At 57.4% G+C, this 57,671-nt stretch carries 49 protein-coding genes (1 of these 49 running past the window's edge); 24 read left to right on the plus strand and 25 right to left on the minus strand.

Features of this window, described 5'->3' with window-relative positions:
• Together ABVF61_RS09795 and iolG are read right to left on the minus strand one after the other, a co-directional pair.
• Positions 1–274, minus strand: the 5' end (the start) of a protein-coding gene (locus tag ABVF61_RS09795; RefSeq protein ID WP_353993331.1) for a Gfo/Idh/MocA family protein. 857 nt of this gene lie to the left of the window's left edge; only the first 274 of its 1,131 coding nucleotides appear in the window; the start codon lies at positions 272–274; its stop codon lies beyond the left edge, outside the window.
• 173 nt (positions 275–447) lie between these two features.
• Positions 448–1,446: an inositol 2-dehydrogenase gene (gene iolG, locus ABVF61_RS09800; RefSeq protein WP_353993332.1), complete on the minus strand. Its 999-nt coding sequence runs from the start codon at positions 1,444–1,446 to the stop codon at positions 448–450.
• Positions 1,447–1,564: 118 nt separating this feature from the next.
• On the opposite strand from iolG, the gene ABVF61_RS09805 reads away from it, so the two are divergent.
• The 9 genes from ABVF61_RS09805 (at position 1,565) to iolB (ending at position 11,384) form a co-directional block, all read left to right on the plus strand.
• A complete protein-coding gene (locus ABVF61_RS09805) occupies positions 1,565–2,422 on the plus strand; it encodes a MurR/RpiR family transcriptional regulator (protein WP_502949937.1) in 858 nt (285 codons plus the stop codon).
• Between the two features lie 139 nt (positions 2,423–2,561).
• On the plus strand, positions 2,562–3,503 hold the full coding sequence (locus tag ABVF61_RS09810) for a sugar ABC transporter substrate-binding protein (protein ID WP_353993181.1): 942 nt from the start codon (positions 2,562–2,564) through the stop codon (positions 3,501–3,503).
• A gap of 42 nt (positions 3,504–3,545) precedes the next feature.
• Complete coding sequence (locus tag ABVF61_RS09815) at positions 3,546–3,704, plus strand: hypothetical protein (protein ID WP_353993182.1); 159 nt, start codon at positions 3,546–3,548, stop codon at positions 3,702–3,704.
• A gap of 85 nt (positions 3,705–3,789) precedes the next feature.
• Entirely contained in the window at positions 3,790–4,863 is a 1,074-nt protein-coding gene (locus ABVF61_RS09820; RefSeq protein WP_353993692.1) for an ABC transporter permease, read from the plus strand.
• 1 nt (position 4,864) lies between these two features.
• The gene (locus ABVF61_RS09825; RefSeq protein WP_353993183.1) at positions 4,865–5,644 is read left to right on the plus strand and encodes an ATP-binding cassette domain-containing protein; all 780 of its coding nucleotides are present in this window, start codon (positions 4,865–4,867) and stop codon (positions 5,642–5,644) included.
• 28 nt (positions 5,645–5,672) lie between these two features.
• A complete protein-coding gene (locus ABVF61_RS09830) occupies positions 5,673–7,619 on the plus strand; it encodes a bifunctional 5-dehydro-2-deoxygluconokinase/5-dehydro-2-deoxyphosphogluconate aldolase (RefSeq protein WP_353993333.1) in 1,947 nt (648 codons plus the stop codon).
• Positions 7,616–9,457, plus strand: a complete 1,842-nt coding sequence (iolD, locus tag ABVF61_RS09835; protein ID WP_353993334.1) for a 3D-(3,5/4)-trihydroxycyclohexane-1,2-dione acylhydrolase (decyclizing) — start codon at positions 7,616–7,618, stop codon at positions 9,455–9,457. The genes ABVF61_RS09830 and iolD overlap by 4 nt, the downstream gene beginning before the upstream one ends.
• 215 nt (positions 9,458–9,672) lie before the next feature.
• Positions 9,673–10,569: a myo-inosose-2 dehydratase gene (gene iolE / locus ABVF61_RS09840; RefSeq protein ID WP_353993696.1), complete on the plus strand. Its 897-nt coding sequence runs from the start codon at positions 9,673–9,675 to the stop codon at positions 10,567–10,569.
• Complete coding sequence (iolB, locus tag ABVF61_RS09845; protein ID WP_353993335.1) at positions 10,566–11,384, plus strand: 5-deoxy-glucuronate isomerase; 819 nt, start codon at positions 10,566–10,568, stop codon at positions 11,382–11,384. Before iolE ends, iolB begins: the two co-directional genes overlap by 4 nt.
• A gap of 97 nt (positions 11,385–11,481) precedes the next feature.
• Here the strand turns inward: iolB and ABVF61_RS09850 are convergent, their stop codons facing one another.
• The 3 genes from ABVF61_RS09850 to ABVF61_RS09860 form a co-directional block, all read right to left on the minus strand.
• Positions 11,482–13,671, minus strand: coding sequence for a methyl-accepting chemotaxis protein (locus ABVF61_RS09850; RefSeq protein WP_353993336.1), 2,190 nt, complete (start codon positions 13,669–13,671; stop codon positions 11,482–11,484).
• Positions 13,672–14,376: 705 nt separating this feature from the next.
• A complete protein-coding gene (locus tag ABVF61_RS09855; protein WP_353993337.1) occupies positions 14,377–15,918 on the minus strand; it encodes an alanine/glycine:cation symporter family protein in 1,542 nt (513 codons plus the stop codon).
• Between the two features lie 19 nt (positions 15,919–15,937).
• Complete coding sequence (locus tag ABVF61_RS09860) at positions 15,938–16,372, minus strand: universal stress protein (RefSeq protein ID WP_353993338.1); 435 nt, start codon at positions 16,370–16,372, stop codon at positions 15,938–15,940.
• A 140-nt stretch (positions 16,373–16,512) separates the two neighbouring features.
• Between ABVF61_RS09860 and ABVF61_RS09865 the strand changes: the two genes are divergently transcribed.
• The gene (locus ABVF61_RS09865) at positions 16,513–17,004 is read left to right on the plus strand and encodes an Lrp/AsnC family transcriptional regulator (RefSeq protein WP_353993339.1); all 492 of its coding nucleotides are present in this window, start codon (positions 16,513–16,515) and stop codon (positions 17,002–17,004) included.
• Positions 17,005–17,011: 7 nt separating this feature from the next.
• Here the strand turns inward: ABVF61_RS09865 and ABVF61_RS09870 are convergent, their stop codons facing one another.
• The 10 genes from ABVF61_RS09870 to ABVF61_RS09915 all read right to left on the minus strand — a co-directional run bounded on the left by ABVF61_RS09870 (position 17,012) and on the right by ABVF61_RS09915 (position 28,692).
• A complete protein-coding gene (locus tag ABVF61_RS09870; RefSeq protein WP_353993340.1) occupies positions 17,012–17,920 on the minus strand; it encodes a sugar kinase in 909 nt (302 codons plus the stop codon).
• Between the two features lie 213 nt (positions 17,921–18,133).
• Positions 18,134–18,955, minus strand: coding sequence for a carbohydrate ABC transporter permease (locus ABVF61_RS09875; protein ID WP_353993341.1), 822 nt, complete (start codon positions 18,953–18,955; stop codon positions 18,134–18,136).
• The gene (locus tag ABVF61_RS09880) at positions 18,952–19,839 is read right to left on the minus strand and encodes a carbohydrate ABC transporter permease (protein WP_353993342.1); all 888 of its coding nucleotides are present in this window, start codon (positions 19,837–19,839) and stop codon (positions 18,952–18,954) included. Before ABVF61_RS09880 ends, ABVF61_RS09875 begins: the two co-directional genes overlap by 4 nt.
• A gap of 126 nt (positions 19,840–19,965) precedes the next feature.
• Complete coding sequence (locus ABVF61_RS09885; RefSeq protein ID WP_353993343.1) at positions 19,966–21,249, minus strand: ABC transporter substrate-binding protein; 1,284 nt, start codon at positions 21,247–21,249, stop codon at positions 19,966–19,968.
• 67 nt (positions 21,250–21,316) lie between these two features.
• Positions 21,317–22,387: an ABC transporter ATP-binding protein gene (locus ABVF61_RS09890; RefSeq protein WP_353993344.1), complete on the minus strand. Its 1,071-nt coding sequence runs from the start codon at positions 22,385–22,387 to the stop codon at positions 21,317–21,319.
• Positions 22,387–23,175, minus strand: coding sequence for a DeoR/GlpR family DNA-binding transcription regulator (locus tag ABVF61_RS09895; protein ID WP_353993345.1), 789 nt, complete (start codon positions 23,173–23,175; stop codon positions 22,387–22,389). The genes ABVF61_RS09890 and ABVF61_RS09895 overlap by 1 nt, the downstream gene beginning before the upstream one ends.
• Positions 23,176–23,668: 493 nt before the next feature.
• On the minus strand, positions 23,669–24,760 hold the full coding sequence (locus ABVF61_RS09900; RefSeq protein ID WP_353993346.1) for an ABC transporter ATP-binding protein: 1,092 nt from the start codon (positions 24,758–24,760) through the stop codon (positions 23,669–23,671).
• 33 nt (positions 24,761–24,793) lie between these two features.
• Positions 24,794–25,942: a carbohydrate ABC transporter permease gene (locus ABVF61_RS09905; RefSeq protein ID WP_353993347.1), complete on the minus strand. Its 1,149-nt coding sequence runs from the start codon at positions 25,940–25,942 to the stop codon at positions 24,794–24,796.
• Positions 25,942–27,183, minus strand: coding sequence for a carbohydrate ABC transporter permease (locus ABVF61_RS09910; protein WP_353993348.1), 1,242 nt, complete (start codon positions 27,181–27,183; stop codon positions 25,942–25,944). Before ABVF61_RS09910 ends, ABVF61_RS09905 begins: the two co-directional genes overlap by 1 nt.
• Before the next feature lie 141 nt (positions 27,184–27,324).
• Positions 27,325–28,692, minus strand: a complete 1,368-nt coding sequence (locus ABVF61_RS09915; RefSeq protein ID WP_353993349.1) for an ABC transporter substrate-binding protein — start codon at positions 28,690–28,692, stop codon at positions 27,325–27,327.
• Positions 28,693–28,941: 249 nt separating this feature from the next.
• Here ABVF61_RS09915 and ABVF61_RS09920 point away from each other — a divergent pair, with 249 nt between their 5' ends.
• Complete coding sequence (locus ABVF61_RS09920) at positions 28,942–29,979, plus strand: LacI family DNA-binding transcriptional regulator (RefSeq protein WP_353993350.1); 1,038 nt, start codon at positions 28,942–28,944, stop codon at positions 29,977–29,979.
• A 46-nt stretch (positions 29,980–30,025) separates the two neighbouring features.
• Here ABVF61_RS09920 and ABVF61_RS09925 read toward each other — a convergent pair whose 3' ends face one another.
• Positions 30,026–30,697: a GntR family transcriptional regulator gene (locus tag ABVF61_RS09925; RefSeq protein WP_353993351.1), complete on the minus strand. Its 672-nt coding sequence runs from the start codon at positions 30,695–30,697 to the stop codon at positions 30,026–30,028.
• A gap of 761 nt (positions 30,698–31,458) precedes the next feature.
• Between ABVF61_RS09925 and ABVF61_RS09930 the strand changes: the two genes are divergently transcribed.
• From ABVF61_RS09930 to ABVF61_RS09950, 5 genes are all read left to right on the plus strand, one after another.
• Entirely contained in the window at positions 31,459–33,063 is a 1,605-nt protein-coding gene (locus tag ABVF61_RS09930; RefSeq protein ID WP_353993352.1) for a TolC family outer membrane protein, read from the plus strand.
• A gap of 118 nt (positions 33,064–33,181) precedes the next feature.
• The gene (locus tag ABVF61_RS09935; protein WP_353993353.1) at positions 33,182–34,129 is read left to right on the plus strand and encodes a 2-hydroxyacid dehydrogenase; all 948 of its coding nucleotides are present in this window, start codon (positions 33,182–33,184) and stop codon (positions 34,127–34,129) included.
• Positions 34,130–34,211: 82 nt separating this feature from the next.
• Complete coding sequence (locus ABVF61_RS09940; protein ID WP_353993354.1) at positions 34,212–35,030, plus strand: sugar phosphate isomerase/epimerase family protein; 819 nt, start codon at positions 34,212–34,214, stop codon at positions 35,028–35,030.
• Between the two features lie 142 nt (positions 35,031–35,172).
• Positions 35,173–35,889 carry a cytochrome c biogenesis CcdA family protein gene (locus ABVF61_RS09945; protein ID WP_353993355.1) on the plus strand — a complete coding sequence of 239 codons (717 nt, stop codon included), beginning with the start codon at positions 35,173–35,175 and terminating at the stop codon, positions 35,887–35,889.
• A gap of 21 nt (positions 35,890–35,910) precedes the next feature.
• Positions 35,911–36,333: a thioredoxin family protein gene (locus ABVF61_RS09950; protein ID WP_353993356.1), complete on the plus strand. Its 423-nt coding sequence runs from the start codon at positions 35,911–35,913 to the stop codon at positions 36,331–36,333.
• Between the two features lie 62 nt (positions 36,334–36,395).
• Here the strand turns inward: ABVF61_RS09950 and gnd are convergent, their stop codons facing one another.
• Complete coding sequence (gene gnd / locus ABVF61_RS09955) at positions 36,396–37,820, minus strand: NADP-dependent phosphogluconate dehydrogenase (RefSeq protein ID WP_353993357.1); 1,425 nt, start codon at positions 37,818–37,820, stop codon at positions 36,396–36,398.
• A 259-nt stretch (positions 37,821–38,079) separates the two neighbouring features.
• On the opposite strand from gnd, the gene ABVF61_RS09960 reads away from it, so the two are divergent.
• Positions 38,080–39,060 (plus strand): ABC transporter substrate-binding protein, encoded by a 981-nt coding sequence (locus ABVF61_RS09960; RefSeq protein ID WP_353993358.1) that lies wholly within the window; start codon positions 38,080–38,082, stop codon positions 39,058–39,060.
• A 77-nt stretch (positions 39,061–39,137) separates the two neighbouring features.
• Entirely contained in the window at positions 39,138–40,838 is a 1,701-nt protein-coding gene (locus tag ABVF61_RS09965) for an ABC transporter permease (protein ID WP_353993359.1), read from the plus strand.
• A gap of 49 nt (positions 40,839–40,887) precedes the next feature.
• On the opposite strand, the gene ABVF61_RS09970 is transcribed toward ABVF61_RS09965, so the two are convergent.
• Together ABVF61_RS09970 and ABVF61_RS09975 are read right to left on the minus strand one after the other, a co-directional pair.
• Positions 40,888–41,934: an ABC transporter ATP-binding protein gene (locus ABVF61_RS09970; protein ID WP_353993360.1), complete on the minus strand. Its 1,047-nt coding sequence runs from the start codon at positions 41,932–41,934 to the stop codon at positions 40,888–40,890.
• Positions 41,935–41,992: 58 nt separating this feature from the next.
• Positions 41,993–42,928 (minus strand): phosphotransferase, encoded by a 936-nt coding sequence (locus ABVF61_RS09975; RefSeq protein WP_353993361.1) that lies wholly within the window; start codon positions 42,926–42,928, stop codon positions 41,993–41,995.
• Between the two features lie 242 nt (positions 42,929–43,170).
• Between ABVF61_RS09975 and ABVF61_RS09980 the strand changes: the two genes are divergently transcribed.
• Genes ABVF61_RS09980 through ABVF61_RS09990 form a run of 3 tightly spaced genes read left to right on the plus strand, consistent with a single transcriptional unit; the run spans position 43,171 to position 48,661 of the window.
• Positions 43,171–44,751: a trimethylamine methyltransferase family protein gene (locus ABVF61_RS09980; RefSeq protein WP_353993362.1), complete on the plus strand. Its 1,581-nt coding sequence runs from the start codon at positions 43,171–43,173 to the stop codon at positions 44,749–44,751.
• A 51-nt stretch (positions 44,752–44,802) separates the two neighbouring features.
• Positions 44,803–47,238 carry a GcvT family protein gene (locus tag ABVF61_RS09985; RefSeq protein WP_353993363.1) on the plus strand — a complete coding sequence of 812 codons (2,436 nt, stop codon included), beginning with the start codon at positions 44,803–44,805 and terminating at the stop codon, positions 47,236–47,238.
• Positions 47,239–47,284: 46 nt separating this feature from the next.
• Positions 47,285–48,661 carry a M24 family metallopeptidase gene (locus ABVF61_RS09990; RefSeq protein ID WP_353993364.1) on the plus strand — a complete coding sequence of 459 codons (1,377 nt, stop codon included), beginning with the start codon at positions 47,285–47,287 and terminating at the stop codon, positions 48,659–48,661.
• 19 nt (positions 48,662–48,680) lie between these two features.
• On the opposite strand, the gene ABVF61_RS09995 is transcribed toward ABVF61_RS09990, so the two are convergent.
• The 3 genes from ABVF61_RS09995 to ABVF61_RS10005 form a co-directional block, all read right to left on the minus strand.
• Positions 48,681–48,986, minus strand: a complete 306-nt coding sequence (locus ABVF61_RS09995) for a hypothetical protein (protein ID WP_353993365.1) — start codon at positions 48,984–48,986, stop codon at positions 48,681–48,683.
• Positions 48,987–49,133: 147 nt separating this feature from the next.
• A complete protein-coding gene (locus ABVF61_RS10000; protein ID WP_353993366.1) occupies positions 49,134–49,610 on the minus strand; it encodes an SRPBCC family protein in 477 nt (158 codons plus the stop codon).
• A gap of 25 nt (positions 49,611–49,635) precedes the next feature.
• Positions 49,636–50,673 carry a haloalkane dehalogenase gene (locus tag ABVF61_RS10005; RefSeq protein WP_353993367.1) on the minus strand — a complete coding sequence of 346 codons (1,038 nt, stop codon included), beginning with the start codon at positions 50,671–50,673 and terminating at the stop codon, positions 49,636–49,638.
• Between the two features lie 150 nt (positions 50,674–50,823).
• On the opposite strand from ABVF61_RS10005, the gene ABVF61_RS10010 reads away from it, so the two are divergent.
• The gene (locus ABVF61_RS10010; RefSeq protein WP_353993368.1) at positions 50,824–51,705 is read left to right on the plus strand and encodes a LysR family transcriptional regulator; all 882 of its coding nucleotides are present in this window, start codon (positions 50,824–50,826) and stop codon (positions 51,703–51,705) included.
• Positions 51,706–51,717: 12 nt separating this feature from the next.
• On the opposite strand, the gene ABVF61_RS10015 is transcribed toward ABVF61_RS10010, so the two are convergent.
• Positions 51,718–52,545: a phosphate/phosphite/phosphonate ABC transporter substrate-binding protein gene (locus tag ABVF61_RS10015; RefSeq protein ID WP_353993369.1), complete on the minus strand. Its 828-nt coding sequence runs from the start codon at positions 52,543–52,545 to the stop codon at positions 51,718–51,720.
• Positions 52,542–53,459 (minus strand): fatty acid desaturase, encoded by a 918-nt coding sequence (locus ABVF61_RS10020; protein ID WP_353993370.1) that lies wholly within the window; start codon positions 53,457–53,459, stop codon positions 52,542–52,544. The genes ABVF61_RS10015 and ABVF61_RS10020 overlap by 4 nt, the downstream gene beginning before the upstream one ends.
• 379 nt (positions 53,460–53,838) lie before the next feature.
• Between ABVF61_RS10020 and ABVF61_RS10025 the strand changes: the two genes are divergently transcribed.
• A complete protein-coding gene (locus ABVF61_RS10025) occupies positions 53,839–55,173 on the plus strand; it encodes an NAD(P)/FAD-dependent oxidoreductase (RefSeq protein WP_353993371.1) in 1,335 nt (444 codons plus the stop codon).
• Between the two features lie 395 nt (positions 55,174–55,568).
• Positions 55,569–56,690 carry an ATP-dependent DNA helicase gene (locus tag ABVF61_RS10030; protein ID WP_353993372.1) on the plus strand — a complete coding sequence of 374 codons (1,122 nt, stop codon included), beginning with the start codon at positions 55,569–55,571 and terminating at the stop codon, positions 56,688–56,690.
• Here the strand turns inward: ABVF61_RS10030 and ABVF61_RS10035 are convergent.
• A complete protein-coding gene (locus ABVF61_RS10035; protein WP_353993373.1) occupies positions 56,674–57,324 on the minus strand; it encodes a TetR/AcrR family transcriptional regulator in 651 nt (216 codons plus the stop codon). The two genes, ABVF61_RS10030 and ABVF61_RS10035, sit on opposite strands and share 17 nt — an antisense overlap.
• Between the last annotated feature and the right edge of the window lie 347 nt (positions 57,325–57,671).

The raw sequence follows: 57,671 nt of genomic DNA on the forward strand, positions 1-57,671 counted from the left end.
CCGCCATCGCCATGTCCTTGTGGACCTTGTTGGGGGTCGTGATGCAGACGATGTCGACTTTGGGGTCGGCAACAAGATCCGTCCAGTCGTCCGTCCCGCGAGCAAAGCCGAACTGATCCGCGAAACCGGCCGCCTTCTCAGCCGGCACATCGCACAGAACCTCAAGTCGGGTTTCCGGCAAGTCTCCGAAAACGGCCCGCACCGAGCCATAGGCCAGCGCGTGACACTTTCCCATGAAGCCGGTCCCGATCAGTCCGATGCCGAGGCTGTTCATCACATCCTTCTCCCATTCGCCCGTAAACTTGGAGCGCAATCTTGAACTGACTTCATCCTGAGGAAGCGCGCAGCGATGTCTCGAAAGATGGGCCGCTTGCTCCGAATTTTTTCATCCATCCTTCGAGATGCGAGCACGCTCGCTCCTCAGGATGAGGTGCAGACTGTGATCAGTCAGATTTCGTCCACGCCGACGGACCGGCGCTCGGCCACCGACTTCAGCGCCGCTTCAGCCAAGATCAGGGCCTTCAGCCCGTCTTCTCCTGTCGGATGCGGCGTGGCGCCGGTTTCAATCGCATGAACGAATGCGGCAATTTCAGCCGCGTAGGCTTCCGTGTACCGCGTCATGAAGAAATCATGCAGTGGCGGGCGCACGAACCCGTCTTCGGTTGCGACCTCGATGGCAACCGGACGCTGGTTCTCGGCGACAACTGCACCTCTCGAACCGTGCACCTCAATACGCTGATCGTATCCGTACGTGGCGCGGCGCGAGTTTGAGATACTGCATTGTTTGCCTGATGCTGTCGTCAACACGACGGTTGCACTGTCATAATCGCCAAGCTTGCCAATCTCCGGATCAACAAGCACCGAGGCTGTTGCATAGACAGTCGTGACCTCCTCGCCGAGGAGAAACCTTGCCATATCGAAATCATGGACGGTCATGTCCCGAAAGATCCCACCCGACGACTGGATATATGAAGGCGGCGGGGCTCCCGGATCGCGGGATGTTATCTGGACCATTTCGACAGACCCCACCCGTCCTTCGTCAATGGCGCCGCGCACGGCCTGAAAATGCGGGTCGAAACGCCGGTTGAACCCCAGCATCAGCACCGCCCCGCAGTCCTGAACCGTCTGCAGACAGGACTTTGTCCGCTCAAGAGACAGGTCGATCGGCTTCTCGCAGAAGACGGCTTTACCGGCTCGCGCAAACTGCTCGATAAGGTCCGCGTGCGTGGTTGTCGGTGTGCAGATGATCACCGCGTTGACATCTTCGGATGACGCGATGGCATCGATCGTGCTCACCCTTGCTTCACAGGTCTGCGCGAGCGCCTTGGCGGCGTCTTCGAAAGCGTCTGCGATCGCAACCAATTTGGCACCGTCCGTCGCTCCGACAGCCTTGGCATGAACCTTTCCGATACGTCCGGCCCCCAGGAGGGCGACATTGACGGCCATGATCTTTTCCTTTCGAAGCGGCTGCGTTACGCAGTGCGCGCTCGCAACTTGCCAATTTAGAATAAAAATTCCAAAATCACTTTCCACGGAATGTGTCAAGCAGGAAAAGAAGAATACAATGAATGATGCAAGTCAGGAAACGGTTGAAGCGCATGTGAGCAGCGACATTGCACCTGACACGATTGATGCCTTCTTTGCCCGCCTCGGCAACACGGCGGAAAATCTTCCGAAACGCTTGAAGCAATTTGCGGATTTTATCGCAGCAAATCCCGACCGTGTCGCTGTGTCGACAGTCGCTGAACTCGCCCAGGGCGCGGATGTTCAGCCATCGGCGGTGATGCGGTTTTGCCAGGAGATGGGGTTCAGCGGGTTTTCCCAGATGCAACGGCTTTTTCGCTCAAGCTATTCGCAGAAATGGCCGGATTATTCGACACGCCTTGAAAAACTGCGCGAACACGGCACTGAATCGCCCTCGGCTCTGCTTGCGGAATTTGTCGAAGTCGGGCGCGCTTCCCTTGAAAACCTTATGGCGACGGTCGAACCGCGGGCGCTTCAGCAGGCCGTGGATGTGCTCGCACGTGCAGAAACGCTTCATCTGGTGGGGTTTCGGCGCGCGTTTCCGGTGACGTCCTACCTCGCCTATGCATTTGAAAAGATGGACGTGCCGGCAGTGCTGCATTCCGGCATCGCCAACATCAACATGGATCATCTAATCAAACCAAATGACGCGGTGATTGCGGTAACCTTCGCTCCCTACACCCAAATGACCCTCGATATTGCCGAAAAAGCCAGGGAAACCGGCGCGGATATCGTGGCGATCACGGACGTTGTCACCAGTCCCCTTGCCCGTTTCAAGACGATCCAGCTTCTGGTGTCCGAATTGGATGTCGGCGCTTTCCGTGCGTTGTCCGCAAGTCTCTCGCTCGCGATCGCCTTGGCGGTCTCGGTCGGCGCGCAGCGAAACAAGGTGACATGATCTTGGAAAATTTCTGTTGCAATAAATCTAAAATGGAATTTAAATTCCAAAAGTGGCTCGCGCTCGACTGCGCCACAATTGAATTCCGATAGCCGCCGGCAGGACCAACTGCTCGCGAGACTTGTTCTGGGAGGAACGAATGAAGAAGACGTTGTTTGCGATGGCGGCTGCTGCCATTGCGTTTACGGGTTTGTCTGGGCCTGCATTGGCTGATGGAGAGCGTTTTGTTCTTGTGAGCCATGCGCCGGACAGCGACAGCTGGTGGAACACGATCAAGAACGGTCTGGCGCTTGCCGGTGAGCAGGTGGGTGCCGAGGTTGAGTACCGCAATCCTCCGACAGGCGACATTGCGGACATGGCGCGCATCATCGAGCAGACGGCAGCCTCCAATCCGGACGGGATCATCACGACGCTGGCCGATCCGGACGTTCTGTCCGGTCCGATCCAGAACGCGGTTGCCAAGGGCATTCCGGTGATCATCATCAATTCCGGCACGCCCGAGCAGGCCGCTGACGTTGGTGCTCTGATGTATATCGGCCAGCCCGAATACGATGCCGGTCTTGCGGCCGGTCAGCGCGCCAAGCGCGATGGTGTCGGCTCGTTCCTGTGTGTGAACCACGTTGTCTCCAACCCGGTTGTCGGTGAGCGCTGCCGCGGCTTTGCCGATGGTCTGGGTGTCGAGCTGGGCGACAGCATGATCGACAGCGGCCAGGATCCGGCCGAGATCAAGAACAAGGTCAAGGCGTATCTGTCCGCCAATCCGGATGTGGAAGCCATTCTGACGCTTGGCCCGACTTCGGCGGACCCGACCATTGGTGCGCTTCAGGAGATCGGCAAGGCCGGCGACATTTACTTCGGCACGTTTGACCTGGGCACGGAGATCGTCAAGGGCATCAAGGACGGCACCATCCAGTGGGGCATTGACCAGCAGCCTTTCCTGCAGGCCTATCTGCCTGTGATCGTTCTGGCCAACTACCAGCGTTTTGGCGTTCTTCCGGGCAACAACATCAACTCCGGTCCCGGCTTCATCACCAAGGACGCCCTGTCCAAGGTTGAAGAACACGCCGGCGAGTATCGCTGAGAGCGTCTTGCGGCCGCCCCCGGGCGGCCCCTGGAGAGGCGCATGGCCGCCTCTCCCTTTAGGCCCCTTCCAGGGTCACGAGACCACCTGAGCGGACCTGACCGTCCGGCTGATCTCACCAGGAACACCAGAGCGTTTGAGCGGCAGGGCCGCACAGGAGCGGCCGGCCCGACCGGCACGCAGGAGGAGACCTATGGCTGAGTCCCAAGAGACCGCCGCACCCGAGGCATCTGAGCCAGAGACACCTGAGCCCGGGGCACCTGAGAAGGACGAACGCGTCCGCGAGATGTCCGCCATGCGCAAGGCCCTGATCCGCCCCGAACTGGGCGCGATCTGCGGCACCATCCTCGTTTTCATCTTCTTTATCTCCATTGCCAGCGGCAGCGGCATGTTTGCCGCCGAGGGCATCGTCAACTGGGGCACGGTATCGGCCCAGTTCGCCATCATCGCCGTCGGCGCCTGCCTGTTGATGATCGCCGGCGAGTTCGACCTGTCGGTCGGCTCCATGATCGGCTTTTCCGGCATCATCATCGCCCTCATGAGCGTGCAATGGGGCTTTCCCACCTGGTTTGCCATTCTGGTCGCCTTCGCCATGGCGCTCGCCATCGGCGCCCTCAACGGCTACCTGGTGGTCAAGACCGGCCTGCCCTCCTTCATCGTCACCCTGGCCTTCCTCTATATCCTGCGCGGCCTGACGATCTTCATTGCCATCGCCACCACCCGCAAGACCATCATCGGCGGCGTCAAGGATGCGGCCGAGGGCGATCCGATCGCCTGGCTCTTCGGCGGCAAGGTCTTCAACTGGCTGTTTGTCTGGCTTGCCGATCTTGGCGTTGTCGGCACTTTCGTCGCCGGGCCCAAGGCCGGCCAGCCGGTGGTCGAGGGCATTCCCATGCTGATGATCTGGGCCGTCATCCTGATCGTCTTCGGCCATTTCCTTCTGACCCGCACCAAGTTCGGCAACTGGATCTTCGCCTCCGGCGGCGATGCCCAGGCGGCCCGCTATGTCGGCGTGCCGGTGAACCGGGTCAAGATCTCCATGTTCATGTTCACCGCCTTCTGCGCCACCATCTTCGCCACCTGCCAGGTGATGGAGTTCGGTTCAGCGGCCGCCGACCGCGGTCTCCTGAAGGAGTTCGAGGCGATCATCTCCGTGGTCATCGGCGGGGCGTTGCTGACCGGCGGCTACGGCTCGGTCATCGGTGCCGCCCTGGGCGCGCTTATCTTCGGCGTGGTCCAGCAGGGCCTGTTCTTTGCCGGTGTGGAAAGCTCGCTCTTCCGCGTGTTCCTCGGGGTGATCCTGCTGCTGGCCGTGATCCTCAACACCTATATCCGCCGCATGATCACGGGGGAGCGTTAAGATGTCTGATGCCCTCATAGAACTCGTCGATATCGAGAAGCATTTCGGTCCGGTGATCGCGCTGAACGGGGTTTCGGTCTCCGTCAGGGCGGGCGAGTGCCACTGCCTTCTGGGCGACAACGGCGCGGGCAAGTCCACCTTCATCAAGACCATGTCCGGCGTGCACAAGCCGACCAGGGGCAAGATCCTGATCGAAGGCAGGGAGACCAACTTCGAGAGCCCGCGCGATGCCATGACCGCCGGCATTGCCACGGTCTACCAGGACCTGGCCATGATCCCGCTGATGTCGGTCACCCGGAACTTCTGGATGGGGCGTGAGCCGGAAAAGCGCTTCGGCCCGTTCAAGTTCTTCGACTTTGCCACCGCCAACGAGGTCACCATGAGCGAGATGGCCAGGATGGGCATTCACTTGCGCTCGCCCGACCAGGCCGTCGGCACCCTGTCGGGCGGCGAGCGCCAGACCGTCGCCATCTCAAGGGCGGTCTACTTCGGCGCCAAGGTTCTCATTCTCGACGAGCCCACTTCCGCCCTCGGGGTCCGCCAGACCTCGAATGTGCTGGCCACCATCGACAAGGTCCGCAAGAAGGGCATCGGCGTCGTCTTCATCACCCACAACGTCCGCCACGCCATGGCCGTCGGAGACCGCTTCACCGTCCTCAACCGCGGCAAGACACTTGGAACAGCCGAACGCGGACACATCAAGGCCGAAGAACTCCAGGAACTCATGGCTGGAGGACAGGAACTCGCGCAACTCGAAGGATCCCTCGGAGGAACGGTATGAGGGTTCCTGGTACAAACGGAAGATCGTCGTGAAGAAACTCGATGTCATCACGATCGGCCGCTCGTCGGTCGATCTCTACGGCGCGCAAGTCGGTGGCCGGCTGGAGGATATGGCGTCCTTCAACAAATATATCGGCGGCTCGCCGACCAACATGGCGGCAGGAACGGCCCGGCTGGGGCTGAAGTCTGCGGTCATTACGCGCGTTGGCGACGAACACATGGGGCGCTACATCCGTGAAGAACTGGTCCGGCACGGTGTGGAGACCCGAGGGATTGTGACCGACAAGGAACGTCTGACTGCCCTTGTTCTGCTCGGCATACGGGATCAGGAACAGTTTCCGTTGATATTCTATCGTGAAAACTGTGCAGACATGGCGCTCTGCGAAGATGATATCGATCCGGAGTTCATCGCCTCTGCGAAAGCCGTCGTCGCCACCGGAACACACCTGAGCCATCCGCAGACAGAAGCAGCCGTCCTCAAGGCCTTACGGCTTGCCCGCGAAAACGGCGACCGCACGGCACTCGATATCGACTACCGGCCCAACCTTTGGGGACTTTCGGGACATGGGGACGGCGAAAACCGTTTCATCGCATCGGACAAGGTCACCGAAAAACTGCAATCGACGCTGCACCTGTTTGATCTGATCGTCGGCACAGAGGAAGAGTTTCATATTGCAGGCGGCAGCACAGATACGCTTAAGGCCCTGAGAAACGTTCGCAAGGTGTCCGGAGCAACGCTTGTCTGTAAGCGTGGCCCCATGGGTGCCGCAGCCTTCGAAGGGGATATTCCCGACACGTTGGACGAGGGCATTTCCGGGCCCGGATTCCCGATTGAAGTCTTCAATGTTCTGGGTGCGGGCGACGGCTTCATGTCCGGCCTCTTGAAAGGCTGGATCACTGGTGAGGACTGGGTCACAAGCCTTACCTATGCCAACGCCTGCGGCGCCTTTGCGGTCTCCCGACACGGCTGCACCCCCGCCTATCCGAGTTGGGAGGAACTCCGGTTCTTTCTCAAACGCGGTGTGGAAACCAAGGCACTGCGCAAGGATCCGGAACTGGAACAGATCCACTGGTCGACCAACAGACAGTTTTCTCATGGCGGCGACTGGTCAACGATGCGCGTTTTTGCCTTTGATCACCGTATCCAGATCGAGCAAATGGCCGATGAAGCCGGCGTGACACACGAGCATATCGGTTTTTTCAAGGCCCTGTGCCTCGATGCGGCGCTCAAGGTTGCTGACGGCCAGCCCGGCTACGGCATCCTCAGCGACAGCCGCCTGGGCCGCGAGGCCCTTTACCGGGCTGCCGGAACCGGCCTTTGGATCGGCCACCCAGTAGAGTGGCCCGCATCACGGCCGCTCACGCTGGAACCGGAGATCGGACCGGACTTTGGAGGCCTTGCCGAATGGCCTGCAGAACACGTGGTCAAGGTGCTGTGCTTTTATCATCCGGACGATGACGAAGCGATGCGGAGCGAACAGGAAGATGTTCTGAAACGTCTGTTCACCGCCTGCCGGCGAAACCGCCTTGAGATGCTGCTCGAAGTCATCCCGTCAAAAGTGGGCCCCGTAAATGACGAAACCACCGCGGCGATCATCCGCCGCATTTACGAAATCGGCATATACCCCGACTGGTGGAAACTTGAACCGATGACATCAACAAAGGCCTGGGAAAGTGCCTGCTCCGCCATTACCGACAACGATCCTTATACACGGGGCATCGTGGTTTTGGGTCTCGACGCTCCGGAAGACCAGCTTGCCGCTAGCTTCTCGACAGCGGCTCAGTTTGACCTGGTCAAGGGCTTCGCGGTCGGGCGGACGATTTTCGCCGATGCGGCACGCAATTGGCTTGCAGGCAAGATTACGAACGAAGAGGCCGTTGCCGATATGTCGGCCCGCTTTGAGCGCCTGTGCCGGATCTGGGACGCTGCCCGCAATGAAGCGCGCCTCAATGCGCCGGATGGAGTGCTTGCATGAGCACCATCCGGCTGACCGCCGCCCAGGCAATGGTGCGGTACATCGCAGCTCAGATGACCGAAGACGGCGAACGGTTCATCGATGGTATCTGGGCCATTTTCGGTCACGGCAACGTGGCAGGTCTCGGTGAGGCTCTGGAGCAGGCCGGCAATCAGCTGCCGACCTGGCGCGGCCAGAACGAACAGACAATGGCCCACACGGCGATTGCCTATGCCAAGGCGAAGAAGCGAACGCGTGCTATGGCGGTCACATCGTCGATCGGACCTGGCGCCACAAATCTGGTAACTGCGGCGGCCCTTGCACATGTCAACCGCCTGCCGCTCCTGTTGATCCCGGGCGACGTCTTTGCCAACCGGGCTCCCGATCCCGTCCTGCAGCAGATCGAGGACTTCGACGACGGAACCGTCTCGGCCAATGACTGCTTCCGTCCGATATCGCGCTATTTCGACCGGATCAGCCGGCCCGAACATCTTTTGACGGCCTTGCCCCGCGCTTTCAGGGTGATGACCGACCCGGCCAATTGCGGCCCCGTAACCTTGTCCTTCTGTCAGGACACGCAGGCGGAAGCTTTTGACTACCCGGAAAGCTTCTTTGAACCGACAGTCTGGCGCATTCGCCGTCCGGAGCCCGACAGCCGGGATGTTGCGGACATTGCGGCGTTGATCAGGTCCGCCGCGCGTCCCGTTCTTGTGTGCGGCGGCGGCGTTGTCTATTCGCAAGCGGAAGAAACGCTCGGTGACTTCGCGACCCGCCACGGCATTCCTGTCATCGAAACACAGGCGGGCAAATCTGCCCTCGCCCAGTCGCATCTAATGAATTTTGGGGCTGCCGGTGTCGATGGCGCCGAAAGTGCGAACAGCCTCGCTGAATCTGCGGACCTCGTAATCGGAGTCGGCACTCGCTTTCAGGATTTCACCACCGGCTCCTGGGCGCTTTTCAAGGAGCCAGGGCGGAAACTCGTTTCCATTAACGTACAAGCCTATGACGCCGGCAAGCACGGGGCGACTGGCGTTGTCGGCGATGCAAAGGTGTCTCTTGAAAAGCTCTCGGCAGCGCTCGGTGCTCACCAGGCGAATGCGTTTGACCCGCAAAAACGGCTGGACTGGCTGGCAAAGGTCGATGCGCATTGCCGTGCACGGACCGGTGTCGCGGAGGAATATCTTCCACTTGACGCAGAAGTCATCGGCGCCGTCCAGCGCACCGCGACGGACAGAACGATCGCGATGTGCGCGGCCGGTACGATGCCCGGTGCCCTGAAGCTCCTGTGGCAGGCGCCACAGGGCGGTTATCACATGGAATATGGATACTCCTGCATGGGCTACGAGATCGCCGGGGCCATGGGGGTCAAACTCGCCCAGCCGGATCGCGATGTTGTCTGCTTCGTTGGAGACGGCTCCTACATGATGGCCAATTCCGAATTGGCCACCGCAGTCATGCGACAGGTTCCCTTTACCGTGGTGCTCACCGACAATCGTGGCTTCGGCTGCATCAACCGGCTGCAGATGGGTACAGGCGGCCAGCAATTCAACAATCTCTACAAGGACTGCAATGTCGAGGTTCAGCCGGACATCGACTTCGTCGCCCATGCAGCATCAATGGGCGCGCATGCAGTCAAGGCAAAGGACATTGCGGATCTCGAAGCTCAGATCCTCGCCTCACGCGATCGCGCCATCCCGACGGTAATCGTCATAGACACCGATCCGATGCACGGTCCGGGTGAGAATGGTGGCGGGCACTGGTGGGACGTTGCGGTTCCCGAGATCTCTGCGCAGCAGGACGTCAACAAGGCGCGCGAAAGCTATGTGGCGGCGCTACAGCACCAGAACCTAGTCGATTGATGGAGACAAGCAAAATCCAAACGCTTCGGTGCTACCCCCTCACCTCCTCATCCTGAGGAGGGTCACCAGACCCGTCTCGAAGGATGGCGGCACACTCTGAAACAGTTGGCCCATCCTTCGAGACAGCGCAGAGGCGCTTCCTCAGGATGAGGTCGTTTTTGAACGAACCACAAAACCGCGATACCGCGACCAAGAAACGTCACAGGACGAACACCATGATCCTTTTCGGCGCCAATCCGATCGCCTGGGCCAATGACGACGACCAGAGCCTCGGTGCGCACATTCCAACGGAACAGATCCTCTCCGAAGCGTCTGAGATCGGCTTCGACGGCATTGAGAACGGCCACCGCTGGCCGGATGATCCGGAAGAGCTGAAGCAGCTTCTCGGCAGTCATGGTCTGAAGTTCATTTCCGGCTGGTATTCGCTTAACCTGTTGGCCCAATCGGTCGAGGACGAGAAGACGGCGATCCAGCCGCATTTGGACAAGCTGAAACACAATGGCTGCAAGGTCTGCATTGCCTGCGAGACGTCCAACTCGATACAGGGATCGGATGTCGATGTGTCGACCAGCCCTGTCCTGAACGAGCAAGAAATGAAGGTTTTCGGTGCCAAGGTTGAAGAACTCGCTGTCTTCTGTGCCGGCCAGGGCATCGACCTCGTCTATCACCACCACATGGGCACGGTTGTTGAAACACTTGAGGAAATCGACGCCTTCATGGCCGCAACAGGTCCGGCTACGAAACTGCTCTTCGATACCGGGCACTGCTACTTCGGCAACAGGGGCGAAGACCCGGCACCGGTTCTTGAGAAGTACATCGACAGGGTCGGGCATTTTCATGCCAAGAACGTGCGACCCGCCGTTATGAAGGATGTTCGGGAGAACGGCAGGTCGTTCATGGATGGTGTCCGGGCCGGGGTCTTTACCGTGCCGGGTGACGAGGAAGGCGGCATTGATTTCACACCGCTTCTTCAGATCCTGAAGAAGGCCGGTTATCAGGGCTGGATCGTCATCGAAGCCGAGCAGGATCCAGAAGTCCATAATCCGTTCAAATACCAGAGCCTCGGGCTCGGCACTCTCAAGGCAATCGCAAACGAGTTGGATCTGAAATGAGCGACCTTCTGCGCAAACCAACAGGAACCTCCAGCAAGGTTCACGACATCACCATCGCCAATGCCAAGGGCCCGAAGTCGCCTGACTGGGGCTATGTCGGCTTTGGCCTTTACCGCTTGCGTACCGGAGAAAGCGTTTCGGAACAAACCGGCGATCTGGAAGTCATCCTGGTCATGGTGGAAGGCAAGGCGTCGATCTCTGCCGGAGGCGAGAACTTCGGCGAGCAGGGAGAGCGCATGAACGTGTTCGAACAGCTGCCACCGCACAGCGTCTATGTCCCCAATGGCACCGACTGGTCTGCAACGGCAACGACCGACTGTACCATCGGCGTCTGTACGGCCCCGGGAAGAGATGGCCACAAGGCGCGCGTTCTGCCGAGTCCGGAAAAGGTGACACGCGGAAAGGGTGCCAACACCCGCTATATCTTCCCGATCGCCATGGAAGAATCCGACGTTGCCGACAGTCTTTTGGTCACGGAGGTCTTCACGCCCCAGGGCAACTGGTCATCCTATCCGCCACATCGCCATGACGAAGACAACTACCCCGACATGACCTACCTGGAGGAGACCTACTACCATCGGCTCAATCCGGATCAGGGTTATGGTCATCAGCGTGTCTTCACCGAAGACGGCACGCTCGACGAGACGATCTCCATGAACAGCCACGACGTGGTGCTTGTGCCGAAAGGGCACCATCCCTGCGGCGCGCCTTATGGCTACGAAATGTACTATCTCAACGTGATGGCAGGCCCTTTGCGCAAGTGGCGCTTCAAGAACCACCCGGACCACGACTGGATCGCGCAAAGGGATGCGTGAGCACAGCCTGGTGTTCGCCTAACTCCGGTAGCCGTCGTTCGGGCATTTGGAGCATCGCCGCCTTTCAGCAGGCAATCGCTCCATTTGCCCGGATCAATCAAGCTGCGTCCGAATGCCGGTCCTCGGTGTCTTTGGCCACGTCGAGCAGGAACTTTTCGACTTCCTCGGTGAGTTTTGCGCTCGCCTCGGAGACAAGATCGGAAGCGGAGTTCACTGATCCGGCTTCTTGAGACGTTTGCAGAACCACTCCGGAGACAGTGTTCATGCTGTTTTCCGCCGCACCGGTGCTGTCGCTGGCGGATTTTGCCGAACGGGCAATCTCCTCGTTCGCTGCGCGCTGTTCCTCGATCGCATCCGCAACCGAACTCGTAAGATCCTTGATTTCCGAAACCTTCACGGAGATGTTGCCGATCGCTCCTGCTGCATCCTTCACCGATGTCTGGATACCGGAGATTTGACCGGAGATCTCGTCAGTTGCCTTTGAGGTCTGTTCGGCCAACTGTTTGACTTCAGACGCAACCACAGCAAAGCCCCGGCCGGCCTCTCCGGCTCGCGCAGCCTCAATGGTCGCATTGAGCGCAAGAAGGTTCGTTTGCTCGGCGATGTCCCGGATCAGGTTGACGACGCTGCCAATGTGTTCGGCTGCCTCCGACAACGTCTGCACGTTCTGATTGGAGGCTTCAGCGGCATCAACGGTTTCAGAAACGATCCGCGTGGTCGCTTCCGTCTGATTGGCGATTTCCTGCACGGTTGCCGTCATCTCTTCCGTTGCGGCCGCCACGGCGGCAACGCTTTCAGAGGCGCTTTTTGATGCCGTACCGGCAGAATTTGTTTCCGTGGTCGCATTGTTTGCCAGGCCGTCCAGTGTGGTTGCTGCCTGGCGCATAAGGCCCATTTGGTCGGATACCGTCGACAGGCGCTCGGAAATTGCAGCCTTGAAGTCATTGATAAGGTTGTCGAGGAAAATCTGGCGTTGACGTTCCTTCTCCTGGTCACTCTGCGCTTTTGCTTCAAGGTCCATGCGCTCAATCGCATTCTCCTTGAAAACACTGACCGCCCTGCTCATGTCGCCAATTTCATCGCCGCGCTCGGCACCATCAACATCCACCTGTACATTGCCTGCGGCCAACCGGCTCATGGCATCGACCAGGCGTGCAATCGGCGTTGTGATTGTTCGCGCGGCCAGAAACCCGGCCACGGCAGCGATTGCAATGAGGATCACCCCCGTCACAAGCATTCGATTGCGCATCTCAACGACGGGAGCCGTTGCCTCGGCATAGGCCTGGGTTGCCAGGAGAATGAAGCTGTTGTCCATGTAGTCGAATGTGATCGCCTCGACATCCATCAGTTCGCCGCGATGCAGCTCTGCATAGCCGAATGCCCTGCCGTTCGCCTTGGCCTTTTCAACGACCGGATTGTCGATCTTCGTTGCAAGAATATCATTCAAGTCGGGCGTAAAATCGGTGTCGTTGCGCATCAGCCCGTCTTCACCAATCAGCAGCAGTTCGCCACTCGCGCCAAGGCCCAGATTTCTGCGCATCAGTGCATTGATCTTGTCGACCGGCATTTGAAACGCCAACACGCCAATGGTCTTGTTGTCGGCGTCGACAACCTGGTGTGCCATGAAGCTTGCGGGCGCATCGTAGCTCGGGCCGTAGGGAGCGAAGTCTTCGAAGGCTACTCCGTCGCGCGACGAAATCGTCATTGCCTTGCGGTAAACCTCACCAAGGTCCGAGCCCGCCCATTTGCCGCCATCGGCCTTGAAATTGGTCGCATAATCCAGCTCCTTGAACACCGAATAGACCAGATTGCCTTCGGTATCGAACAGGAACACGTCGTAGTAGCCTTCGTCCCGCTGCAGGTTATGGAACCACGGATGATATTTCGCATGCACGGTGTCGTAAGCAGTCCCGCCGCTCGCTTTGTAGAGCTTGTCCTTCTCACCGGTCGGGTGCGGATTATCTTCAATATAGGCGCGCTGGAGTTCGGTTTGCAGGTCGACACCTTCTTCCGACATCGATTGCCAGACGCCGGCAAATTCCTGGACGGCCATGACGGTTCCGGGTTGCTCCGCGGTCAGAATGAGTTGACGCTTGATTGCGTCAAGATAGCCACGAATTTCCTCTTCACCGGCTTTCGCGGCGGCGAAAAGACGCTGTTTGGTCAGCTGCTCGAGACTGCCGACTGAATTGATGTAACTGGCAGCGCCGATACCGACGCCAACAATTGCTGCAGCTCCAACCACAAGGGCCGGTATTTTCTTGGACAACCGCATTGCGGAGAACATGCACCTCTCCCCCAGGAAACCGGAAAAATGAACCTGTTAGGAACCGTGAGTTGAAAATTCCAAGGAATTCTTAACAGAACCGCCTATATTTAATTTTTAATGTATTTTTGAAAGGAATTATTAACGAACATGAACAGCGGTTTCGCGAAACCAACAATTTGCGACGGGAATTATGCAAAAGGTTCCGGTTTTACTTGGTCAGTCGTCTGCAGCTGCATATTCAAAGAAGGTCAAAAGCATGCTTCGGCGCGAATCACTTCGTCGGCAAAATGTGCGAAGGTTCCCAACCTGGAGCGATAACGCCACCGGTCCAAGACCCTTTAGGAAGCGGTATGGAACCTGTCCCCTATGCCAATAATATCGACGACGTCCTGCATGGGTTTCGGCTGAAAGAAACGGCTGTTTTGCTTTTAGGCAAGAAAGATGTCTTCCGGCCTGTACTGAACGACACCCAATATCTGCACCGACAGATAATCAATGAACAGCACCCATTTCGGTGCTAAGGCCAGCCAAAAACAAGAGCGGCTCTTTCCGTTTTTTCGCTTCAATATCTGCTGGAGAGACCCGAGACCTTCCGGTTCAGGAATTCCGCTGGTCTCAGCGTGACATCCGGCAGAACGAATGCGAACCAGCCCGCAGACCGGGCTGGTTCTGTGCATCAGCCTTCCCAGACACTGTTCCAGTGCCTGCAAAGCCGGAACGAAATCAGGTGAATTTCTTGATTTCGTTGGACTTCAGCCGCGTCAGATAGCTTTCGAGCTCCCGCTTGACGACCGGCATCAAGGCATAAAGCGCGACGATATTGACAACAGCCATGGCGAAAATCGCTGCATCGGAGAAGTCGATAACCGGGCCAAGGCTAGCTGCAGCGCCAATCACGACGAAGATGCAGAAAATCACCTTGAAGACCAGTTCCTTCGTCTTGCCTTCGCCGAACAGGAAGGTCCAGGCCTTCAGTCCGTAGTAGGACCAGCTGATCATGGTCGAGAAGGCGAACAGCACAACGGCTACCGCCAACACGTATTGGAACCATCCGAACGCTGACGAGAAGGCCGCAGATGTCAGAGCGACGCCTGAATTGCCGTCGACGGTCTGGATCGCGGAACCGCCCTCGTTAAGAAGGTAAAGACCGGTTTCCGGATCGGAAACGAGTTGTCCTGTGATGATGATGACCAGCGCGGTCATGGTGCAGATCACGACAGTGTCGATGAACGGCTCCAGAAGCGAAACGAAACCTTCGGTGATCGGTTCCTTGGTCCGCACCGCAGAGTGCGCGATGGCGGCAGAACCAACCCCGGCCTCGTTGGAGAATGCCGCCCGTTTAAAGCCCTGGATAAGCGCCCCCACAAAACCGCCGGCCACACCAAGACCCGTGAAGGCACCTTCAAAGATCTGGCCAAAGGCCCAGCCGATCTTATCGGCATGCATCAGTAGGATCACCAGCGCGGTCAAAACGTAGAGGACGCCCATGAACGGCACGACCTTTTCGGTTACCGAGGCGATCGACTTCAGTCCGCCGACGATCACCGCAAAAACGATGGCTGCAAAGATAAGACCGGTGATCCAGCCCGGATAATCGCCGACAACGTTGGCGATCTGTGCATGCGCCTGGTTGGCCTGGAACATGTTCCCGCCACCGAACGCGCCCAGAATGCAGAAGATTGCAAACATCACGGCCAGGATCTTGCCGGCAGGCAGGCCCCGTTCTTCAAACCCCTTGGTCATGTAGTACATGGGCCCGCCGGAAACCGTGCCGTCGGGAAATTCGTTCCGGTATTTCACCCCGAGCGTACACTCGGTGAACTTCGACGCCATCCCCAGGAGACCCGCCAGGATCATCCAGAAAGTGGCTCCGGGCCCGCCGATACCGACCGCAACGGCGACACCGGCAATGTTCCCGAGCCCCACCGTGCCGGACAGAGCGGTTGCGAGCGCCTGAAAGTGACTGACCTCCCCGGCATCGTCGGGATCCGAATAATCACCCCGCACGAGCGCGATGGAATGCGGGAACGCCCGAAACTGGATGAACCCGAAATAGAGCGTAAAGACTGTTGCGGCCACGACCAGCCAGCCCACGATCCACGGAAAGGATGTTCCAGGGAACGGGCTGAAGATGAAACTGACAAACCAGCCGGTCGAATTTGCAAACAGCGTATTGACCTGTTCGTCGATGGATTGCGCCATTGCCGGCATAACACCGGCAAGCAAAATGGTTGCGGCTAGAACCGCAGCGTAGGATTTTTTCATTGCTTGAACCTCTGAAAGCTTAGGGAACGATGGTCACGGGCACTGGCGACGCTTGTGCCAGGCTTCCGGCGACCGATCCGAATATTCGCGATGAAAGCTGCGAGTGGCCGGTCCGGCCGATCACCAGCTGTTCCACGTCATCTGCTTCGGCAACCTTGATCAGGGTTTCGGCAATATGGCCGTAGCGAAGTTCCGACGTTGCTTCGATCCCGCTGTCAGAGAGTTTTTGCATGACCGGATCGAGCAAGGACGATTTCGCCCGCTCAAGTTCCTCTGTCCGGCGTGCATGCCGTTCCTCAAGTTCGGTAGGTGTCAAAAAAGTGTATGGCGACCATTCCAGGATATGGGCCACAACGAGCCCTGATTGACTGGCTTTCGCCAAGTTGACAGCGAAATCGAGTGCATTCCCCGATGCGCTGCTGCCGTCGTACCCGACGACTATTTTCTTTTTCATTCTGTTCCCCTTCTCAACGGCCCCATGCCGTAGAGGAAACCATATTCGAAGTTGCAGGGGAAAGGTTCTCGTTTTTCAATTGAATTCAGAAAATTTCTCAATAATTATCGAAAAATCAGAAAATTTTCGGAATTATTACGATGGATAGCCTGGATAGGAAAATACTTTCGATTTTGCAGAAAAACAGTCGTATTTCGATGGCAAGACTGTCAGATCAGGTCGGACTTTCCCTGTCGGCATGCCATCGACGGGTGAAAATGCTCGAAGCGAACGGGGTCATCGAGGCCTACACAGTCCGTCTGGACCGGGCATCGCTCAATCTCGAAATGCAGGTTTTCATTGAAGTGAAACTGACCAGTCCGCGCAGGGAAGATGCGCTGGCCTTCGAGGATGAAATCGCTCGAATGCCTGAAGTTCTGGAATGCCACCTGATATCAGGTGAATTCGATTATCTTATCAGGCTGATGACCAAGAATACGGCCGACTACGAGAGGATATACCGGGGGCGACTTTCGCAGATACCGTCTGTCGCCCAGATGAAAACGCTATTGAGCCTAAGCACGGTCAAAGAGTTCGAAGGGCTGAACCTGGAAGACCTCAGCGGCACCAAGGGTGATGGTCTACCGGCTTGATTTGCGCTCAGGCCACCTCGAAACAATCCACCAGGGCACCACGGTGCTGAATGACGGTTCCGGCAAGCCGTGCACCTGCATCAACGCTGGCCTTGATGCTTTGACTTGTCAGGTATTCCGCAAGAAATGCCGCGTTGTAGCTGTCACCTGCCGCCGTCGTATCGACAATATTTTGCACCGGCGAGGGCTGAAACGCGTGTTTTTCTTGCCCGGTCGCACAGATGACTTCTTCCGGCCCGTTTTTGACAACCACCATGCCGGCACCCGCCGACAGGTATCTATCAGCGCTTACGTCGGCGGTCGCATCGCCGAAATGTGCCAACTCGTCTTCAAACGATGGCATGACAAAGTCGCACAGAGCGGCAGCTTGCGTAACACTCTTGCGCATCACGTCTTCATTCTCCCAAAGACGCGGACGCAGATTGGGATCAAAGGCCGTTTTAGCACCCGCCTTTCGCGCAATTGACAACGCCTCAAAAAAGACTTGCCTGTCCTTCTCCGGAAGGATCGCCAGCGTGATGCCGCTGAAATAAATGAGATTGGCAGTCGATAAGGAAGCCTGAAGATGGGCGGAATCTGCGGCCAGTTGGCGTGCTGCAGATTGCGAGCGCCAATACGCAAAGCTCCGCTCGCCGTCCTTCAGCTGGATCATGTAAAGGCCGACGGTTCGTTCGTCCAGTTTGCGCACAGCGCCGACATCCACGCCTGACGAGCGCAGGAAATCGAGCATTTCCTCCGAAACCTGGTCTCGGCCGACAGCAGTGAGATAGCCGACGGTCCAATCATCCGGCAGGCTCTTGCGCGCATACCAGGCCGTATTCAAGGTGTCGCCGGCAAACCCCATCGCAAAAGTGCCCTGGCCGGTTGGAGCCATCTCCACCATGCACTCGCCAACAGCCAAAAATGTCTTGGACACACGTTCCTCCCCAGGAATCATCTCAGGACTCTCAACTCAAAAACCGCTGTTTTCTGCGATTTAAATCCATTTAAATTCAGCTTAAGTTAATAGCATGAATGGGGAAGGCGTCAATCACCTTCGCCATCAGACTTTAGACCGGTGCGGCCGCCAGGGTCTCATTCGAGGCAAATCAAGGTGTCATGTATGCCTGCGCATTTTCAGCTTTGAGCCCTACTTAATGCCGGCTCGCATGAAACTTTGAACGAATTGGCGCTGGAACAACAAAAACGCAATCAGCAGCGGCCCGGAAGTCATCAAGGTGGCCGCATTGATGACCGACCACTCAATTCCGCTGTCGATTGCGGAAAAGATGCTGAGGCCGACTGTGACAGGCCTGGTTTCCACCGAATTGGTGACAATCAGCGGCCAGAGGAAATTGTTCCAGTGGTGGCTGACCGATACCAGCCCATAGGCAAGGTAAGTCGGTTTGGCGAGCGGGATATAGACCTTCCACAGCACACCCAGGAAGGAAGCCCCTTCAATCCTGGCCGCCTCGTCCAGCTCCTTGGGGATCGTCATGAACGTCTGCCGCAGCAGGAAAATACCGAAACCGGACGCAATGTAGGGCAACGCAATCGCCGGGATTGTGTCGACCAGATTAAGCAAGCGCATGGTCTTGTAGTTTTCGACCATCAGGATATCCGGCATCACCAGAAGCTGAAGCAGAACAAGTGCAAACAGTATGTTGCGCCCGGGAAACTCGAACCGCGCGAAGGCGAAGGCAGCCAGTGTGCACAAAAAGAACTGACCGGCGAGGATCATCGTCACGAGAATGAATGTGTTCAGGAAGTAACGGGCAAAGGGCGCCGCATCCCAGGCTTTCGAGAAATTTTCCAGTGTCAGGGGCGCAAACAGCTCAAATCTTGCTTCGTAGGCGGCCGGATGGAACGCAGTCCAAACGGCATAGGCAAGTGGCAACACCCACAACAGCGCCAGAGCCCAGGCGGCAAACGTGTTGAGCAGACGGTCGAACAGATCGGACGCACCGGTCATTTATAGTGCACCTTTCTGTCGAAAAAGAAGAACTGGCCAATGGCAAGCAGTGAAAGGAGCACCAGCAAGGCGACGGTCAACGTCGCTCCATAAGCCGTTTCCCAGAAACGGAAGGCCACTTCATAGATGTAAAACAGGAGCAACGCGGACGCGTTATCGGGACCACCGTCTGTCAGAATGAAAATGTGGTCCACGAGACGGAAGGAATTGATCACGGCATTGACGCAGACGAACAGCGTTGTCGGCATCAGGAGCGGAAAGGTTATGCGCCAGAATATCGTCCAGCGTCCGGCCCCTTCGATCTGAGCTGCTTCCTTCAGCGACACCGGAATGGCCTGCAGGGCCGCAAGATAAAATATCATGAAGAACCCTGCTTCCTTCCAGACAGTCACCACGATGATCGCGTTCAGCGCGGTATCGGGGTTGCCGAGATAGTTGCTTGCGGGCCAACCGAACAAGAAGCCGGTGATCTGGTCGAAGAGACCAAAGCCGGGCGTATAGAAGAACATCCAGATATTTGCGACCGCGATCAGCGGCAGCACGGTCGGCGTGAAATACGCCATGCGAACGAAGCTGCGTCCGGCAAGCTTTTCGTTCACCCAAAGAGCCATGACGATCGCCAGCGCAACCGAAACAGGGATCGTCCCGATCGCGAACCAGAGATTGTTCCAGAGCACCTTCCAGAAAACGGGATCGTTGATCATGCGCTCGTAGTTGTCCAGCCCGATGAACTTCGCCGGACGGCGACCGCGCGGCGTTGAAAAGAAGCTGTTGATCAGCGTCGTGACAGCCGGAATGTGCGTAAAGGCAAACAAAAACACCAGGGCCGGCAGCAACAGAAGCCAGCCATTGATCCAATCGCGTTTGAGTTTGAATGCCCGCATTTCTTTTGCTTCCGGAGTAAATGGGAGCGCAAGTGTCCAAGGTGACTTGAGCGCATTGACCGCACGATTGCGGCCTTTGATTTGACGGAGCGCCGGCCAGGGCCGGCGATCCACCCTTGCGAGACGTCAGCGATATTCAGCCAGGATCGCGTCAGCCTGGGTCTGCGCTTCCTTCAGCGCGGTTGCCGGGTCTTTTTTGCCGGTGATCGCGGAAGCAAGCGCATCGTTGAAGATGCCCGTCACACGCTGGTTCTGATAGGTCGACAGTTCCGCCTTGGCGAATTCGAGCTGGTCGCGGGCGACAAGGGCCGGAGCGAAATCGGCCGTATAGGCTTTCATCGTTTCGGTTTCCCAGGTCTCGGGACGCGGAGCGACGTAGCCGGTTGCGATCGTCCACTTGGCAGCCTGCTCAGGGGCCGTGATCCATTGAACGAATTCGACAGCAGCCTTGTTCTGTTCGTCGGAGGCTCCCTTGAACAGATAGAAGTTACCGCCACCGGTCGGCGCACCGCGTGTTTCCTTTGCCGGCAGCATTGCAACGCCGAAGTCGAACGGTGCGTTGTCACGGACATTCGTCAGATTGCCGGTCGAGGTCCACATCATCGCCGTCTGGCCTTCGAAGAAGGCTTTCGGTGTCGCGCCCCATTCGATGATGCCAGGTGCCATGATTTCATATTTCGTGCTCAGGTCGACAAGATACTGAAGCGCCTCGACAACCTTCGGGTCATCGAAGTTGGTCTTGTTGCCGTCTGCATTGGCAAGGATCGCACCGTTTTCAATCGCCAGACCCTGGAACAGCCAATAGGGGAAGCCGGACGACGGAATGCGAACGCCCCATTGTGTGACGTTTCCGCTGGCGTCCTTTTTGGTCAGTTTCTTGCCGAACTCGACCATTTCGTCCCAGCTTTCCGGCGCAACGTCGGGGTCAAGACCGGCTTCCTTGAAAGCGTCCTTGTTCCAGTAAAGAACCGGCGTGGAGCGCTGGAAAGGAATGCCGTAGGTCTTGCCTCCGGTCTGGCTGTTTTCCATGAAGGCCGGATAGAAGCCTTCGACCCACTTCTTGTCTTCGTCAGTGCTGAGGTAATCGTCAAAGGGAACGATCAGATCCTCATCAATCAGTGTGAACATATCGACCGAAAGGATCACCGAAAGCTGAGGCGGGTTTCCACCGCGTGAGGCAGTGATCGCCTTGGCAACAGTGTCCTGATAGGACCCGGCGTAGACAGCATCAATGTTCACATCCGGGTTCTGAGCAACATATTCGTTGGTCAGTTCCTGGATGGTTTCGGCGGCTTTTCCGCCAACAGCGACCGGGAAATAAAATTGCAGGTCAACAGCCTGAGCGGACGCCCAGGTGCTGAAAGAAAGAGCCGTTGCCGCAACGGCTTTCAGGAAAGTTGACTTCAACATCTCTACACTTCCTAAGGTTTGAACATCCGCATCATTGCGGCTGGTCTACGCGGGCGCGCGCAGTCGGTCAGGAATTCAGAAGTGTTCCGAATTCCGAAATAAGATCATCTCTCCGGCGGCCGGTATCGGCGTCGAAAACGTGTAGTGCGTCCGGATCAAAACCCAGCTGAATCGTTTCGCCGGGCTGCACGGGTCTCGTGGTTGGCAGCCTCACCTGAAACGCGGTCTCGGCAACAACGCAATCCGCCAGAGTGTCCGCACCGAGATATTCAACAGCGCGTATCGAGGCTGAAATCGGCCCATCGGCCTGCATGCGCATCGCTTCAGGCCGTATCCCGAGCTGGAAGTCAGGTGCCGTACAAAGCTTCTTGAACGTATTGGCCGGAAACAGGTTCATTGGCGGTGTGCCGATGAATTTGGCTGCAAACGGGCTTGCAGGCTTCTCGTAAAGGTCCCGTGGTGCAGCCGCCTGTTCCAGCCGTCCCTTGTTCAGGAGCACGACCTGATCGGCCATGGTGATCGCCTCGACCTGATCGTGGGTCACATAGACCATCGTGAAGCCGAGCTGTTGCTGGAGAGACCTGATTTCAAGCCGCATTTCATGCCTGAGTTTCGCATCCAGGTTGGAAAGCGGCTCGTCCATCAGGCAAATCGGTTTTTCGCCGATGATTGCACGGCCAAGCGCGACACGTTGCTGCTGGCCGCCCGACAATTGACCCGGCTTTCGATCGAGCAGAACCGACAGTCCGAGTAGATCGGCAACTTTTTTCAAGCGCTCGTCGCGTTCGCTGCGGTTCACGCGGCGCACCTTGAGCCCGAAAATAATGTTCTCCGCAACGCTGAGATGGGGAAACAGCGCATAGGACTGAAAGACCATCGATAGGTCTCGTTTGGAAGATGGCTTGCCGGTCACATCATCGCCGCCGATCAGGATGCGGCCGGCACTGACCTCCTCCAGGCCTGCAATCATCCGCAGCGTGGTCGACTTGCCGCATCCGGAGGGACCCAGAAGCGCGGTGAAGGAACCCGCCGGTATCTCGATGGACAAGGCGTCTACGGCAATCGTTTCGCCCCAGACCCGCGAAACGCCGTCCAGGCTGATCGGTTTGCCGGCACTTGCCAAGGCCTTGCTTGCCATCACGCTACGCCCCCGCCTTCGTAGACAAAAACCTCGGTTTTTGAACCCCGAAGACTCTCCAGGAACGCATCCGGGACGGGACGGTCGCAGAAAACCGCATCCACGTCTTTCAGCTGGCCGCCGCGCACATGAGCCGCCCGGCCAAACTTGCTGTGATCCAGCACGAGGTAGGACTTACGGCAATTGGCCAGGATCGATTGGCGTGCAGCGACTTCATCCTCATGGAAATCAAGCAGCGTACCGTCTTCATCAACGCCTGCGACACCGAATATCCCGACGTCAACTTTGTAGTTTGAAAAGAAGGCCTGCGCCGCCGAGCCGAGAATGTCCCGGTCACCGTGTCGAAGACGTCCGCCCGCGATGGTGACCTGGAAGGAGGGATTGCTGGAGGCGGTGAACGCAACGTTCAGATTATTTGTGAAGACGGCAAGCTTGTCATGACCGGTGAGCGCTTGCATGACGATCTCCGGTGTCGTCCCGATCGAAAAGGCGACCGACTGGTTGTTCTCGATCTTGGCCCCTACCAGCTTGGCTATAAGCCGCTTTTCGGGAAGGTTCAGGATTTGCCGTGTTGAATAGTGAATGTTGGAGGCCGGTGCGGGAGGTTCCACACCTCCATGTGTTCGGCGCAGGACACCCAACTCGCACAATCCGTTTACATCTCTGCGGATCGTCTGGGTGGTCACCTCAAATCGCTCGGCAAGCTCCTCCACCGACGCAAAACCGGCCTTTTGCACGAGATCGGCAATTTCGGCCTGTCGTTTCGAAATGTCTACCTGACCAAGCATATGCTTCCGACCCGATACCTGTTGACCCGCAAAAGCTGCTTCGCCAAGCAGATTGGTTAGTACGCGCCTCGACCTGACCTTCAGCCGATCGAATTCAAAGCAGGATAAATCATGTTCATATGAACCTTATTCGACGTTCATATGAAAATGATATGACACTTACGAAGCCGCGTGAAGCTGCGCGCGCAACAAACCGCGCCTTGAAGGCCAGTTTGGAGCCAGCTCGACACCTGAAGGGAGATAAGCAGGGACAAAACAGCCGGGCCAGACAGCTTTCGTGTCAAAAGCCGGTCAGATGCGGAGTTTCCATGGCTCGAAAACGCGCACCGGCGGAACAGTGCAAGCGTGGCATCCGCGACAAAAATGATCCAAGAATTCGCGGCACTGTGGCTTCAAAAGCGAAACACCCAGCACCCTGCCCCCCCTTAACGGGGAAACAGGGGCTGGGAGGAACTTTCGACTGTTTAGCAACCGTCACCCGTAGGACGCAGCCCTAGCGATACAAAAAGGACCTTCCGTTGCTGTCGAACAGATGCAGTTTGTCCTGCACGGCAGTGAGCCGGGTTGTTGTGCCCTTGTCGATCTTGTGAATTCCGGGAAGCTTTGCAATGAGAGACTCCCCTCCGTTCTGCGACTTGAAATAAAGCACTGTCGTCTCGCCGAGTGCTTCGACAATTTCAACCTCCGCCGACACAAGGTAGTCATCGCTTTCCGTTACCGTCAGATCCTCCGGACGGACACCGAGCTTGACGACATTCCCCAGGTCACTGTCGCGGGATCCAATTGGCGCATCAGCATGCCCGCCATCAGACATTTGAACTGAAGTGGTGTCACCGGTGGCGGTGACTTTTGCCTCGATGAGATTCATCGCAGGCGATCCGATAAACTGGGCGACAAACGTGTTCGCCGGGCGCTCATAGAGTTCAAGTGGCGCACCGAACTGCTCCACGTCGCCGCCATGCAACACCACGATCCGGCTTGCAAGCGTCATCGCTTCGACCTGATCATGCGTCACGTAGATCATCGTGCTTTCTGGCATGCTTTCCTTCAGCTGGGCGATCTCGATCCTGGTCGCAACCCGGAGCGCTGCGTCCAGATTGGAAAGAGGCTCATCGAAAAGGAAGACTTTCGGATCGCGTACAATGGACCTTCCGATCGCAACGCGCTGACGCTGTCCGCCTGAAAGCGCCTTCGGCAGCCGATCGAGATATTGCGTGAGCTGAAGCGTCTCGGCGGCGCTTTTGACCGCCTTGTCGATCTCTTCCTTGGACTTGTGCGCAAGCTTCAGGGCAAACGCCATGTTGTCGTAAACAGTCATGTGCGGATAAAGCGCATAGGACTGGAACACCATCGCAATGCCCCGCTGCGCCGGGGGCACGTCGTTGACGACGACATCGTCGATTTCGAGCGTTCCCCCGGTGATTTTTTCAAGCCCGGCGATCATGCGGAGCAAGGTCGATTTCCCGCACCCCGAAGGTCCGACAAACACGATCAGTTCGCCCTGTTCGATTTCCAGGTTGATGTCGCGCAAGACTTCAACTTCACCGTAAGATTTGCTGACATCTTTCAAGGACAAGGAGGTCATGCCGGCTGCTCCCCAATTTGTTTCTTGTTCATGTTACTTGACCGATCCTGCGAGCAGGCCGCGCACCAGATACCGTTGCATCGCAAAGAACACGCCAAGCGGTACGGCAATCGACACGAATGCGGCTGTTGCAAGGATCTCCCAGTTGCCACCTCTGGTCCCCAGCAACTCGACGATCTGGTTCGTCATCACCGTTGTCGAACCCGTCGCGTCAATCAGGAACACCTTTGCAACCAGAAGATCGTTCCAGGTCCACAGGAACTGGAAGATCGCAAAGGACGCCAGCGCCGGGAAACTGAGAGGAATGATGATCTTGGTAAAGATCTGGAAATCGGTCGCACCGTCTACCTTCGCATTCTCGATAATGTCCCGTGGCAGACCGACCATGTAGTTTCGCAGCAGATAGACTGCGAGCGGCATGCCAAAGGCAGTATGCGCAAGCCAGACGCCCAGATACCCCTTGCCGATCCCGATACCGAGATGCAGCCTCAGCAGCGGAATGAGCGCCAGCTGCAGCGGGACGACCAGCATTCCAACCACAGCCGCGATGAGGATCGCACGCCCGGGAAACTCCATCCAGGCAAGGGCGTAAGCCGCAAAGGCTGCCACCACAATCGGAATGATCGTTGCCGGGATCGTCACGGTCAGCGTATTGAAGAACGCCTTGGCCATATTGTCCTGGCCCGACCCCGAAAAGAGGATCGTGGTGTAGTTGTCGAGCGTGAACTCAGGCGGCACCGTGGCAGTTATGAATATTCGCTGTCCGCGACCGGAGAGTTGCTTGTCATTACCCCGCCAGACATAACTTCCGTCAGGCTGGAGGGTCACGCTTTCGCCGTCTTTCATTTCGGCGGTGTCACCGGGCTGATAGGCAGAGACATCTCTGGATGAAATGCCCCAGGCACGGATCTCGCGCGGCGCTCCCTCGAAAATGTTTCCGGTGACCACAAACATGTCCCCATCCGCGACCCGGTTGTCGTCGGGATCTGCAGCCCGGTAGACTTCGTTCTGCTCCGCCGGAAACAGTGCGGCCCACCATCCGGAACTTGAGATCTGATCCGCAGTCCGGAAGGACGACACGAACAGACCGATCGTCGGAAACAACCAGAGCAGCACGAGCAAGGCGACGGAGATATGGACTGCCCATGTCAGTCCGGACTTTTTACCGGCAATGCTGGCCATCACTTCATCTCCTTCCGGGCGTTGTAGACGTTCCAGACGAGGATTGGCGTCACGAGCAACATGATGATGATCGCGCTTGCCGAACCGACGCCCCAGTCATTCGCACGAAACAGCTTGTCGTACATGTAGTTGGCAAGAACCTGGGTTTCCCACTGGCCATTGGTCATCGCAAAGACGATGTCAAAGACCTTCAGGACCGTCAGCGTGATCGTCGTCCAGACAACAACGATGGTTCCCATGATCTGCGGGACCTTGATCTTGAAGAAGATCTGGAACGGATTTGCCCCATCTATGATGGCAGCTTCAATCGTCTCTTCGGGAATGCCCCGCAAGGCGGCAGACAGGATCACCATCGCAAATCCGGTCTGGATCCAGATCAACACCACCATCAGGAAGAAGTTGTTCCACAGGGGAACCGTCAACCAGGTTTGTGCTTCGCCATAGGGCAGTTCACCGACCCAAAGGCCAACCAGCGAACTGAGCGACATCCAGATGAGCCACAAGGCACCAACAGCCACCAGAAGGCGCAAAGGCAACAGCCACCCAGAATGATCTTCGCCTTTGGCAACGATTGCCCGGACGAAGGACCAGGCAACCGAAGCAACGATCACCACGAAACCGACCAGCAGCATGGACGGCAGAACCTGCAAGAGCAGCACCGATCCGATGCCTCCGTCGAACTTAAGCCAGACCGCATTCAGGATGCCTATCTGGTTCTGGTCTTCAGGACGCGTATCGTAAATCAGCTTGAAGATCACCGAGGCACCGACAAACGAGATTGCCATCGGCATGAAAATGAGGGATTTGGCCAGATTGCCCCATTTGATCCTGTCCGTCAGCTGGGCAACAAGCAGCCCAAACGCCGTTGAAATGGCCGGAACGACGATCAGCCAGAGCATGTTGTTCCGCACGGCTTCCCAGAATTTCGGCTCGGCCATCATCTGACTGTAGTTTGCGAAGCCGACGAACGCGCCGCCCTGATCTCTGTCCGTCAGCGAGAGACGCAAGGTCTCAAAGACCGGGTAGGCCAGATAGAGCATCAACGCGAACAGGGCTGGAAACAGAAACAGCCAGGGGCGGATCATGTTCGCACGATTTATGTTCCGGCCGGCATTCGGACCAGAAGCCGGAAAAAGGACCTTGTCGAGGAACAGGTTCGATAAAAAGAAGTATCCGAGGCAGCCGCCGACACCGACTACAATTACCGTCAGCCCGTAGAGCGCCGGGTTATCCGAAAACATGGCCGATCCATCCCTTTAGTCATTGCAGATCGTTCCCGGCATGTCCGGGCGAAACCTGTCTTGGGGAAAAAGGAGCGTTAAGTGCGCTTTCGTATCAGTCGACAGTGGCCGGACCTGTTGCAGGGCCCGGCCACTGCAAGATCACTTGAGAGCGTCCCAGCTTTTCTGGATCTCACCGGCAACCGCCGTGGCGTCCTTGCCACCGGTGTAATCAACCATGCCGGTCCAGAATGTGCCTGCACCGACGCCGCCCGGCATCAGGTCGGACCCGTCAAAGCGGAAAGTGGTGGCATTGACGAGAATTTCGCCCTGACCGCGCAACGTGTCGTTCAGATAAGCTTCCGGATTGACACCCTTGTGCGGCGTCAGGAAGCCGGTCTGGGCCATCATGACTTCGTGTGACAGCGGCAACTGGAAGAACTTCATCAGCTCGGTCGTAGCGTCAGATGGCTTCGTGACCGCCATCAGTGTGCCGCCACCAAGAACCGGATTGCCGAGATCCTTGCCGGCATAGGCAGGTAGATAGAAGAAATCGACATCGGCACCGAACTCGACCCCGTCGGGGAAGAAGGCCGGCACAAAGGAAGCCTGACGGTGCAGATAGCATTGCGGCGGTGAAGAGAAGAGGCCTTTGGGGCTGTCGCGGAAGTCAGTCGATGCGACGGCATCAGCACCGCCGGCAACCTTGTCGTCGTCCCGTGCGAACCAGCCGAACTCCTCGATGGCGGCAACAACCCGCTCGTCGTCGAACGGAATTTCGTTGGTCACCCACTGGTCATAGACGTCTGCCGGCTGTGTCCGCAGCATCATGTCCTCGACCCAGTCGGTCGCCGGCCACCCTGTGGCAGCGCCCGAACCCAGACCGATGCACCAAGGTGTTTCGCCATCGGCAACGATCTGTTCTGTCAGCGCCTTGAGATCTTCCATCGATTCCGGCACTTCGTATCCGGCATCTTCAAAGTTCTCGGGAACGTACCAGACGAGGCTTTTCACATTGACGTTGTAGAAGAAGCCGAAGAGCTGATCGTTGCCGTCGGCATCCTTATAGGTTCCAAGATTGACCCAGCTGTCACCGGCGCCATAGTTGTCGCCAACCCAGCTTGCCATGCCTTCCGGCAGCGGCTGCAACAGGCCGCGCGAGGCCATATCGGAGGCAAGGCCAGGCTGCGGGAAGACAGCAATGTTCGGAGCCGCACCGGCTTCCGCATCAATGACGATCTGCTGTTCGAAAGAGTCGGATCCGGTGTAGATGACCTCTGCCCCGGTGGCTTCGGTGAAATAGGCAAGAACGTTGCGGAAGTACCCGTCTTCAGGCTGCAGCCAGGGGCCGGCAATCGTAACCGTCTGACCTTTCAGATCAGGCGCGCTTTCAGCCCAGGCATTGTAGCTGTCCCAATTGAAGGGCCCTTCACCCGGAGCAAATTTCAGGTCCGCTGCACTCGCGCCGCCAAAACCCAGCGATACGCTTAGCGCCAAGCCTGCAGCGCAGGCCATCAAACGTGATTTCATGTCAGTCCTCCCAGATTGTCCCTTTGGTGGGACATTCCCTTTAAAGTGGCACACCTCACCCACCGGCAGCAATACCGAGGCTCCTCCTCCGTGCAGCAAACCAACCGGAACTCGGCATCCAAACCGCTTTGGATTTGATCCTAAAGATGTCTGTACACTTCGCTCTTGTCAAGCGAACAACACACGATTTAATGTTGCATTTCAATAACAGCCTGATGGGAGGTCGCTTTCAAAGCGTTTTGGGCCAGCATGAGCAAGGGTGTAAATCTCAAGGAATTATCAAATCGGCTGAATCTTTCACAGACGACAGTCAGCCGGGCCTTGAACGGATATCCCGAAGTCAGCGCCGAGACCCGCCGCCGGGTTGCCGAAATGGCCGATAAGCTCGGCTATGCTCCCAACAGTCAGGCAAGGCGTCTGGCGACCGGACGCTCCATGGCCATCGGACATGTCATCCCCAGATCCATCCACGAGATGATGAACCCGATCTTCCTGGAATTCATTGCCGGAGCAGGAGAAACATATTCAAAACACGGCTACGACATGATCATATCCGTGGTTGAGGATGATCACGAAGAGGACGCCTATCGGCAGATTGCAACACGGAAGAAAGCCGATGGTGTGATCATTCACGGACCGGCGGCTAACGAAAAACGTCACGAATTGTTAAAGGCAATCAACCTGCCCTTCGTGGTGCATGGCAGGATACCGGGCGCTGAACAGGAAACATCCTGGATCGACATGAACAATCGCCGCGCCTTTGAAAGGGCGACGAACCTGCTTTTGGACCTCGGGCACAAACGAATTGCGCTTCTCAACGGGCTCGAACACATGGACTTTGCCCGCCGCCGACGCAAGGGCTTCGAAGATGCGCTTGCCGCCCGCGGCCTTGAACCGGACACCGCCATCATGTGCAGTTCGGACATGACCGAGCCCTATGGCTGCGACAATGCGATGGAAATGCTGAAATCCGACCAACCGCCGACAGCATTCTTGGTATCGTCGATGATTTCCGCGATTGGGGTTGCCCGCGCAATCGGTCAATGCGGTCTGGAGACCGGCAAGGATGTTTCGATCATCACGCATGACGATGCCCTGTCGTTCCTGCCCAACAGCGGTGAAGTGCCGATCTTTACATGCACCCGTTCTTCCGTGAGGTATGCCGGCCAAAGGGCTGCGGAGCTGCTTCTCGACATTGTTGCCGATCCAAAGCGGCCACCTTCATCGCTCCATCTAGATGCCGAACTTATCGTGGGCCAGTCGACAGGGCCGGCTCCGGGCCGCTAACGTCAACGCCCACGCCGCCTTCAGAAAACAGCAGCAAGTCCAAGGCCTAAACCTGTGAAAGGCCACTGGTCTGCAACAGCGTCTTCATGGTCTTCAGCCCGCTCAAACGATGCTGCCGTGCGCATTCGAACGCGGTCACATCATCGCCCCGTGCGATGGCTTCGACGATTTTCCGGTGATCATCCACGTTGGCAGCAGGTGCCTTGTTCAGGCGCAGCAACACCGTATTGGCACGGTAGATCTGATCGAGGAACCCGGCGATTTCGGCTTCCAGGCGGACATTGCCGCAGAGCCCTGCAAGCAGCCTGTGAAACGTGTCATCCAGATTTGCCCAGGCCCCGATATCACTGGAGGCGAGCGCTGAACCGCTTTCCGAAAGCACGCGGCCGATATCATCCAGGTGCAAGTCTTCTGTCTCAACGCGAGCGGCCGCGCCGGCGGCAAGCGACTCGAGCGCCGCCAGGATTTCGAAAATCTCGCAAATGTCTTTTCGCGATATGGCGACCACACGGGCGCCGCGCCTCGGCACAAGATCGACTAGGCCCTCCGCTTCAAGGCGTATGAGCGCCTCCCGGACCGGCGTTCTGCTCATTCCCAAACGGTTGGCGATGTCCGGTTCCGGCGCCTGGTAGCCGGGCGGCAAAACACCCTGAAGAATCTCGTTTTTGAGCCGACCATAGGCGCTGTCGACCTGTGTAAATTTGATTTTCGCTAACATTGCCCGAGGCTTTCAGCACCTAATGACAGAAATCACATAAGCATTGGCCGGACTGCGTAACTGCGACGGCCGGGTGGGTATGTTTTGCAAAAAAATCAATTCAGCATTGATAATAATAACGATAAAATTTTATGAAAAACTGAGTGTTTTCGAAAAAGTCTTCGAGGGCGCGTTACCGCTTCAGGTCCTACGCATTGAAAAATAAGGGAAAATTGATTACAGCTTTGACAACTTCACCGTAAAAAGTACTTATCTTTTTTCTGAAAAAATCATCAATTCGTGCCGTTTGGTACAAGGGCGAGTGGTTCGGTTTTTTACACTTTTGCCGACGCAGTGCATTTTCGGAAACAGAGCAGCAGAACGCGACATTGCATTTTGCAATCCTCCTTTGGAATGAGCGAATAGAGTAGTGCTGAAACTCGACGCCTGTAGAAATCGAACAACATCGAGAGCTCAGAGCGACCATCCCATCGGATTTGATTGAATAAATCGCCTCAAGACAGATATCCAAATAGAATTAATCGGTAGTTTTATTTCGTAAAAATCAACAAGAACCCATTTTTATATCATCTTAAAATAAAAACTGAAAATTTATACTTAGAATAATTCAGAAGAATTGGAAAAATAAAACTTAATTCAATCATGGGTATTTTTAACGCGGGCGAATTTACATGAATTTCACTAGCAATTCCGGCACCGAAATTACGATTGGTTAACCATGTAAATTTACTTTTGCAGCAGATAACAAAAATGGCGCTGCAATGACACTCTTCTTCGACCCTCAGGAGCTATTGCGAGGGATCAGGATCTGCCCGGCAATTTCGCTTGCCGGACTGTCTCTGGTCGTGCTGTGTCTCACAGCAACCTTTGCTGTTGCTCAAACTCTTGAAGAAGCCATGTCCTCCGCGTATGCGGTCAATCCGCGTCTGAAAGCAGAAAGGTCGCGCTATCAGGCGACGAACCAAGGCGTATGGACGGCACGTTCAGAGTTTCTTCCGACGGTCACGGGATCTTATCTCGCAGAACAAAATGCCTACAACTTGGAGAGTACCAACTCTCGCGACCAAGAGTTTAGCCACGAACTTAACCTTACGGTCTCTCAAACACTCTTTCAGGGCCTGGCCGGAGTGAACCGGCTGAACCAGGCCCATGAGGAAGCCGCCGCGGGACGCAGCCAGCTGATCAGTGTTGAACAGACATTGATGCTCAACACGGCCGACGCCTATCTGCGTGTTGTTCACGACCGGGAAATACTAAGCCGCCTCAAGGCTTATACCGCGGTCGTCCAGCGGGAAGTGAATGCGGCCCGTGTGCGATATAGGTCCGGTGATGCGACCAGAACTGATATCGAGCAGGCTCTTGCCCGCTTGGCGGAGGCGCAGGGCAACGGCGATCAGGCTGTTGGTGACCTTGAAGCCTCAGAAGCCCTGTTCGAACGGCTCACGGGTCAAAAGCCCGGCAAACTCGGATGGCCGGCCGTTCCGAAGTCGATCCTTCCTTCGGACGAAGACGATGCCATTTCCATTGCTTTGCAAAGCAACCCCTCGATCCGGGCTGCGACGGCAGATGCACGTGCGGCCAGGTATGCCGCGAGGGCGTCCGTTGGCGACATGCTGCCGCGCGTTGCTCTCGAAAGTGCGTGGGAGAACGGCTACCAGGACGACCTGTCTGACCAAAGCGACGAAGAATTTCGGCTCGGTCTGCGTGTCACGGCGCCCTTGTTCACCGGCGGACGCAACGTCGCTGCGGTCCGGCGTGCGAAATTCACCGCCGCGCAGGAAGAGTACGAGCTGGATGACACCCAGCAGATCATCCGGGAAAACGTCATCAGGGCGATGAGGCAACGCAGCGCATCCCAGCGACGCGCGAAGGCAGAAAAACGTGCAATCGCGGCCAATAGACGGGCGGTCAAAGGCCTCCAGGTCGAGTTCGACAGCGGCCAGAGGTCCCTGCTCGATGTGTTGGACGGCGAACGGGAACTTCTTTTGAGTCAGGTCGACTTCGTGCGCGCACGATACGACGCCCGGATCGCCGATTTCTTTCTGCTGGCCAACATTGGCCGCCTCGCGCCACGGCATTTTTCCATCATCGAGGATCGGCCTGCGCCGGTTGCACGTATCGTGCCGGAGTTTAACTCCTGGGATTTGAGGCTGGCTCCAACCGAAAACGATACGGATCAGTCGGACCTCGCAAGCCCCACGGAAACCGCACCTCTCGGCTATCAGGCAAACCCTAAAAAGTCGATCAACTGGGTCGATTGGCCTTATCGGACCGGGGGTCAAGACAATCCGGACACGGCTGAACCCGATAACAGAACGCGGAAACTCTGGCGCTCACTTGCCACGCTTGGCTTGCACCAGTTCTAGGGGAATAAAGCAGCCCTGCTTGTATGGGCCGCATTTCGTGCCATAAGTCTCCCTATACCTTTCCAACCTCGCCCGAGAGGCCGATTGCGCCTGCCAGGCCTTCAGGAGACACTTCACTATGAAGCCGGTGATTCCATTCGTGCCAGAAGCAAACTCCCATGAAAAGGACGTCTGGCAGAGGGACCTCGCCAATGCGCTGGAAGCATTTGCTGTCGTCAAACATGTCAGCGACCTCACGGACAGGGAGCGCTCTGGCGCCAAAGTAGCCATCGTCGCTAATCCGGACCCGGCGGATGTCGCCGCTCTACCTAATCTGGTCTGGGTTCAGAGCTTGTGGGCCGGTGTCGAACGGCTCATGACAGAGTTACCGCCCGACGGCCCACGCATCGTTCGCCTCGCCGACCCGCAGATGGCCGAAACAATGTCAGAAGCGGTTCTGGCCTGGACACTTTATCTCCATCGGGACATGCCGCGCTACAGGATGCAGCAGCGGCAGGCAGTCTGGCAGGAACACTTCCTGAAAACGCCCGCCGAACGCACGGTTGGCGTGCTGGGGCTTGGAAAACTCGGAAGCGCGTCGGCCCAGCGCCTGAGTGCCAACGGGTTCACGGTCCTTGGTTGGAGCCGAAGCGAAAAAGACCTGGCTGGCATCAAGTGCTTCGGCGGGCCTCAAGGATTGATCCCTGTTCTTGAGCAATCCGACATCCTGGTTGTTTTGACACCCCTGACCGCAGAGACCCGCGGCATGCTGGGCGCGGCTGAGTTCGAATACTGCAAGAAGAACGCAGCTCTGATCAATTTTGCCCGCGGGCCCATCATCGACGTCGATGCCCTGCGCGCCGCACTTGATCGGGATCAGCTGTCGCACGCCGTTCTGGACGTGTTCGACGAAGAACCGCTCCCTCCGGAGAGCCCCCTTTGGCAGCATGACAAGATCACCGTCCTGCCGCATATTTCTGCGCCGACAATCACCAGCACCGCCTCGAAAATCGTTGCCGACCACATTCGCCAATTCCTCACAGAAGGGACAATACCGGACCACGTCGACCGAAACCGTGGATACTGATTGCTCCTGAGACCTGCGTCGCAATAATGTCAAGGAACCCGCCTTATCAAGCACTGGCATTTTCTCAATCAGCAGGTATCTCATGTCAGACCTTCCGATCCTTGGCGCTGCGCTCACCGTCAACGCACTTGAAACCCATCGCAAGCTCATGCTTGAGAAGCCGAGGGATCTGGAGCTCCAGGACTTTAGTGCCGGCGAGGTCCTGAACGGTGACTGGATGCCGCTTGTTGAGCGGGCGAAAACCCTCTTGGAAGGCCATGAAGGCCGCGTCGGAATTCATGGCCCCTTCTGGGGCTTTGCCATCGACACGGTCGATGTGGATGTCCGCGAAGTCGTCAGAAAACGCCTGCTTCAGGGGCTTGACGTCTGCGAGGCGCTTGGCGGCACGCATATGGTCGTCCATAGCCCCTACTCGACCTGGGATCACAACAATCTCGACAATTACGAAAACGCCCGTGCGCGCAAGATCGAGCTCTGTCACCTGACCATGAAGGATGCGGTCAGGCGAGCTGAGGCAATCGGCTGCGAACTGGTGCTTGAGAATATCGAAGACAAGGACCCGCACGCACGTATCGAGCTGGCGGAAAGCTTCGCCTCCCAGTCGGTAAAGGTTTCAATCGATACCGGGCACGCACACTACGCGCATGGATCAACGGGAGCACCACCCGTCGACTATTACGTCAAAGCTGCCGGCAACACCCTGCGCCACATTCACCTTCAGGATGCGGACGGCTATGCCGACCGTCACTGGGTCCTGGGAGAGGGCACGATCAACTGGCACTCGGTCTTCGGTGCACTGTCAAAACTCGAGAGTGAGCCGCGTCTCATTATCGAACTCCGCGATCATTCGGGGCTGCCTGCATCGATCGCGAATATGGCCGCGCTTGGTTTGGCGCAATAAAGCAAACGTACTTGCATCGTTTGTCACCCACAATTTTGTGATGAGGGTTTAGAGGACAGTTAAGGCCGCTTTGCCTAACTAATGCGCCAGAGATCTGTAATTGTTGATATGACCCTGGTCCTGGCAAAGGTGCATTGACGACATGCTCGAACTTCCGCTGGCGTATCTTGCCGGCCTGTTGACGCTGATAAACCCGTGCGTGCTGCCGGTCCTGCCGATTGTGCTTGCCTCCGCTCTCAATGCGGACAGGCGTGCGCCGCTTGCCCTTGCCGCGGGAATGAGCCTTTCCTTCGTGACATTCGGCATGCTGGTGTCGACATTTGGCTACGCAATCGGTTTGACCGAAGACGTGATGGCGAAGGCTGGGGCGTCACTCATGATTGTGTTCGGCCTTGTGCTGCTGGTTCCGGCGTTCAATCAGCGGTTCGAACTTGCTGCCGCCGGTCTGGCAGGGTCTGCAGACCAGAAGCTGCAAAACACGGATACGAACGGCCTGCGGGGCCAGTTTCTGGGTGGCGCGTTGCTTGGGGCCGTTTGGTCTCCCTGTATCGGTCCGACACTTGGGGGCGCCATCGCGCTTGCCTCGCAAGGGGAAAGCCTGCTTTGGGCTGCACTGATCATGTGTTTTTTCGCGCTCGGCGTTTCGACGCTGATTGTCGGGCTCGGTCTTGGGGCGGGAGAAACCCTGCGCCGGAGGACCGACAAACTTCGCGGTATCGCGGAGAAATCCAAACCCATCATGGGATTCGTATTCATCACGGTAGGCGTGTTGCTCCTCTTGAACGTGCACCACATGTTTGATGCATGGGCCATGAGTGTCATGCCGATCTGGCTTCAGGATCTATCAGTCCGGTTCTGATCGTATCGGGAAAGGAAAACTATGAATCGCCGTCACTTTCTCTTAACAACAGCGGGCGCTGCCCTCGCCACAGCCACTCTGTCGGCTCCGGCATTCGCCGGTTCGATGGTCGACTACACACCCGGCCTTATTCAAAAGCATCTCGCCAGTGGCAAGATCGTTTTCGTGGACTATTCCGCATCATGGTGCGGAACCTGCGCGCGTCAGGAGCGTGTCATCACCGCGCTCAGGCAAGCAAACCCGGCCTATGACGAGGCAATCGTGTTCGTACGCGTCGACTGGGACGACTACCGGCGCCATGAAGTCACCACGTCACGCCAGATCCCGCGTCGGTCCACGTTGCTTGTCTTGAAAGGCAACAAGGAACTCGGCCGACTGGTTGCAGGCACCGGGGAACAGCAGATCAAGGCCCTGATGGACGCAGGACTGCAGGCTGCCAGCTGACAAAACCAGGCTTTTCAAAATACAAAATGGCCTCCGCAGCACCCTGCGGAGGCCATTTTGTTTTAGCCCATGGCCCAAGGACCGTGAAAACCGCCACCGTCCTTGTCGGTTCTTTCAAACCCGTGCGCTCCGAAGAAATCGCGTTGCCCCTGAAGCATGTTCGCTGTCGAGCGCGCCGTGCGCATTATGTCGAAATAGGACAGCGCTGCCGAAAGGGCCGGCACCGGCAGACCGTGAAGCGCTGCCTGCGCAACGACCTGACGCAGGCTGCCTTCGGTCTCTTTCAGTTTTGCCGAGAAAAATGGCGCCAGCATCAGATTACGTGCGTCATCATCGGCAAGCGCTGACGACATATCGTTGAGCATTGCAGACCGGATAATGCAGCCGTTCCGCCAGATCTTGGCAATCTTCGGCAGTGGCATTGCCCAACCGTATTGTTTTGCTGCCTCCAGAATAAGATCGAAACCCTGCGCATAACAGACGATCTTTCCCGCAACCAGCGCAGCTTCAAGGGCATTGATGCGGACCAGGCTGCGGTCCATGGGCTGCGGAGCTGCACCGAAGGCCGTTTCGCCCGTCTTTCGCTCATCGAGCCGGGACGACATGTTGCGCACGGCGACAGCAGCTTCAATTGTGCTTGCCGGCGTGCCAAGCATCAGCGCTTCGATGGCTGTCCAGCGGCCGGTGCCCTTCTGCCCTGCCCGGTCCAGAATGATGTCGAGCATCGGCGCACCGCTCTCCGGATCGGCGGTCTTGGCGACTTTGCTCGAGATTTCGATCAGATAGGACTGCAGAATGCCACCATTCCAGTCTTCGAACACGGCGCCGATTTCTTGCGCGGACATTCCGAAACCGTCCCGCATGACGCCGTACACTTCCGCGATCATTTGCATATCGGCATACTCAATGCCGTTGTGAACGGTTTTCACGAGATGCCCGGCACCCGCCTCTCCCAGATGAGCCGCGCAGGGTTCGCCTTCATATTTTGCGGAGATGGCTTCCAGAATGTGGCCGACCTGGCCCCAGGCGTCATTCGCGCCGCCGCCCATGATCGATGGGCCAAAACGTGCGCCCTCTTCACCACCGGATACGCCGATTCCCAGGAAGCGCGGGCCTTTTTCATCGGCTTCTTTGGCGCGGCGGTTAGTGTCGTGATAGTTGGCGTTGCCCGCATCGATAATCAGGTCCTGCGGATCGAGCAGAGGACGCAGGGCTTCAATCTGCGCGTCGACCGCCTCACCGGCCGGTACCATCAGGATGACCGCACGCGGCGTCTTGATAGAGGCAACAAAGTCTGCAAGCGTTTTCGACGGCACAAGTTTCGCGGAAAGATCCCCGGCCTTTGTTATGAACTGATCGGTCTTTTCCGTCGTCCGGTTGTAAACTGCGATCTGAAATCCGTTTTCAGCAATATTCAGAGCAAGGTTCCCGCCCATTGTGCCCAGGCCGATCAGGCCGATTTCCGCTACAGCACCGTGTGAACTCATAAAGGGAGCCTTTCTCAAATCGATTTATTGTCCGGTCCCGCGGTGATAGCCGACCTGTCCCGCCTGGGCAATGCCCGCAGACCACGAGATACGGCACGGGCAGCATTTGTTCGCCGTGCGCGCGCTAACCCTGAGCTTTCAAATCGAAAATTTCCGTTCGGCAGCAATAATACCAAGTGTTCGAAAAATACTGTCACATAAGCCTGCTAACCACAGTCCACTCGCGCTCTCGCGCAATTCTGCTCAAAGGATTTGTCTGATGAAGAATGTACTGATTGCTGCCGGCTTCCTTGTCGCGGCGTCCACCGCCGCTTATGCCGACGACGTGGCTGGAAAGCTCGTGCTTTATACCTCCCAGCCGAATGCGGATGCCCAGGCAACGGTTGACGCGTTCACCGCAAAACATCCCGGTGTGGACGTCGAGTGGGTTCGTGACGGCACCACGAAGATGATGGCGAAACTGCGCGCGGAATTCGAGGCAGGAGCACCCAAGCCGGACGTTCTTCTGATCGCCGACATGGTGACCATGGAAGGACTGAAGCAGGAAGGCCGTCTGATGGCACACGAAGGTGCCGATGTCTCCGCCTATGACCCGGCCATCATGGATGACGACAAGACCTACTTCTCCACCAAGCTGATCACCAGCGGCATCGTCTACAACACGAACGCCCCGATGAAGCCGTCTTCCTACAAGGATCTCCTGAAGGAAGAAGCCAAGGACAAACTGGCCATGCCGTCTCCATTGACCTCCGGCGCCGCGACGATCCACATGGCGGCGCTGACATCAAACCCGGATCTGGGCTGGGCCTATTATGAGGGTCTGGCGGATCAGGGCGCGAACCCGAAAGGCGGCAATGGCGGCACGTACAAGGCCATCGCAGGCGGTGAAAAACTCTACGGCTTCGTCGTCGATTTCCTGCCGATCCGTGAAAAACTGAAGGGTGCACCGGTCGAATTCGTTTTCCCGGAAGAAGGCGTCTCGGCCGTGACCGAACCGGTTGCAATCCTGTCCACGGCTCAAAACCCTGATGCCGCCAAGGCGTTCGTGGACTTTCTGATTTCCGAAGAAGGTCAAAAGCTTGCCTCCTCTCAAGGCTACCTGCCGGCTCACCCTGCGGTCGCAGCTCCTAAAGGGTTTCCGGCGCGCGACGCCATCAAGCTGATGGATTTCGATCCTGTCAATGCGCTTGAGCAGGACCAGGCCAATAAGCTAAAGTTCACCGAGATCTTCGGCGGCTAACAAAAATCTCGCTTGGGCGGCATCGGTGCGCTTTTCGCTGACGCCGCCCATCCTTCAATCGACACCATTCGGGCTAAGTGCACGCGTCCTCAACCTCAGAAAAAACAACTCTTGTCGCGCTGGTTGTCGGTGCAACGGCCATTTGCGGTCTGCCGCTTCTTTTGCTTTTCAAGACGGGCCTTACCACCGATAGCGGGATTGACCTCGGCCCGCTGATTGAAGCCGTCCAAAGCCGTTCCGTTCAGCGCGCGCTCTGGAATTCGATCGAAAGCAGCGTTTACTCTGCACTCGCCGCAACACTCCTTGGAACCGCGCTCGCATTGCTTGTCGGCCTGACCGACATCCGCGCAAAGGGCATTCTGGTTTTCCTGCTGCTCTTGCCGATGATGATACCGCCCCACGTGACCGCGATCGCCTGGATCCAGGCACTGGGACCGGCAAGCCCCATCCTGCGCTGGCTCGGAATCGCACCGGAACTCGGCTCAACCCATCCGCTTTATTCGCGCGAAGGGCTCGTTCTCCTTCTGACCTTGCAACACAGTCCGCTCGTCTTTCTGCTTGTGCGCGCAGCGCTCAGGTCGTTCCCGCGGGAGCTTTCGGATGCAGCCAGAATATCCGGCGCGGGCACCTGGACGCTTTTGCGCAGGATTACGCTGCCGCTTCTCGGTCCCTCGCTCCTGGCAGGCTTCGCGCTTGCCTTTGTAGCCGCGCTCGGCAATTTCGGAATCAATGCGCTGATCGGGATCCCTGCACGCTACACCACGTTGCCTGTTCTGGTATGGCGGCGCTTGGCAAGCTTCGGACCGGACATTCTACCGAATGTCGCCGTGATTTCCGTCATTCTCGCCGTCGTCGCTCTGGCTGCAATCCTCCTTCAAAGCCTTCTTCAGCGACGCATGCGCTCCAGCCTAATTGGCCTTCCTCAGGATCCGCTGGCGATTTCACTCGGGCGCAAGCGGCCCTTTGTTGAAGCGATAGTGTGGGTGTTTGTCGCCGGAGTTCTGCTTTTGCCGGCCGCATCCCTCCTGGCGACATCGCTTGTCAAAACCTATGGATTGCCGCTCTCGGGCGAGACGCTGACACTGGAGAACTTCACCGAGGTTCTGTGGCGCCAAAGCGTAACCCTGAGGGCTTTTGCCAATTCGACTTTCATCGCTGGGTTCGCCGCCCTGCTCATCGCAGCCGCCAGCCTCTTTCTCGGATATTTTCTCGCGCACAGGCACAGGACTAACAGACGGATAGCTGCTTTTGTTTTCGGCCAGTCGGAGATCGCCTTCGCCGTGCCGGGACTTGTCATGTCGATCGCATTCATTCTGGCCTTCATCCGGCCTCTGCCGGTTCTCAACGTCTCGCTCTACGGCACCTTGTGGATCATTCTGATCGCCTATGTCTCCGTATTCCTGGCTGTCGGTCTGAAGCCCGTCGCTGCTGCGTTTCTTCAGATGGACGGCGCGCTTGAAGACGCCGCACGCGTCTCCGGCGCCGGTTTCTTCCGCCGCATGCGCCGCATCTTTGCACCGCTTGCAGCACCGTCGGCTGCATCTGGCGCCATTCTCGTTTTCCTGACGGCCTATAACGAAGTCACGGTCTCGGCGCTGTTGTGGTCGACCGGCAACGAAACGATCGGGACAACGATTTTCAACTACGAGGACGGCGGCTACACAACCCTTGCCGCTGCGATGTCCGTCGTCGTCGTGGCCGCGACCATGGTCATCATGCTGGCCATGAACTTTCTTGCTCGGCATGTCCCGGCCGGAACAATCCCCTGGAGAAATTGAAGCGCGCGGGCACCAAGGCGGGACATACGATTGGATCTATCTCCTTCGCCTAATGCGGCAGGACCCAGCCGCGCAGAATGTCCAACTGCAAGGTCTCGCCGGGATCAGCCTTTCGATAAAGCATCATCATCAAGGGTTCTTCAACACCGTCTGCTTTCACGAAGACATCCCAGGACCCGCCGCGATAGACTGTTCGAACGACAGTTCCAGCAAAGCCTCGCCGGCTTGTCGCCAGCACGAGATGTTCGGGACGCAACAGCAGCGTGGACGGCCCGCTTCGGGTCCCCACGGCACAGTCTGCTTCGAATGAAAACGCACCGATTGTGACACGTGCCTCTTCCCCGTCGACCGACTCGACGCGTGCAGGTACGAGACTGCTTCGTCCGATGAAGCCGGCCACCCGGATTGAATTAGGTCGGCGGTAGATGAGGTCCGGTTCGTCGACTTGCAGGATTTCACCATCCCACATGACCGCCACCTTGTCGGCAAGTGCCATTGCTTCCCGCTGGTCATGTGTGATGAACATCGAAGTCGCGCCGCTGGCCTTGTGAAAAGCTGCGAGCTCCTCTTCCATGACGCTGCGCAAATGCGGGTCGAGATTGGCGAGCGGCTCGTCCATCAGCACGGTTTCCGCTCCTTGCGCCAGGCACCTTGCCAGCGCAACCCTTTGCCGCTGACCGCCGGACAATTCTGCAGGTTTGCGCCGCGCGAAGGACGTCAACGCAACGGTTTCCAGGCATTCGGCAACCCGCGCATTGGTTTCAGAGCGGCTCTTACCGGTCGTTTCAAGGGGAAACGCAACATTTCCCGAAACACTCATGTGCGGCCACAGGGCATAGGACTGAAAAACGACACCGGCACCCCGTTCTTCCGGAGCCATGTGAAAACCGTCACGTGCGACCAGTTGGGACCCAAGCGAGATTTCGCCTGTATCGATCGGTTCCAGACCGGCAATCGCGCGCAGCAATGTCGATTTCCCGCACCCCGATGGCCCCAGGACAACAAAGAACGATCCTTCTTCGATCGCGAGCGAGACATTGTTCAGGGCTTTGTGCGTCCCGAAGGACTTAGAGACGCCAGAAACGGTGATGGACATGGCTCCGGTTAACTCCTGCCTGTGACAGGGAAATTACACAGAAGCCGGACCGGTCGCACTATTTGGTCCGAAGCCTGAGCAACAGATCCACTTCTTCTTCCAGGGCACGTCCATATGCACGCGCTGCCGGAGCGTTGGTGGTTCCGAGTGTCTCGTGCCGATAGAGGCAATAAGCGGCGAGCCGCCAGTGATAGGCGCTGCGTTCTTCCAGAAATCGTTCGACAATCTGCTGGTTAGGGTAGTGCTTCAAAAACATGTCTTCGGCATAGGTAACCAGCGGATGAAGCCCGTAGAGCTTCAAGAGCCCGGGGGAAACGAAACCGGCAATATCCTCCACCGGATCGCCGTAACCGGCGAACTGCCAGTCGATCAATCGCGCTCCGTCTGCTGTCGACTGAATGGTCCCAAGGCAAAAGCTTCGATGGACAAGAGTTCGTTCGACGGTGCGATTCTCGACGGCATCGTCATTCGGCCGCAGCCGTTTCAGGTTAACCGCCTTCCGGCTCTCCGGAATGGCGGCCAGCATGGCGTCGCCCCGCTCGAGCACTTCATGAAAGCCTGCCGGAACCGTCTGGTGGCCAGGAACCGGTTCCTTCAGATTTGCGATCCGGCCGATTAGATCTGCTGCTTCACCGACGTCGATTTCATCGGTCTTCGGCGGACCGTATCCGTAAACAAGCAAGGGGGTGCCGACCGGACTTTGGGAATAAATTTCCAGTTCCGGCGCAAGATCATATTGCGCAAGAAACGTTAGCGCCTCGGCTTCCTGGTCCGGCAATGTCGGATAAAGCGGATTGTCTTCCGCGCCGGGAAAGAACTCCTTTATCACATAGATACGATCCGGCGTATCGAGGCGCCAGAAGCGGCTCGTGTAATTGACGGGCAGCGGCCGAAGGCGCGCGGCGCTCCAGTCCCTTGCCGGCAGGAGATCCCTCAGGAACGTCAAAAGGTCTGAATCGGACAGCCGTTCGCGCACGCCACTATGGTCCATCATTATTTCAATAAATCTCTGATCGCTGCGCAGATCCAATTCGTCAAGTCGAACTTTCAAAGTCCCCCGTCCATGTCCCGCATTGCCTTTGGGACATGTCGGAGTTGAAGCACAGACCGTCGCTCTCAGACTGCCCGGAAAAATGAGCCTCTCAGCTACAGTTATCGCACTGGGCGCTCTCGTTGCGCAGCAGCTGTTGGTGGCCTGCCTGCACGCCACCTTCTCAACAACCATGGCGGTTCAGGATGACAGAGGGAATTGGCGAAGCTTCCGTGAATGAAACGGCACCCGCAAGGCGCGGACGACGCCGCAGAGGCGGCGGAGAAAAAGCCGGTCCGGACCTTTTTCCGCAAAAGCCTTTCAAACAGCCCCGTCACATTTTCAAGCCGATCGAGGCGATCTCGGCCGACGAACTGGAAGCCATCCATGATGCCTCAATGCGCGTCCTGGAAGAAATCGGCATGGACTTCCTGCACGAGGAAGCCAAGGCGATGCTCAAGGCGGCGGGCGCCGATGTGAAACCGGGTGAAGATCGTGTGCGCATGGACCGCGCCATGGTCGAAGAGCTGATCGCCAAGGCACCATCCGAATTCATGATGCGGGCCCGCAACCGGAACCATGACCTCAGGATCGGCGGAGATGCGATCGTCTTTTCCTGCGTCGCCAGCACGCCGAATGTGGTTGACCGCGATGGCGGGCGCCGTCCGGGCAACCGTGAAGATTTTCAGAAACTCCTGAAACTCGGACAGTTCTTCAACATCATTCATGCCCCGCTCGGCTATCCTGTCGAACCGGTCGACCTGCACGCATCGATCCGCCACCTGGATTGCATCGCAGACGCCATCCGCCTGACCGACAAGGCGCTGCATCTTTATTCGCTCGGCAAGGAACGCAATCACGACGGCATCGAGCTTGCGCGCATTGCCAATGGGTTGACGCATGAAGAGCTTGTCGACACGCCTTGTACGCTGACCGTGATCAACACATCTTCGCCGCTGCGCCTCGACACACCGATGCTGCAAGGCTTGATCGAAATGGCGAAGGCCGGACAGGTTTCGGTCGTCACCCCGTTCACACTTGCAGGTGCGATGGCCCCGGTCACGATGGCCGGTGCCCTGACCCTGCAAAATGCCGAAGCACTTGCCGGGATTGCCTTCGCGCAGCTCGTCAGGCCGGGCGCGCCTGTCGTCTATGGCGGGTTCACGTCGAATGTGGACATGAAATCCGGCGCACCTGCCTTCGGCACGCCTGAATACATGAAAGCTGCTCTGGTCAGTGGCCAGCTGGCAAGACGATACAACTTGCCCTTCAGATCCTCCGGTGTCTGCGCAGCCAACACCGTGGATTACCAGGCTGCCCTTGAAACGACCTTGTCCGAATGGGGCGCGATCAACGGCGGCGGCAACCTGATCAAACATGCTGCCGGCTGGCTGGAAGGCGGGTTGAGTGCGGGCTTTGAGAAATTCATCGCCGACATTGACCTCCTTCAGAAAATCGCCGAGTACCTGACACCGCTCGACGTATCCGAAGCATCGCTCGCCATTGACGCAATCCGTGATGTCGGACCGGCCGGACATTTCTTTGGCACGGAGCACACGCAGGCCCGCTACAAGGAGGCGTTCTATCCGCCGATCGTCTCCGACTGGCGCAACTACGAGACCTGGGCGGAGGCCGGAAGCCCGATCGCCTATGACAAGGCCAACATGCTCTACAAGAAAGCCCTGGAGGCCTATGAGCAGCCTGCGCTCGACCCGGCCATCGACGAAGAAATCACGGCCTTTGTTGACAGACGCAAAGCCGAAGGCGGCGTCCCGACCGACTTCTGATCACCGCATTAATTCCTTGCCAATTCAAAGCAGGTACTCTGGAGCGTACGCATGAAAACTCACACTCAGGTCGTTGTCATTGGTGGTGGCGTTGTCGGCTGCAGTGTTCTTTATCACCTGACCAAACTCGGCTGGAAGGATGTCGTTCTCGTCGAGCGGGACGAGCTGACTTCCGGCTCTTCATGGCACGCTGCCGGTGGCTTTCACACCTTGAACGGCGACCCGAACGTTGCCCAGCTGCAGAGTTACACCGTCGACCTCTACAAAGAACTTGAGGAAATTTCCGGCCAGTCCTGCAGCCTTCACCTGACGGGCGGTGTCATGCTCGCCGACACACCCGAACGCATGGATTTTCTGCGTCTTGCACAGGCAAAGGGCCGTTATCTCGGCATGGAACTGGAACTGATATCCGTTGCCGAAGCCAAGACCATGTTCCCTATGCTCGATGAAAAGCACTTCATCGGCGCGCTCTGGGATCCGATTGAAGGGCACCTGGATCCTTCCGGCACCACACATGCCTATGCAAAGGCGGCACGCATCAATGGTGCCACGGTCTACCGCCACACCAAGGTCGAGGAACTGGTTCAGACACCTGACGGGACCTGGGACGTGATCACCAACAAGGGCACGATCCGGGCAGAGCATGTCGTCAACGCCGGCGGGCTCTGGGCCAGGGAATGCGGCCGCATGGTCGGGCTTGAACTTCCCATCCTTGCCATGGAGCACATGTATCTGCTCACGGACGAAATGCCGGAGGTGGTCGCCCACAACGAGGCAACGGGCAAGGAACTGATCGGCATTCTCGACTTCGGCGGTGAGATCTATACGCGCCAGGAAGGCAAGGGCATGTTGCTCGGGACCTACGAGCAGAATTGCCGCCCATGGAGCCCTCGCGAGACCCCTTGGGACTTCGGTCATGAGCTTCTGGCGCCCGATCTGGACCGGATTGCCCCGGAACTGGAAGTCGGCTTTGAACATTTCCCGGCGCTTCAGACAGCGGGTATCAAGCAGATCATCAACGGACCCTTCACGTTCGCGCCGGACGGCAACCCGCTGGTCGGCCCGGTCAGAGGTCTCCAGAACTACTGGGTTGCCTGCGGCGTCATGGCCGGGTTCAGCCAGGGCGGCGGCGTCGGCCTGACGCTTGCCAACTGGATGATCAACGGGGATCCGGGCTATGACATCTGGGGGATGGATGTTGCCCGATACGGTGACTGGGCCACGCTCTCTTATACCAACGCAAAGGTGCAGGAAAACTATCGCCGCAGGTTCCGGATACGGTTCCCGAATGAGGAACTTCCGGCCGGCAGGCCGCATCAGACCACACCATTATACGACCGGATGCTCGCCAAGGGCGCTGTCATGGGCGACAGCTGGGGCCTGGAAACACCGCTCTGGTTTGCGTCCGAAGGCGTTGAGGCGAAGGACATTGTCTCGTTCCGCCGGTCCAACGATTTCGATCCCATCGGCGCTGAATGCCGGGCCGTGCGCGAGAGTGTCGGCGTTACGGAAATCGCGAACTTTGCGAAATACGAGATAAGTGGCCCCGGTGCGGAAGACTATCTGTCGTTGCTTATGACGAACACGATGCCGAGGACAGGTCGCATCGTCCTGACCCCGATGCTGAATGAAAATGGCAAGCTGATCGGTGACTTCACCATCGCACGCGTGTCTGACGAAAAACTCTACATGTTCGGCTCGTCGCAGGCCGAAATCTATCACATGCGCTGGTTCGAAAAGCACCTGCCGGAAGATGGGTCCGTGAGCCTGAAGGCGATCAATCTCGGCTGGGTCGGGCTTTCAATCGCCGGGCCTAATTCGCGCAAAGTCCTGCAGAAAATCACGGGCGACGACGTCTCGAACGAAGCTTTCCGGTTCATGGATTTCCGCGAGATGGACGTTGCCAATGCGCCGTGCAAAGTCAATCGCATTACCTATACCGGCGACCTTGGTTACGAGATCTGGATGACGCCGGAATACGAACGCCAGGTCTATGACGCCATCCTGGAGGCCGGCGCTGAGTTCGGCATCCGCGACTTCGGCATGCGCGCGCTTCTGTCGATGCGACTTGAGAAAAACTTCGGCACCTGGTTCCGGGAGTTCCGGCCGATTTACGGACCTTACGAAGCCGATCTCGGGCGCTTCGTAAAGCTGTCGAAAAACCGCTTCATCGGTCAGGAAGCCGCCCGAAAGGAATTCGAGGACGGGCCGAAGCGCCTGCGCGTCAGTTTCGAGGTCGAGGCGTCCGACGCCGACGTCATGGGCGATGAACCGGTCTGGCATGACGGCAAGGTCATCGGCTGGATCACGTCGGGTGGCTATGCCCATTGGGTGCGAAAGTCGCTTGCGCAGGGATACATCCCTGCCGACCTCGCCAGCACGACCGACAAGGGCGCGTTTGAAGTCGAAATTCTGGGTGAAATGTGCAAGGCGACCATCCTGCCCGATCCACCCTTCGACCCGAAAGCAGAGCGCATGCGCATGTAACACCCCTTGAGGGCCCAGGCCAACGCGGGAGGAGGCGTAGCCATATATGAATACGGAACATTTTGGCCGCCACAGGCGGAAAATACTGCCGGAAAGTGCTCTGATCCATCCGGGAGATCAGGCAGGTTACGAGGCGCTTTCAGCCTATGCGTTCGAAAAGGCGACGCTCCTGAACCGTCACATGCTTGGTTACGGCGCTTTCGTGGAAAACGAGTGGGCGGCGCTCGGACTGGACGCGCCTGATCTCGACGTTGTTCGCAAATACCGGCTTGACCGCATTCGCCAGCAGCTCGAAAAGTTTGACCTGAGCGCCGCGATCCTATGCGATCCACTGAACGTTCGTTATGCGACCGACGCAACCAATATGCAAATATGGTCAGCGCACAACGCTGTCCGCTATACGTTTGTTGCGCTGGAAGGCCCGGTCGTTGCGTTCGACTTTCACAATTGCGAGCACTTGTCAGCGCATAATTCCCAAGTCGATGAAATGCGGCACGGGATCCCGTGGTTCTACTTCGAATCCGGCCCCCGCTCACAGGAACTTGCGCTGAAATGGGCTGACGAACTGGCGGACCTGGTCAAGACCTATGGTGGCGGCAACCATCGGATTGCCCTCGACAAGGCGCGCCGCGAAGGCGTTGCTGCTCTGGAAACGCACGGTTTGTTATTTCATGATGGTGAAGAAGTCATGGAACTCGCGCGCGCCATCAAGTGCCCGGACGAAATCAAGGCAATGCGCAGGTCGATCGCTTCCTGTGAAGCGGCCATGCAGGAAATGGAAGATGCGCTCGTACCGGGCATGACGGAGTGGGAGCTATGGTCGCTTCTTCACGCCGGCAACATCAGACGGGGTGGTGAATGGGTCGAGACCCAGTTGCTCGCCTCCGGGCCGCGCACAAATCCATGGTTCCAGGAGGCATCGGCTCGTGTGATTGAAAACGGCGACCTCGTCGCATTCGATACCGATCTGGTCGGCCCCTATGGCATGTGCTGTGACATCTCGCGGACCTGGCTCTGCGGGAACGATGCACCGACGGGCGAACAGCAGTCGCTTTACCGGATGGCGTTCGACCAGATCGAAGCGAACATCGAAATGCTTGCCCCTGGCCGGACCTTCCGTGAACTCTCTCATGAGGCCAGCAGTCTGCCCGAGGACTATCTCGCAAACCGCTACTCCGTACTCTTTCACGGCGTGGGCCTGTGCGACGAATACCCTGCCGTTCCCTATCCGTCAGATTGGGAAAGCGGTGGCTACGATGGTGTCCTGGAGCCAGGAATGGTGGTCTGCGTGGAAAGCTACGTTGGCCGGCACGGCGGCCATGAAGGGGTAAAATTGGAAGAACAACTGCTGATCACCGGGCAAGGGTATGAGCGTCTCAGCACATACCCCTACGACGAACGCTTGCTGGGCCGCCAGATGTGACGGCCCAATATCACGTGGCTTATCTTACGCGCAGGATCTTGGACCCGAGACCACGAATGTAGTCGTCTTGCGTGAAGACAACGACATTGGTCTCGCGAACCTCGGTCATCTTCAGGTCAAGCGGTGTTTTTCCTTCTGGGTTGACGATGACCTTGCGGGTCGGCGGAAGCCCGCGGAACACCAGCACACCGGCTTCCTTGGTCACGATCGCGCCATATGGCTCATCGTGAACGATGCGGGTCGTTCCGCTTTCAGCGTTTGCAGCGGTGGCGATGACCGCAAGCAATCCTGCGGTGGCGAAGGCAGATTTTAGTATCGTTTTCATGACGCGCTCACTGTTAACGAATGATTTACCGAAAATCGTAACCCTTCGTTAACATTTGCGCCAGCATTTCCGCCGAATTCACCAGGAATGTGTGTCACCAAGCAAGAACATCGTTAACGATTGTCTTAAAATGACACACATCAATTCTTATGCAGCCAGCTTTGGATGCGTTTCGACCCCTTTTTCCACGAAGTTGGCATTTGCAAGCAGCAGCTCGGACAACCCTTTGCGGAACTGCGTTTTCATGATTGGCGTCATCAACCACCCGAGCGGACCGAATTTCGGTGTGAAACTTATCCGCATTGTCACCCGGCTCTGCGCATCCGAAAGGGAAACGAAATCAAGTGTCACGATTGCCTTCTTGAGCGGCAGGTTGGCATCGAAAATTTCGACGACAATATGCTCCCGCGGCTGATAGCCGATGATGCGCTCCTTAAGATAGGTTTTGCCATCGACATGCCTGCAGATCCGCTCCGCGCCCAATCCTGTAGGCGCACTTTCAGGCAGGAGCGGCGACTGATTTATCACCGGATTGAACCTGTAGATTTCGTCATAGCTGTCCCAGCTGCGCCACAGGTCGGCCAACGGGGCATTTACAAGCTGTGTAACAACAACTTCCGCCATCTTGATCTCCATCGTTTTGACCCACTCAGATGCGACGCAGCCAGTCGGCGATCCCCTGGCCGATGACGTGTGGATGATCCTCCTGGAGAAAATGCGATCCGGCCCCGACGAAACGCGCTTCGATATTGGCCACGTTCGCGGTCAGGTAGTCCGCGACGGGCTTGGGCATCAGCGCACCCGGCTCCGCATAGAACATCAGCTTGGGAACCTGGCTCGACAGCAGCCATTCACCGTTCAGCCTGACCTCTTCGACCACGTCGGCCGGCTTGCCCTCGATAGGCACTTCGCGCGGCCACGCGAGAACCGGCTTGCGGCTGTCGGGCGTCGGAAATGGTCTGCGGTAGTGATCCATCTCCGCATCGGACATGGCGCGCACGACACCCATTTGCGGCAGCACGAATTCCACGAAGAAATTCTCGTTGAGCACCATGTCGGCGCCCTTGTCGCTGTGCATCAGACGGAAGAAATCGGCAAGGGGACCGGGCATGTCGTCAAACGATGCGACCGGGAGCACAGGCGGGACAATGGCTTCCAGGAAGACCAGCCCTGACACGCGGTCCGGGTTCTGGCGCGCATAGCGCATGCCGAGCGCAGAGCCCCAGTCGTGGACCACCAGGATCGCATCGCTCAGGTCAAGCTGGTCGAGAAAAGTGTCCAGATAGCGCGCATGATCGGCAAACCGGTAGTCACCGTCAGGTTTGCCGCTATCGCCCATGCCGATCAGATCGGGCGCAATGGCGCGGTGGCTCTCCGACACATGCGGTATGATATTGCGCCACAGATAGGACGAAGTCGGGTTGCCATGCAAAAACACAACGGGCTGCCCGTCTCCCTCATCAACATAGGCGAGGGAGGAATCCAGCACGGACATTTCCTTCTTCTTGAAGGGAAACTCCGCGCTGATCTGGATCCCATAAGGAGCGGACGGATCCGAACCAAGCGGTTTGGCCCCTTCCTGTGCTATTGCAGTGCCCGCTAGCGGTAGAGCAAGCGCTGCACCTCCTGTGGCCGCCCCAGTCAGCAGCCTTCGCCGGGTTGTTTCAAAGCTCAACTTGCCACTCATGAAGTCCTCCACGTTCTTTCAAAGCCGAACGCGCGCCAATCGCGCGATAGTCTGAAATCTGGTGGATTGATTTTCGAAATGAATATGATCAAATTGACCAACGTGGATAAAAAACGATCCACAAGGAAGAACCGATCGTGAAGGAAATCCATGAAGCGAGAGCTGGACTGGGATCATCTGCGCACCTTTCTGGTGGCGGTTCGCACGGGAAGCTTCCGCCGGGCGGCGGAAAAGCTGGGCGTGAACCACGGCACGGTGCACCGGGCGATTTCAGCCCTTGAAAGGGACCTTGGAACGCGTGTCTTCGACCGAACGACCAGCGGGCTGCAACTGACCCAGTCAGGCGAAGCACTGGTCGAGCCGGCAGAGGAAATGGAGTCCCAGGCAAGCGCGATTACCCGCAGGATTTCCGGACTGGATCTCGCGCCCTCGGGATCGATACGCCTCAGTCTGCCGCCGGCTTTGTCCCACGGACTTCTGGCGGACATGCTTTTTGAGTTTACCGAACTCTACCCGGACATTTCGGTGCACACGATATCGACCAACCGTGTCTCGGATCTGCAGAAGCTCGAAACGGATATCTCGTTGCGTGTCGCACGCCACGTCGACGAAGACGTACTGGGGCGCAAACTGGTCACCTTCGTTCAGGCCGTTTTTGCCTCTCGCGACTATCTGAAGATGCACCCTCAACTGCTGGCGAATGCGGGCGAAGGAGCAAACTGGATCGCTTGGAGCAGTCTCCAGGACTGGGTCGCAGGCAGTCCGTTTCCCAAGGCTCAGGTCCGCCACGTTCTGCCGGAGGTCTCCATGCAGATCGAAGCGGCTGCGAAACATCTCGGTCTCATCAAGATCCCGGCCTTTATCGGCGACGCGGATCCGCGCATTGTTCGCTTGCCGGATGTTCCGCTTCAGTCAGGCTATCCGGTCTGGCTGCTTTACCACCGTGATCTGCGGCGGGTCGCCAGGGTCCGTGCCTTCGTCGATTTTACAACAAGCTTCTTTGCCCGCAACGAACGTCGATTCACGCACTAGCCTTAACCCGTTCTAGGACAGATCCGGGTAGCTTTTTTCGCCGGCGCTCCGCTCCATCTTCAGGATCGGCTCATAGCCAGCCTCCGAAAGTGCGGAAAAGCCGTCGATCAGAAGGCGCTCGCGGCACGCTGATGTTGCCGGGTCAGAAAGAACCGATTGGACGGTCCGGGAAATGATATCCGCCTCCGCTGGCGACCACGCGGAACTCGTGATGAACGGCAGCCCCGGCGCTTTGATCGTGTGTCCGATGGATCGCAGCTTTCCCGTCATGTCAGGCAACTCCCTGCGCGCAAGCGCCCAGCAGACGGCATCGATACTCGCGATATCGGCCTGACCGTCTGCCACCGACTTCATCGACTGCAAGTGGCTCCCGCTTTGCGCCACGCTTGAAAAAAACGCGGCACCTTCGGCGAGTTGTGCAACTTCATGGCGGAATGCGTTCATGCCTGACTGGCTGTCGCCCGCATTGAAAACGGCACGTTGTCCACGCAGGTCTGCAAGCGTTTCATGGGCACTGTCCCGTGAGACGATCAGATGCGAACAGTAATGCGGCCCGGAGCAACCATCCGCCATGTAATGCGGAGTTCCCAGTACACGGACCTTGCCGCTAAGCAGGTGGGTCAACGGGTAGCCACAGGTTTGACTGAGCAGCAGATCCGGGTTTTCCCACTGATCGTGCAAGCCCATATCGGCAGGCCACTCGGCAATACTGGATGGATCAAGACCCAGCGCTTCGAGAAGCGCCGACTGCAGTGCGTTCTCAAGTTCCCGGGTCTCGGGTCGGAGTTCGGGCCAGTCGTACATCGGCAGCCTTACGCGGTAGACGCGACGACCGGTCAAGAGAACTGGTCCTCGCGCGCGCGTCGCCTGATCGGATGCGCAACCGGCTCCTTCACCTTGAAAAGATAGTTTCTGGCAAGATGCATATAGCTTCTAAAAACATATCCGGCATTCCTGCGCTGCCAGTCATCCTTTGCTGCCTCGTACATTGCCGGCAGCTCGTACCATGCCGCCCTTGGATGAGCGTGGTGCACAACATGCAGGTTGTTGTTTAAAAACAGCAGCGAGAAAATCGGGCAGAACTCCACGATGATCGACCGGGCTTCCGCGCTTTCATGGGCACGGTGTTCGGCATATGTGCGCAACATCAATAGGCTCATGGCCAGATAAGAGACGAAGAGAACATACAGCCACAAGGGCATGCCGCCCACCAGAGTGATAAAAAGGATAACAGGTAAGATACCGGCGAAATGATGCATCCAGGCGCGCAAAACGACCCTGTCCCCGGCCAGGATCATCCTGATTTCCGAACCAATGAAGCCAATCATCGATACGAGCGGGCCAATCAGCAATCTGCCGAAGAGCGTGTTGTTGAGCGTCAGAACAAACTGCAGAAATTTGGGCAGCTTCTGCCAATCCGCCCAGGCAAGATAGAATGTTTCCGGATCGTCGTAAGGATCCGTCAGCCGGTCGTTGTTGTGATGGCGCAGATGCAGCGACTTGAAGCGACGGTATGGAATAAACAAACCGAGCGAGCAATAAACAAGCGCCTCGTTGACGCCAGGATGCCGCGTCGGATGCCCGTGCAGAACTTCATGCTGGAGAGACGATTGTAACGTCACGACAATAACGGCAAGCGGGCAAACCACCCATCCACCAAGCCAGGTATAATTCCCGACCAATAGCATCCAGGTTGCCGCCGCAGCCAAAATCAAGGCGAGCGTCGGCCATTCGCGAAAACCAATGCGCGTCACACGTCACTCCAAATTGTTGAAATAACCGGGGAATCCGGCAAGCCCAGAATCAGGATGCCTTCAGACCGCCAAGATTTCAATTTGAGAGTATCTGACAAAATCTGCAAAATTTAGCAAAATCACCATAATGGTTAATTTTCTAAACTTTCGTTCATTTTATCCTGAATTGGCGCTGTTTTCTCATCACTCTTGGCTGTTTCAGGACACAGGATGGCGGATTTATTTCTGTACAAATCGCTTCTGCTCGCCTGATCTGAACAAGATACGCGCAAGGATCTGACATCCGAACAAACACGGCCGGCTTTTGGGGGACTGATTGTTCAGGCTGTGAGTAGATGCGTGTTTTCCCGACCCGCAAGGCTGCAAAGGAAGAACTGACATGACCACCGCTCCCTCGCTTCAGACAGGCTCCCCGGCTGGCTATGACGCGATCATCATCGGTGCCGGCGTCATCGGCTCTGCGGTTGCCTACAATCTGGCAAAGAGCGGGATGAAAACGTTGAGTGTCGATGCGCTGCCGGCAGCCGGCTACGGCTCAACGTCTAGCTCGGCAGCCGTGATCCGCACCTACTATTCAACGCTTGATGGGTCTGCGATGGCATTCGAGGGTTATCACGACTGGAAATACTGGCCGCAAACCTTGCAGACAGACGACAATAACGGCCTCGCACAGTTTATAGAGACTGGCACGCTCGTCATGAAAACCGAGGCCAATAACCGGCTGGAAAGAGTGCTGACGCACGCAGACGCGCTTGAAATTCCCTATGAGCACTGGACACGCGAGCAGATCGTCCAGCGCATGCCCGGGTACAATCTTGAACGGTTCTATCCGCCAAAGTCCATGGAGGACGACGCATTCGGCATGCCGACCGGCGGTCAAGTGGAAGGCGCTATCTTCTTTCCAAAGGGGGGCTACGTCGACGACCCTCAGATTGCCGCAAGGAACCTCAAGGATGCCGCGGTTCGCCATGGCGCAACCTTTCTATTCAACACGAAAGTCGTAAAAATCACGGTCGAGGACAACCGGGTCACCGGTATCGTCTGCGAGGACGGCAGCGTGCACTCCGCAAGGGTCGTGATAAATGTCGGCGGTCCTCATTCCGGAAAGGTCAATGCGCTGCTGGATGGCGATGCGGGGATCAAGATCCGCCACCGTCCGCTGCGTCAGGAAGTCGTTCAGATCAAGCCGCCGGGTTCTCTCGGTTATTCGCGCGAAGGCCTTCTCGTGTCCGACAGCGATATTGCCTGCTACGTCAAACCGGGCAGTGGCGGACAATTGATGATTGGCAGTGAGAACCCGCCCTGCGACGACCATCTGGAAGAAGACCCCGACACGTTCCACCGCGACCTGACCGACAGAGCACTTGCGTACGCGTACCGCTATTCCCAGCGCTTGCCGGAGCTGGGCGTCTCACAACACCCCGTCGGCGTTGCCGACCTCTACGATGCAACGGACGACTGGCTACCGATCTACGATCGCAGCGATGTCGACGGTTATTATCTTGCCATCGGCACAAGCGGCAACCAGTTCAAGAACGCTCCTGTGGCCGGGCGGCTGATGCGCCAGCTGATCGAATATTGCGAGAGCGGCAGGGACCATGACAACGATCCGCTGCAGTTCAAACTGAACCACATTGATCACACGCTCAATACCGCGACTTTTTCCAGAAAGCGGGATCTGACACAGGAAAGTTCCTTCTCCGTCCTTGGCTAGAGCGGTTCAAGTTTAGCTGGAAGCATTTGACCGGAGAGATTTTTGTTTCTGGCAAGGCGGCTCGACCATATTGGTGTAGCTCCACCATAAGGTCGAGCCAACGCGGCCAGAAGCAAAAATCTCCCGGCCCCGACTCGTTGTTTTGATCACTACTTCAATATGATAAGGGTGACGTAGATTTGCTCATCGGCTGCGTTGCGCCGTTTGCCCGATACACCGTATCGCGCTGCACGACGCGCCTAGCCGAAGGAACAAATCTACGCCATCAAATGATTCCAGCTAAACTTGAACCGCTCTAGGGCATGGTCTGACGAAGTGCAGCCGAATTCGTCCTTGGCGGAATCAGGCAAATCAGGGTAAGCAACCGGGTCCCCTCAATTCTCGGGAGCTTTCCGGTGGCCTGGTCTCCACAACAAGATGACGCCCTCAAGGAGGCCGCTGCCTGGCTGAAGCGCGGTGACCGGCAAGTATTCCGGTTGTTTGGTTACGCAGGTACCGGCAAGACCACCCTGGCGCGCCACCTCGCTGAAGACATTGACGGCGATGTGTGTTTCGGTGCGTTCACCGGCAAGGCCGCACACGTGCTGCGCCAGAAAGGGTGCGAAGATGCAGGCACTATCCACTCCCTGATTTACCGGCCGCGGTCAGCCAAGGAAGAAGAAGATCTTGATGACGACGAGGAGGATTCAGGCCCTCAATTCGCGATCAAGCGGGACAGTGCTGCGGCAACGGCGAAGCTGATCGTTATCGACGAATGCTCCATGGTTGACGAAGAACTGGGCAAGGATCTTCTTTCCTTCGGCACGCCGGTGCTGGTGCTTGGCGACCCGGCCCAGCTTCCCCCCGTCAAGGGCGGCGGGTATTTCACGGAAGCCGAGCCGGATGTGATGCTGACCGAGGTGCACCGTCAGGCTCAGGATAATCCGATCGTGCGCATGTCCATGACGATCCGCGACGGCGGACAGCTGGAACACGGAACCTTCGGCGAAAGCAAGGTGATACGGCGGGGTGAAATCGACAAGGAACAGATCCTGTCGACGGACCAGGTTCTCGTCGGCACCAACAAGACGCGGCGCCTCTACAACGGACGCATCCGCGAGCTCAAGGATTACTCGACACCGATGCCGGCTGTCGGCGACAAGCTGGTCTGCCTGCGCAACGACAAGACCAAAGGCCTCCTGAACGGCGGCCTGTGGACTGTCAAACGCCTGCGTCAGCCGCGTGGCAACACACTCCGTTTCGACGTGGTCTCTGAGGAGGACATCGCGCGCACCACAGTGAAGGTGAAAGTCCTGCCGGCAATGTTTGAGGACGGGGCGGAGAGCATCCCATACGCGATCCGGCGCAAGGCCGATGAATTCGACTACGGCTACGCCCTGACAGTGCACAAGGCGCAGGGCTCCCAATGGGACGATGTCATACTCTTTGACGAAAGCTGGGCCTTTCGAGAGCACAAGAGCCAGTGGCTCTATACCGCCGTGACGCGGGCGGCCGAACGCATTACTGTCGTAAAGTAGGCGCTCTCGCAACCGCGGCTTCAAAATACCTGTCCCGATCGCTGACAGGCAGCGCGCGAAGACCCGTTTCGATAAACGTCTTCAAATCGAGTTCGCTGATACCGCTGCGGCCAAGCATGGCGATTGCGGAAAACTGGCCATCAAGGAATGTGGCCGCGCTTTCAACATCCGCGTCCTCCGGCATCTCGCCCGCGGCGACGGCTTTGATCAGTCTTTCCTTTATGGCGGCATAACGGGACTCGCGCAGCCCGGCTACGACCTCCTGGTGGCGTTCGGCGCCATAAGTACAGTCAACAATCGCGTTGACGAGGAAACACCCCGACGGCGTGTTCTTGTCCAGCGTAAGGTCGGCAACGGCGCCCAGGAAATCCCGAAAATCCTCGACGAAGTGTTTCCGGGCTTCCTGTAGCCTGGAAAACACGGGGCCGCCATAGGTTTCGAAGTAGTGCAGCAAGGCCTTTTCGAATAGCGCTTCCTTGTCACCGAACGCAGCATAAAGACCCGGCTTCGCCATGCCGGAGGCCTCGGAAAGATCGTTCATGGACGTGCCGGAATATCCGTTTTGCCAAAAAGCGACCATGACGGATTGCAGCGCGTCTTTGGCTTCAATTTTCCTTGGCCGTCCGCGTGCCATCGGTGTGCTCTCCCTGTTACAAGCCAGACGCAAGAAATGTTCACGGCAATTTCATACCACGCCCTGCATCCATTGCACGCAATACGTCGCGATCTATGCAACTCGATCATGACAATTTGGCAAAAGAATAACGTCAAAGGCGCAAGTCAAAATACGCAAAACTTTGCAGTTCGTTCAAGAACCGGCCAAAAAACAATCATGAAGTGTATCGCGATTGCACATGTTGCTGTTTCATTTCGCGTTCGAAACAGAATTGACTTCAGAGCTACTTGCCAATGCCGACACCTAAGCGGCTCGAATGCTGTAAACGGCGACCCGGCAGGTACCTCGGCCAATCGCAACTTCCT

The organism is Roseibium sp. HPY-6 (assembly GCF_040530035.1).
Taxonomy (GTDB): domain Bacteria; phylum Pseudomonadota; class Alphaproteobacteria; order Rhizobiales; family Stappiaceae; genus Roseibium.

Coding starts and splice junctions, on each gene's coding strand:
- ABVF61_RS09975 (WP_353993361.1), bottom strand. CDS start 42,928: ATGATGGACCATAGTGGCGTGCGCGAACGGCTGTCCGATTCAGACCTT.
- ABVF61_RS09815 (WP_353993182.1), top strand. CDS start 3,546: ATGGCCGCCTCTCCCTTTAGGCCCCTTCCAGGGTCACGAGACCACCTG.
- ABVF61_RS09980 (WP_353993362.1), top strand. CDS start 43,171: ATGACAGAGGGAATTGGCGAAGCTTCCGTGAATGAAACGGCACCCGCA.
- ABVF61_RS09905 (WP_353993347.1), bottom strand. CDS start 25,942: ATGGCCAGCATTGCCGGTAAAAAGTCCGGACTGACATGGGCAGTCCAT.
- ABVF61_RS09850 (WP_353993336.1), bottom strand. CDS start 13,671: ATGTTCTCCGCAATGCGGTTGTCCAAGAAAATACCGGCCCTTGTGGTT.
- ABVF61_RS09855 (WP_353993337.1), bottom strand. CDS start 15,918: ATGAAAAAATCCTACGCTGCGGTTCTAGCCGCAACCATTTTGCTTGCC.
- ABVF61_RS09805 (WP_502949937.1), top strand. CDS start 1,565: ATGAATGATGCAAGTCAGGAAACGGTTGAAGCGCATGTGAGCAGCGAC.
- ABVF61_RS09925 (WP_353993351.1), bottom strand. CDS start 30,697: ATGTTAGCGAAAATCAAATTTACACAGGTCGACAGCGCCTATGGTCGG.
- ABVF61_RS09875 (WP_353993341.1), bottom strand. CDS start 18,955: ATGACCGGTGCGTCCGATCTGTTCGACCGTCTGCTCAACACGTTTGCC.
- ABVF61_RS09885 (WP_353993343.1), bottom strand. CDS start 21,249: ATGTTGAAGTCAACTTTCCTGAAAGCCGTTGCGGCAACGGCTCTTTCT.
- ABVF61_RS10025 (WP_353993371.1), top strand. CDS start 53,839: ATGACCACCGCTCCCTCGCTTCAGACAGGCTCCCCGGCTGGCTATGAC.
- ABVF61_RS09915 (WP_353993349.1), bottom strand. CDS start 28,692: ATGAAATCACGTTTGATGGCCTGCGCTGCAGGCTTGGCGCTAAGCGTA.
- ABVF61_RS09960 (WP_353993358.1), top strand. CDS start 38,080: ATGAAGAATGTACTGATTGCTGCCGGCTTCCTTGTCGCGGCGTCCACC.
- ABVF61_RS10000 (WP_353993366.1), bottom strand. CDS start 49,610: ATGGCGGAAGTTGTTGTTACACAGCTTGTAAATGCCCCGTTGGCCGAC.
- iolE (WP_353993696.1), top strand. CDS start 9,673: ATGATCCTTTTCGGCGCCAATCCGATCGCCTGGGCCAATGACGACGAC.
- ABVF61_RS10035 (WP_353993373.1), bottom strand. CDS start 57,324: ATGGCACGCGGACGGCCAAGGAAAATTGAAGCCAAAGACGCGCTGCAA.
- ABVF61_RS09895 (WP_353993345.1), bottom strand. CDS start 23,175: ATGCTTGGTCAGGTAGACATTTCGAAACGACAGGCCGAAATTGCCGAT.
- iolD (WP_353993334.1), top strand. CDS start 7,616: ATGAGCACCATCCGGCTGACCGCCGCCCAGGCAATGGTGCGGTACATC.
- ABVF61_RS09995 (WP_353993365.1), bottom strand. CDS start 48,986: ATGAAAACGATACTAAAATCTGCCTTCGCCACCGCAGGATTGCTTGCG.
- ABVF61_RS09940 (WP_353993354.1), top strand. CDS start 34,212: ATGTCAGACCTTCCGATCCTTGGCGCTGCGCTCACCGTCAACGCACTT.
- ABVF61_RS09865 (WP_353993339.1), top strand. CDS start 16,513: ATGGATAGCCTGGATAGGAAAATACTTTCGATTTTGCAGAAAAACAGT.
- ABVF61_RS09945 (WP_353993355.1), top strand. CDS start 35,173: ATGCTCGAACTTCCGCTGGCGTATCTTGCCGGCCTGTTGACGCTGATA.
- ABVF61_RS09935 (WP_353993353.1), top strand. CDS start 33,182: ATGAAGCCGGTGATTCCATTCGTGCCAGAAGCAAACTCCCATGAAAAG.
- ABVF61_RS09890 (WP_353993344.1), bottom strand. CDS start 22,387: ATGGCAAGCAAGGCCTTGGCAAGTGCCGGCAAACCGATCAGCCTGGAC.
- ABVF61_RS09810 (WP_353993181.1), top strand. CDS start 2,562: ATGAAGAAGACGTTGTTTGCGATGGCGGCTGCTGCCATTGCGTTTACG.
- ABVF61_RS09985 (WP_353993363.1), top strand. CDS start 44,803: ATGAAAACTCACACTCAGGTCGTTGTCATTGGTGGTGGCGTTGTCGGC.
- ABVF61_RS09825 (WP_353993183.1), top strand. CDS start 4,865: ATGTCTGATGCCCTCATAGAACTCGTCGATATCGAGAAGCATTTCGGT.
- ABVF61_RS09990 (WP_353993364.1), top strand. CDS start 47,285: ATGAATACGGAACATTTTGGCCGCCACAGGCGGAAAATACTGCCGGAA.
- ABVF61_RS10005 (WP_353993367.1), bottom strand. CDS start 50,673: ATGAGTGGCAAGTTGAGCTTTGAAACAACCCGGCGAAGGCTGCTGACT.
- ABVF61_RS09930 (WP_353993352.1), top strand. CDS start 31,459: ATGACACTCTTCTTCGACCCTCAGGAGCTATTGCGAGGGATCAGGATC.
- iolG (WP_353993332.1), bottom strand. CDS start 1,446: ATGGCCGTCAATGTCGCCCTCCTGGGGGCCGGACGTATCGGAAAGGTT.
- gnd (WP_353993357.1), bottom strand. CDS start 37,820: ATGAGTTCACACGGTGCTGTAGCGGAAATCGGCCTGATCGGCCTGGGC.
- ABVF61_RS09950 (WP_353993356.1), top strand. CDS start 35,911: ATGAATCGCCGTCACTTTCTCTTAACAACAGCGGGCGCTGCCCTCGCC.
- iolB (WP_353993335.1), top strand. CDS start 10,566: ATGAGCGACCTTCTGCGCAAACCAACAGGAACCTCCAGCAAGGTTCAC.
- ABVF61_RS09970 (WP_353993360.1), bottom strand. CDS start 41,934: ATGTCCATCACCGTTTCTGGCGTCTCTAAGTCCTTCGGGACGCACAAA.
- ABVF61_RS09860 (WP_353993338.1), bottom strand. CDS start 16,372: ATGAAAAAGAAAATAGTCGTCGGGTACGACGGCAGCAGCGCATCGGGG.
- ABVF61_RS09910 (WP_353993348.1), bottom strand. CDS start 27,183: ATGTTTTCGGATAACCCGGCGCTCTACGGGCTGACGGTAATTGTAGTC.
- ABVF61_RS09820 (WP_353993692.1), top strand. CDS start 3,790: ATGTCCGCCATGCGCAAGGCCCTGATCCGCCCCGAACTGGGCGCGATC.
- ABVF61_RS09900 (WP_353993346.1), bottom strand. CDS start 24,760: ATGACCTCCTTGTCCTTGAAAGATGTCAGCAAATCTTACGGTGAAGTT.
- ABVF61_RS09920 (WP_353993350.1), top strand. CDS start 28,942: ATGAGCAAGGGTGTAAATCTCAAGGAATTATCAAATCGGCTGAATCTT.
- ABVF61_RS09880 (WP_353993342.1), bottom strand. CDS start 19,839: ATGCGGGCATTCAAACTCAAACGCGATTGGATCAATGGCTGGCTTCTG.
- ABVF61_RS10010 (WP_353993368.1), top strand. CDS start 50,824: ATGAAGCGAGAGCTGGACTGGGATCATCTGCGCACCTTTCTGGTGGCG.